Here is a 57,671-nt window from a genome sequence, read left to right on the forward strand (position 1 = left end):
TTAACTGTAAAAAAAGTTCACTACTTAAAATAATTTCCTTAAATAATTATATATTATTAGTGATACAAACATATATCATTTGCTTACTAAGCATATATGTATGTACAACTATACAAGTAAACAAATTTAACAAACTATCCTATAATCTTATTAATCTGTACTTATTTCAATAATTTTTTATATATAATTACACAAAAATCTCATTAACCTTATCATTGTAAAACGGTTTCATTTAGATTTGAATAATTGACATATACTATAAAAGTAGTAAACTATTTGTAAACCATTATATGTAAAATGTCACAATATTTTTAAAACATATATTTTTTATATTATAAGGAGTGATAAAATGTCTAAAGTATTATTTTTAAACATCCATGGGCACGGACATGTTAATCCAACTTTAGGATTGGTTGAGGAACTTGTGAACCGAGGTGAGGAAGTAACTTATTATTGCTATGATGAATTTAAAGAAAGGATAGAAAGAACAGGCGCTACTTTTAGAAGCTTTAAAACAGAAGTATTCTCTAGAAGTTCTAGCGATCACAAAAATAAGAATGTCAGTATGAATCAAATGCTTAACTTTATAAATACAGTTCTTCAATCAAGTGAATCCTTTATAAATGATTTACTAGATGATATAAAAGGTATTAACTTTGATTACATAATGTATGGTGCTTCTTTCCCTTATGGAAAAATCCTATCTCAAATATTAAAAATTCCTTCAGTGTCTTCCTTTGCTATATTTGCTACCCCACAAGAACTTGAATACGGTGGTGCTAATAAAATAAATATAGACTCGATAAAAGGCCATCCAGTGGTTGATACTTATACAAAGTTATCTAATAATTTAATGAATGATTATGGTGTAAAAATGCCTGGTATTGTGGAATTGTTTTTTAATAAAGGAGATCTAAATATTGCATATACTTCTGAGTACTTTATCCCTCATCCTGAATATTATGATTCATCTTTTAAGTTTATTGGACCACCTACCTACGAGATAAAAGAGAATTTAGATTTTCCGTTCCATAAACTTAAAGATAAAAAAGTAATATATATATCCTTAGGAACTGTATTCAATAAGGCCGACTTACAAATCTATAATATGTTTTTTGAAACTTTTGCTAATACAGACTATGTTATTGTAATGACTGCTTATAATATCGATATTTCAAGTTTTACTATACCTTCAAACTTTATTGTAAGAAATTACGTACCTCAGTCTGAAATACTTAAGTATACAGCTGTTGCTATAACTCATGCTGGAATGAATAGCACAAACGATCTAATATATAACCATATACCTTTTGTTGCAATCCCCTTCGGTGCTGACCAACCTTACATAGCATCAAGAGCAGAAGAATTAGGAGCCGCAATTATTCTTGACAAAGACAAGCTATCTGTAGAAGATTTAAGAAATTCAGTGGAAGAGGTTCTATCAAATACTAGCTATCTTAACAATATAAATAAAATAAATGAATCTTTTAAGCAGTGTGGTGGCTATAGCGAAGCAGTTGATGCCATATTTGAACTTAAAAGCAGAACATTATCTGAGTTATTAGAATTAAATAGTTAAAGCCACATCTCTAATAATGGGGTATGTTTAATAATTATCTTCAATTAAACATACCCTTTAGATTGTAAGTTATTTAACTTACTCTAATTCTTATGAAAATTCAAGAAATTATATAAAGCGCCTATAAGATTAGAGTCATTTGAAAACTCGCATCTTACTACTTCTGGTCTTGGAGGATTTAAGCTCTCCAGCTTACTACATACCTTATCTATATTGTTCTTTATACTATCAATTAATATATCCTGTACGCTTATTCCTCCACCAATAGCAACTCTTTCCGGATCTAGAATGCATTGAAGATTAAATATTTGTACAGCTAAGCCATAGGTAAATTCATCTAGTATTTTTAGAACTTCCTCATCTCCAGAATTGGCATATTCAAAAACCTTATATCCATCTACTTCTTCTAAAGGCAGTCCTTTTGCCTTTGCAACAGGGACAGTTAAACCTAGAGTCCCATTTTTTAAGCCCCAATACTGGTCTCCTATTCCATCAGTAAATATAAAACTAAATTCTCCTGCAAAAAAGTGTTTTCCTTTGTGAAGTTTTTTATCCTTTATTATACCTCCACCTATACCAGTACCAAGTATTACAACAACTCCGTCGTTGCATTCCTTAAGACTTCCTTTCCAAACCTCAGCTAAAGCCGCACACTTTCCATCGTTTTCTATTGTTATTTTTGTAGGACAACGTCTTTGAAGAATTTTCACTATTTCTTTTCCTGAATTATATTCTAAACTTCCACCGGAGTAAGCATATCCCCGTTTGCTATCAAGCACTCCTGGCATGCTTATAGCCATTCCTTCTATGTCCTTGCTGTATCTATCATATATTTCTCCAACAGTATCAATAAAATTCTGTATGTTATCTAATGGAGTAGGAACTTTGCCTTTTTCAACAAACTCAGCCTCTCCAGACATAACTGCGTATTTTATTGCACTTCCTCCAATATCTAAAACTAAATACCTCATATTTTTTCCCTCTCTCTATCATAAAGATAATAGACTCTATCTATATAATACATTTATTTTATTCAGTGATACCAACTAAATCCCTTTTTCTATTTATGAAAATCATAAGTAAATCTCATAAATTTCAATATAAAATAAATAAAAAAATTAAATAAAGCCTCAGGTTAATACCTCGAGGCTTTCTATTAATAAAATTGTATATTTGTTATTTTTCATTTAGTGGCTGTTAAAGCGTCGTATTTAAATTAATCTAAATAATATTCTTAAACATAGTCTTGATTTAATATAAATTTCTCAATGACATAGGATACCCCATCTTCTTCATTGCTTTTAGTCACAAATTTAGCTAAAGCTTTTATTCTATCCTGTGCATTTCCCATAGCCACTCCAAGACCTGCATATTTAAGCATCTCAATATCATTATCCGCATCACCAATTGCTATTATCTCTTCTCTACATATTCCAAGATGCTTAGCTAAGCTTTCTACTCCTAAGGCTTTATTACAATCTTTATTCATAAACTCTATCATGTATCCTACAGTTCTAAGCACACTATAGTCTCGCTTCAAATCTTCAGGAATCTCATTCATAATTCTATCGAGTACATCACTTTGTTCTTCAAGAACAACCTTATGTATTTCATCATCATCATTAATTTCATTAATAAAGTCCACTTTTCTTACCTTTAAGTTTAACCTTTTCTCTTCGGCTTCTGAGAGTTTACTTAATTCACTTACAAAATCTTCTCTCTCAGTAAAAGCATGAACATAAGCACCTAATCCTTTTGTTCTATTATAAATGTATTTAAGATCTTTACCTGTAAGTACTGCACTACTGCTTACCACTGAATAATCTGAGCATCTACATATTACCGCCCCATTAAGACCAATCACATAGTCATCTTCTCCATTAAGTCCTAGCTTATCTAAATAATTTTTTATTCCTTGAACTGGTCTGCCTGAAGTTAATACCACCTTTACTCCTAAATCCATTACCTTCTTTATACTATCTCTTGTAGAATCTAATAAAGATTTATCATTTTGAAGAAGAGTACCATCCATATCTATGGCCATAAGCCTATACATAATTCACCCCACCCTTTAAATTAAGACACTGTCTTGAAATTAAGCGGTTATTCATCCGATGCTTTAATGAGCTTACGCAAAGAATTAATATGATTTTTTCATATTCCATGGCTAAAACTGTAAACTCACTACGTTCGAACAGTACAGTTTGGGAGCGTCATTCCATCTAAAAAAATCATTTAATTCTAATAGCTCGCTCATAGAGCATCTCCTGTATAACCACTTAATTTCAATAATATTCTTAAATATATCCTAAACTAATTATTATATTATTTAACTTTGATGTTATAAGATTTATTCTTAAACTGTAAACTTTCCTACTAATTGTTTAAAATTCTCTTCATTTTTCTCTAACCAATTAATAAATTCTAGATTCTCTTCTTTTATAGTTTTTGCTAATTCAAATAAAAATTGTGGAACTTCATCTTGAAGTATATCTCCATAGGAATCACCTAATCTAGTAATGCCTTCACCTAATGCACCCTTAACATTAAGCTCAAATACATTTTTAGACTCATTATTTATTCTCTTCATCTTACCTTGAAAACCTATAGTTCCAATCTCATGTACTCCACAGGAATTCGGACATCCTGATATATGAACTTTTGGTAATATATCTTCAGTTAAGCCTTCTTTCTTGAATTTAGCTATTATTTCATGTAAGGTTTTTTGCCCATTTAATATACCTATTTGGCATGTAGGTACACCAATGCAAGCTACTGATTGCTCTAATCTAGTTTCTCCACCTAATGCTTTTGTAAGATCTATCAATCTTTCAGCTTCTTGTCCGTTAAGATTTCTAATATATAAACCTTCATTCATAGTAAGTCTTACTTCTGTTTCCTCTATATTCTTTAGTTCATCCAAGAACATTTTTAAAACTGATAACTTTAATTGTCCTCCTATTGGATGGAAGTACACACTATACAATCCTTCTTGTTTTTGTTTAAAAAGTCTAAGACTATTTAAGTCTGTATTAATTCCTTGCTTTGCTACTTCTTTAGTCACTAAATCTAATTCTAAGTTCCCTGTTTCCTTAACTTGTGCCAAATGTTTCTTATAACATTCTATAAATTGCTCAGCTCCCATTCTTTCAACTATGTATCTAATACGGGCCTTGCCATGATTTTCATAATCACCTTCTGCAATAAATAGATTAGTTATAGCTTCAACATGGTATAAAACATCCTTAGGTTCAACTAATTCATCAAATGGTACTGCTAGTCTCGGATTTCTTCCGATTCCACCACCTATATATAATTTAAAGTATTCTTTATTATTTTCTTTTACTGCTAAGAATCCTAAATCCGTAACTGTTGCATGCGCCTCATCTGCATTACTGCTTGCAAAAGCAACTTTAAGTTTTCTAGGCAATTTATAGCTTCTTATCTTACTTACAAAATGTTCATTAACTTTTATAGCATATGGAGTTACATCAAAAGCTTCCTCAGGATCAACCCCTGAAAGTGGTGAAAGTGCTACATTTCTTGGAAAGTTTCCACCAGCGCCTCTAGTATATATCCCTTCCTCTAGTCCTGCTAACATAATCTCACATATATCATCTATTCCTAGACCATGAAGTTGTATCGCCTGTCTAGTTGTAAGATGTATTCCCTCAAGATTATATTTGCTTGCGAAATCATATATTAATTGAAGCTTATCAGTGGATATTACTCCTGAAAAAGTTCTTAGTCTCACCATAAATTCTGTTCCACTCCTGTGAGCATATACGCCCATGCCACCTGAAGTTTTCTTAAAATCATTCCTATTTATTTCACCTTTTAAAAACTTGTGCCCCACTTCTCTAAAATTCTCAATATCGCTTATTAATTGCTGTTTTAAATTTTCCATAAATTTCACCCCAATAAATTTAGTTATATTTCTGCTGATTATACATTCTTATACAAAAGTATACTACTATATCTATTTCAAGTAAAACTATGAATTTAATCATAAATCTATTTAAATACTTAAAACAGGATGAAAGCTTCTTCTCTCATTATGTAAAGCACCAATGCAACTCAAGTATCCTTATAAGAATAATAGGATTAAATAATCTTATGCTTTATAAAGCTATTGTAAATCCCCCCTTCATCATGAGTATCAGTGATATCATATGCAATCTCTTTCAATTTTTCGTTTGCATTTCCCATAGCTATACCATACTCTACAAATTGAAGCATTTCAGAATCATTAACACCATCTCCATATGCATAGCAATCTTTTCTAGATAAATTTAGATGTTCAAGAAGCATCTCTATCGCTACAGCCTTATGTATTCCAGGAAGTGATAGCTCACCACTATTTTCTCCAAAAGCAGCGATAGAAGTTTGAATAACATTAAACTTCCCTTCGAATTCTTGTTTTATCAATTCTATTGAAACCTCCGAACCTAAGAAAGATATCTTATTAATATCACTTCTAAACAAATCCTCATCTTCTATTAAACACTCTATAAAAGGAGACAATCCTTTCTCAAGTTCTTCTCTTTGCTTAGAATCTAGATTAGGATCTCCAAAGAATATTTCTCTAAGATGACTTTTACAATTCTTACTTGCATATAATCCACCATTAGATTCTAGATAAAAATCTATATTATTGTCATTGAAATAAGTCACTAGATGTTTTACATCATCATCTTCTACTCTCTTATGAAATAGTACATCTCCTCCTATTTCAATATATCCACCTGCAGCAGCTATAACTCCATCAAAGCCAATTTCCATTATATGATCAAAAAGCTCTGCCTTCGAACGGCCTGTACACAAAAATACATAATGACCATTTTTCCTTGCTTCCTTTACTGCGGACTTTGCACTTTCTGGGATAATTCCATTATCATTTACTAAGGTACCATCAACATCTAAAAATATTACTTTCTTGCTCATTTTATTTCTCCCTTTACATAAAAAGAAGGTCAACTTTTACATCAACCTTCTAATTTACTTTATATAAATACTATTAAACTAAATCTTCTCCATTAGAAGCAATAACTTTCTTATACCAGTAGAAGCTCTTCTTAGGTCTTCTGCTCATATCACCATTTCCATCATTGTCTTTATCTACATAGATGAACCCATAGCGTTTTTTCATTTCTCCAGTAGAAGCACTTACTAGGTCTATACAGCCCCACATAGTGTATCCCATAAGTTCAACACCATCCTTAACCGCTTCTTCCATTTCAACTATATGATCTCTTAAGTAATCAATTCTGTAATCATCATTAATTGAACCATCATCTTCGATTACATCTACTGCACCTAATCCATTTTCAACAACCATTACAGGTATTTGATATCTATCGTAAATATGATTCAAAGTCCATCTTAATCCTTTAGGATCTATCTGCCATCCCCAATCAGAAGCCTTTAGGTATGGATTCTTTAACCCTCCTAGTAAATTCCCTTTTGCTTCTTCTTGTTTAGCTGGATCAGCACTTACTGCATTAGACATATAATAACTAAATGAATAGAAATCCACAGTACCTTCTTTAAGTATATCTAAATCTCCAGCTTCCATTTTGATATCTATACCCTTTTCTTCAAAATGACGAAGCGCAAATCCTGGATAGTATCCTCTCACCTGAACATCTCCACAAAGCATGTTTTGTATTTGATCTGCCTTTTGTGCTAATAATATATCATCTGGATTACAAGTAAGTGGATAAAGAGTCATATATGCTATCATACATCCAATCTTAAAATCAGGATTGATTTCATGTCCTAATTTCACTGCCTTTGCACTGGCTACAAATTGATGATGTAGTGCTTGGAATCTTAGCTTAGCAGAATCTTCTCCTTCTTTAACTAATACTCCACCACCCATGAAAGCTCCAAAATCAATAGTTAAGCAATTTATCTCATTAAAAGTAAGCCAGTACTTTACCTTATCTTTATATCTTTTAAAAATTGTTTCGCAATATCTTACATAGCATTCTATAACTTCTCTGCCTGCCCATCCATTATACTTTTGAGTAAGTCCAAATGGAGTTTCATAATGAGATATTGTTACTAATGGCTCAATTCCATTTTTCTTTAATTCATCAAATACATCATCATAGAACTTTAAGCCTTCCTCATTTGGCTCTAATTCATCCCCATTTGGAAATATTCTTGTCCAGTTAATTGACATACGAAAAGTCTTAAATCCCATATCTCCAAACATTTTTATATCTTCTTTATAATGTCCATAGAAATCAATTGCTTCATGACTCGGATAATATGTTCCCTCTTCTAAAATAGGAGTAATTCTTCTTGGACTTGTATGCGTCCCACCTGTCATCATATCAGCAGTGCTTGGACCCTTGCCGCCTTTGTTCCATCCACCTTCGAATTGGTTCGCAGCAGTTGCTCCTCCCCATAAAAAGCCCTCTTTCATTTTCATAAAAAATACCTCCTAAAAGTTCAAAATTTTATTATCTATTACATTAAATCTCTAGTTGTTTACTACATGTAAAGTATTCTATACATACATTATAACCTTTTCATATGACTGAATTTTTTCTAATTTTGAAAACATTCAGTCATAGAGATTAATCGATAAATTACTAAATCTATTTGAACTATTCTTAAATTTTTACGTATATAAAATGTATTATACAAATTGCATTCCTTTCATCTAAAATTATGATAAGATATATAAACACATTTGTTTAGCTCAATAATCTCATCATAAAATCTTTATAAGGAGAGCTTATATTATGCGATACGCTAAAGTATTGTCTATACTAGTTCTATCATTAGTTGTAATAACCCTAGGATTTTTAAACTATACTAACACCCATACTCCATTGACTACACCAGAAGTAATATTGACTTATAATAAAGAAAAAATTTCTTCAGTACATGGAGAACATGTTTGGATGGATACCCCACTCGATGGAAATAGCTGGAGGATGGGATGATTATCATTGGACAAGTGACATATTTAAGTTTGTTGTTGAATAAATAAATTTGGGATATAAAACACCCCTGCAGGTAATTTTATATCCCAATATTTTATATAAAAAATCCTTAGGTTAGTACCCTTAGATTTGTTTACACATATACCTCGCAAACTTTATGTTAAGAATGTCTGGTTTAACTATATATTATTTAAATACCTTTACTCTTTCTTCTAATGGTTGGAACTGCTTTTCACCTGGTTCTGCTGTTGGTTTTCCAAATGGCATTTGACCGATAAGCTTCCAATTGTTAGGTATACTCCATTCTGCTTTTACATCCTCTTCTATAAGTTCATTGTAGTGTTGCAAGGAAGCTCCAAAACCTTCTAGCTCTAATCCTGTCCATACAACAAATTGGTGCATTCCACTTGCTTGCTGTGACCAAACTGGGAAGTTATCTTTGTATAGAGCAAATTGCTTTTGTAATGATTCAACTACACTATTATCTTCAAAGAATAAAACTGTTCCGTATCCATTTCTAAATGAGTTGATTTTCTCTTCAGTAGAACCGAATTGATCAGCGGGAACTACTTTTCTTAAAGCTTCTTTTGTAATATCCCACAGCCTATCATGCTGACCTCCTAATAATAAGACTACTCTTGCACTTTGTGAGTTAAATGCTGATGGTACATATTTTACTGCTTTTTCAACTACTTCTTTGATTTTATCATCAGAAACTACTGCCTCTTTACTAATTCCATAATATGATCTTCTAAGTTCTATTGCATCATAAAAATTCTTTTCCATTTTCTATTACCTCCGATTAAAATTATATATTTTATATTCTACTATTTTTTTATTTTCTTAAATAAAATTTTAATATACTATTGTTATTAACTAACTTATTGTAACTTGGTATATTTAAATTATATGATTATAATTCTCAATAGTCAAGTATTTTCATAAAACTTTTTATACGTTTTGCACCATAACCTATTAATAAAAATAAAAATGAAAAACATAAAAGATCTATACTATATCTTTTATGTTTCTATGGTGTACTATATTCATCTTATCTATTCTTATGCTTTTATATTCTCTTTTTATTGCTTTTAAACTATAAAAAAGTCACTGAAGCGACCTTCTTCAGTGAGCTTTTTTGCGCATCTGCCTTTCCGAATGAACATGAGGAAAATTTGGCAGGCGACATAATTTTATCTTTTACTGTATTCACTATCTTTGTCCTAATTATTCAGCTATAGAAGATAATCTTTCTAGATCAGCAATTATAACTCTTACTAAATCAAGTTTTCCTCGTGCATAATCCTTATCCTTTAAGTATTCCATACCTAGTTCAATACATTTTTCCGTTTCTTTATATTCACTTAATAATCTTTCTAATTCACTCATTAATAACACCTCTAAATTTTAATAAAATCACACCTGATTGAATTTGAACTAATATATCTTAGCTTTACCAATCTTTCTCGGTAGTGCAATACCGTGGGACATCCGCCGAAAACTCGATACTTCCCATCCTCGTCAACTTAAAGATTTTTCGATTCCATTAAGTCCTGGCGCTTTATTTTTATAAAAAGTTTCGAATTTAAGTTTTATTCTAATAATATTTCTTAATTCACATGACCCCCTCTCTATTAATAATATGTAAATCTCACATTTATTGAACCTTTTTCTTTTGTAATTAAATTTTAGCACACTATTTTTATTTTCAACTCTGTTTCATTGAAATTTATTAATTCATTAAAATTACAAAGAAAAAATCGTTGAAGAGCTATCCTTCAACGATTTTTTTACGCATCTGCCTTTTCTGAACGTATGAAACAATCTTACAGGCGACATAACTTTAATGGCTATCAAAAATTTATATAATTTTATTAAATAAAGTTAAATATTCAGCATATCCTTCTTCTACTAATTTTTCTTTAGGAATAAATCTCAAAGCTGCAGAATTAATACAATATCTAAGACCACCTTCTGCTTCTGGACCATCCGTAAATACATGCCCTAAATGTGAATCCGCATCTGCGCTCCTTACTTCTACTCTACGCATATTATGTGTTAAATCAGCTTTTTCCTTTATGAAGTCATTATTTATAGGTTTCGTGAATGCTGGCCATCCACAGCCTGAGTCATACTTATCATTAGATGAAAACAAAGGTTCACCAGACACGATATCAACGTATATACCATCCTCTACGTTAATATCATATTCATTTGTGAATGGTCTTTCAGTTCCATTATTTTGAGTTACTTCATATTGGATTGGAGTCAATCTTTCTCTTAATTGTTCATCACTTTCTTTTTTGTATTTATTATTTACCAAAATCTTTCCCTCCTGTAACTATGTTAATTTTTTATTTACTCTTTAGCTCTACTAATTTTATATAATTAGTATTTATATCTCTGTAGGTTAAATACCTATCACATACGTTCACATCTGTAACACCTTTTGCATCTACTAATTTCTTCTTTGACGAATCAACCTCATCAATTACATATATGCCTTCATTATTAGAGTAATATATCTTACTATCTGCTATATTAACACATATAACGTCTTTCTCTAATACTTTATCCTCCTTAGTATCTATATCCTTCATGTGTAATTCACCTGTTGGATGACTAAAGTAGTTATAATTTATATCTTTATCATTTAACATAAAACTATACTGATATTTTTGAGTGGCTTGAGAGTACTTAGGTATCATTTTGTCTTCGGGATTTTTTATTAATATTTCGCCAGTATTTAAGCTTCTTGATTTTAAATAATCATAATCTATACTTGAGCTTTTATCACTTACAATTTCATATTGAAAATACTTTTCTGTTGAGCTATCTGGATAGTATTCTTTGTAAAAAATCTCTTTGTTATTTACATCAAGTATATCTGCGTATTTTCCTTGAGATAGAACTTTATAATTCTCTCCATTACTATTTACTCTAAAAACTTCAGTATAATACTCCGAGTTTATATATCCAGTTAGTTTTGTTCCTATTATAGCATCATCAATCACCCTGAGATTATAAAATGTAGTTATAAGATTTTTTTCTTCTTTTACATCAGTCAACTTTTTCTTATCTGTTCCATCTAGATTCATTTTATAGAGATTATTATTATCTTCTCCATTTACAAAATAAATAGTTTTATCTTTTTGAACCATATGAGATTTGTTATTTATGTTACCTTCTGTATTACCTGTAAACTTTACTATGTCTAACTTACACTCTACAGGTTTATTGATTAGCTCTAGATTTCCGCCTAATATATATGTTCCTGCTGTATCAGTAGTAAGAGGCTTAGCAAACCACTTTACTTTAAATTCTACTTCTTTTTTATTAATAGTAATTGCCTTTACTGTATCTGGCATTACTAGGCTTTGACCTTCGTAAATTTTTATGCTCTCTTTATTAAATTTTAGCGAGTTTATTATTTCATCTATACGTGACTTAAAAGCTTCTTTATCACTTGTCTTTTCTATATTATCCTTTAATAAAGTTATTGCTCCCACAATATCTGCTTTACCTTCTAATGCTTGCGATTTCATTAGTATAGCTTCATTATCTTTATCAGATATCTTAAGGACCTTATCACAATAAGCTATAGTGTCTTGATATTTTTTTGAGTTCATATTCATCTCTGCCCTCTTTATGTAGTAAAAAGTTTTTATCTTATTTAAGTTCATAGCTATTGAAACTATTAATACTAATACTACTAAAGCAGAGACCAACATAATTATAGGCCTTTTTAAACCTTTTTTGCTTTCTATCTTTTCTGCTTCTGCATCATTATTTGATTCATCCATCCCCATTAAACTCCCTCCAAAAAAGCTTTCTTATTATTATACTTTTCTAAAGGCTTGGTTATTACTGGATAAGAGTCATAACTTATTTTTATAAACTTTAAGGAACAAAATTCTTTAATCCGAGTACAATATTATTAAGATATTTTAGAAAGGATTACTGTATAAAAAAGAACATAATAGTAAAAAGGTGCCCAAAAATCTGGACACCTTTTTATATTAATTATTAGCTTTTAGCTCAATTAATCTAGCTAAATCATGAGCCATTTTATCTATTTCTTCTTGGTTCTCTCCTTCAAGCATAACCCTTACTAATGGTTCTGTACCTGAAGGTCTTATAAGAACTCTTCCTACGCCGTGAAGAGCTTCTTCTATCTTCTTTATTTCATTCTTTATTTCTTCATCTTCTTCATGTATATTCTTCTTTTCATTAGGAATCTTTGCATTTGCAAGAACTTGTGGTAATTCATGCATTATAGATGCTAGTTCACTTAAAGTCTTACCGCTTTTCTTCACTATTGAAGCCATTTGAAGTGCAGTAACTAGACCATCACCTGTAGTATTGAAGTCTAAGAATATAATATGCCCAGATTGTTCTCCACCAAGTACATATCCACTCTTAACCATTTCCTCAAGAACATATCTATCTCCAACTTTAGTGTCTATTGTTTTTATTCCTTCTCTTTCACAAGCTAACTTAAGACCTAAGTTACTCATTACAGTTACTACTAATGTATCATCTTTTAATCTTCCTAGTTCTTTCAAATGTTTTGCACAAAGAGTCATTGCGAAGTCCCCGTTAACAAGCTTACCTTTCTCGTCAACTGCAAGGCATCTGTCTGCATCTCCATCAAATGCAAAACCTACATCACAACCTTTTTTTATTACATAATCCATTAGCTCTTCTGGATGAGTTGAACCACAATTTTCATTTATGTTGGTTCCATCTGGATTATCATTTATAACGAATACATCTGCTCCAAGATCTCTAAAAGCTTGAACAGCAGCAGAATAACATGCACCATTAGCACAATCTAAAGCAACTTTAAGTCCTTCTAAGTCAAAAGCTATTGTTTGCTTTGCAAATTCTATATAATCTTCTAAAGCTCCAACTTCTCTTCTTTTTCTTCCAACATTTTCTCCTGTAGGACTTGGCACCCCTTCAAAATTACTTTCTATAACTCTTTGTATTTCATCCTCTAATTCATCTTGAAGTTTATACCCTTTATTATCAAAAAACTTAATCCCATTGTATTCTACTGGATTATGGGATGCTGATATCATTATTCCAGCATCAGCTCCGTATTCTCTTGTTAAATAAGCTATTGCTGGAGTAGGTACAACTCCTAGTGCTACTGCTTCTGCTCCCACTGATAATATCCCTGCAACTAAAGCCGATTCAAGCATATCACAAGATATTCTTGTATCCTTTCCAACTAATATCTTAGGTTTATGAGTTCCCTCTGTTAATACATATGCCCCAGCTCTTCCTAAGTTATAAGCTGTAAGTGCAGTAAGCTCAGTATTAGCTATACCTCTAACTCCATCAGTTCCAAACATTCTTCCCATATAATATATACCTCACTTTTGCATTTTTACTTTTTTGTACAGATAACTTCCTTCATACTTAAATTTATATTTTCAAACCATTTCAAAAAAACGGTGCGAGTTTTGAAAATTTTTTTACATTGAAGTAGTTAATCTTTAAAGAGTTCTTTTATTAAAAACTTAATTTACACTTATTCTAAAACTTCTACTTCTAAAAACCTTAGCACATGTATAAATTAATAGTTGAACTTGGAACTCTATATATGACTTATTTTATCAAATTAAAGTTATGCTTAAACACATAACTGTTTAATTTGACAAACAGGCTATAAATAGCCCCTAGTGTATATTATATGAATGTTACTACAATTAATCAACAACGAAGAAATTACAATACGTTTAATTTTTAAACAAAATTCTCTCTAAACTTTTTATTTCTCCCTTTAATATCCAGATAGCCCTCTTTCTCTACATTTCCCCTCAACCTTCATAAAGATAAAATATCCAAGCCAAAGCAATACAAACATGAATCCACATAGTATTACGAATTGCATTCTAAGGTCAATAATAGACTTTTGTCCTACAAGTATTGCTCTAACACTATCATTAAGGTATGTTAGCGGAATAGCAAAAGCTATTGGTAATAAATATTTAGGAAATATTTGAATGGGAAAATATCCTCCCGAAAATCCTGATAAAAGAGAATTTGATATATCTACAACGGTATTGGCATTTTTTAATATCAGAACTAAACTTGCCATAATTAAACCAAGTCCAATTAATGATATAATTCCTGGACACATGTATAAAAGTGCTTTTATAATATTACCATTTATATTAAACCCAAATAAAAAGTGACAAACTATACCGGTAACAACTACTTCAACTGTACATCTTAAAAATTCGAATATAGAACTTGATACAACTAGTATTGTTCTATTAACAGGAGCAGTCCAGTTAGATTCCAATACTCCATCCATCATCTCATCCTTCATGGAAAAACCAACACTCCACATTGCTGCTCCACTATAAGCGGAAATCATAAATCCAATTACTAGAAAGCCCATATAATCAGAACTTCCAGTATATGCTTGAAATCCACTTAAGCTATTTCCATTAGAAAAGACTTTAGACATAAAATAAAACGGGCTTAACCATATTATTGGATCTACTATAAAGAAAAATATATTTAGCGGATACCTAAAATATATTTTAGCTTTCATTATAAAACGTGCTCTAATAACTCTCATAACTTTTTTTAACTCCAAGTTAACACCTCCCTAAAACCTTTCTAAAGACCCCTCCATCTTTACTTTTCTCTCTACTAAAACAAAAACTAATCTTCCTATTATAAGATATATCAAACTTACTATTAGACATGTTACTATCTGATTCAATGCTGATTTTATCCCTTCACCTTCAACCATTACTTTTCTAGCAGCTTCAATCCCATAAGTAAATGGAAAAACTTTAGATAAGGCTTGCATCCATTCAGGCATAACACTAATAGGAAAGGATATTCCACACAGTATCATAACCAAGCCTCTCACTAGTTGCACTGCTATATTAGCATCCTTAAGCCAAAGTACAAGACTTGCAAATATCATTCCAAATCCAATTACCCCTGGAATCATAACAATAAATATAGCCAGCCATTCTAATAAATTACCTGAAAAATTCATTCTATAAATAAAGGTATACTCAACCATACTTACAAATATATAAGTAAATCCTATAAATATATTTACTAAGGCTCCACCAATTAGTATATCAATCTTTTTTATTGGACAAAGCCATAAAGACTCTAGAGTTCCTCTTCTCTGTTCTTGTCTTAAAAATGTTCCGAAAGTCCACATCATAGTATTAACCCACATGTATACCATAACTCCTACCGCTATAAAAGCAGTGTAATTAGTAGTTCCTGCTATCTCTTTAAAGGTATTAAGTCCTCCTTGATCTGGTCCAGAAAGTCCAACTGCACTTAATATATATATTATAGGAAACATAAGGGGCCATATTATAAGCCCAGGTATCCAGTCTTTATACCTTGTGACTTCAGTAAACTCCTTCCTTCCTACAGCAAGAATAGTTCGTATTCTATTCATAACCTCACTCCTAATCCCTAAGTTTCTTTCCTGTAAGATGTATAAACACATCTTCTAAGGATGGTATAACAACATTCATACTTCTTATTGATATCCTATTTACCCCAAGGAAGTCTATTATTTCTTGAACTATATTTTCTTTTTCATCATGATGTATTAATACTTCATAACTATTTCTTTCTTCCATGTAACTTACAGTTGCACTTTTTATATTTTCCAATTTTTTAAGTTTAGAAGTTATTTCATCAGAAATACTATTAACTTCAATCTTTATACTTCTTACATCACTTATAGTCTTTTTAAGGTTATCTGGTGTATCTAAAGTTATTATTTTTCCTCCATCAACTATAGCAATTCTATCACATAGAAAATCCGCTTCTTCCATATAGTGTGTTGTTAAAAGTATAGTCTTACCTTCATTTTTAAGGGATGTTATTATCTCCCTTAAATTTAATGCAGATTGAGGGTCTAATCCTAGAGTTGGTTCATCTAGCAAAACCACTGGTGCATCAGGGATTAGAGCTTTACCAAGCGCAACTTTTTGCTTCATACCCGTTGAAAACTTTTCTACTGTTTCATCTGCTTTTTCGATTATATCTAACTTTCTTAATATTTCTTCAGCCCTAAGTTTAGCTTGTTTTTTAGAAAATCCATACAAAGCTGCAAAATACTCTAAATTTTCTCTTGCTGTAAGTTTCCAGTAAATACTTCTATCTCCAGCAAGTACTGTACCTATCTGACTTAATGCTTTAGAAGAATCTTTTTCCACATCAACTCCATTTACTAGTACTCTTCCAGACGTAGGTCTTAGAAGCCCTGTAATCATTTTTATAGTTGTAGTTTTTCCCGCTCCATTAGGTCCTAAAAGCCCAAATATCTCACCTTTATATATATCAAAGGATACACCTTCAACCGCTATAAATTCTTTCTTCTCAATAACCTTAAGAAATTTCTTTTTTACAGATATGAAAACTTTCCTTACATTCTCAACTTGAACCACTTTTTGCATTTTTTTACATCACTCCTTCTAAAAAAATTGATACCATCGGTATCAATTTATATTTCTAAATTGTTATCCTATACAGATAATCCAGTTCTATCTAATAAAACTAAGTGATATTTCTATTAACTATTAATTGTAACAGGATTATCAGATATAGATTTTATTTAAAAATAGTTTATCTATAACTACATTATATCATCTATTGCTTGCTTTTCCGGATCATAATTGATAACCTTTTTTACAGATTTCATAAATGCAAAACTTATAATAAATAAAAGAGTTGCTGCGAAGCTTCCACAAATAACCTGCTTAGCTCCTAATATTGCTCCGAGTAATCCTCCTATGACCATACCTATTGGAGAAAGTGCTTGAGTAAAGGTACCAATAAGAGCAAATACTTTTCCTCTCATATCCTGCGGAATAATAAGCTGTGCCGTCGTATTTAACAAAGTATTAAGTACAGCATTCAGTGCTCCAGTTATAAATAGCAATATACAAATAGCATATATATTCTCAGTAATAGGAGCAATCATAGCCATAGCCATACTTATAATTCCACTACTCAGAAAAACGAAAAATTTGTTTTTGGGTGCTATCTTTATTATAGATAAGGTCAACATTCCAGATATCATTCCTAGAGTAAATATTCCCATAGCAAGGCCGTACTTTTTCGCATCTAAACCAGGTGTTGAATTAAAATAAGGCATTAAAAGAATGAACCCTACTTGTGCAAAAAAGTTTATAAGACAAGCTAATATGATAATATTTCTTAAACCTTTGAACTTAATTGAGAATTTAAGTCCGTCAATAAAATCTTCCTTAAAATTAGATTTTTCTTTTTTATGAACAACCGTGGGAACCTTTAAGAATATCTCCATAAAACCAGAGAAAAGATATGAAAATCCATTTAATAAAAACATTATCGGAGCTCCTAGAAGTGAAAATATTGCTCCTCCTGCCATTGTTCCAACCAAATTGGCACCTGTATTGGACATTTGATAACTAGAATTTGCTTGTAGTAATTTTTCCTTCGGCACTAAGTCTGGTAGCACTGAGCTTATACTTGGTCCGAAAAATGCTGAACATATTCCAAGTATTATGCCAGCAATCAATAGCATCCACACCGAACCTATTCCCTTATATATAGCAAATCCAACTAATACAACTGCTGCACCTCGTATTAAATCTGCTAATATAATTATTAGTTTTCTGTTTGCTCTATCAACCCACACACCTGCAAAAGGAGATATTAGAACTCTTGGAATCATTGTAGCAGCCATGATGGTCCCCATAAGAGCTGAGGACCCAGTAACTGCCAAAACCCAAAACCCTAATGCAATTTCATAAATTGCATCTCCGAAACAAGACACAAGCTGCCCTTGCCAAAGTAAAAAGAAGTTTTTATTCCAAAGTTTTTCTGTGCTTTTAGGAGCACCTTCATCTGTAGTATTGGAATATTGAATTTCTTTTATTTCTTCACTCATAACGCTTTCTCCTATTTAATAACTATTAAAACATTATCACATCCAAGAGATTCTACCTTCGTATAAATAGTCTCTCTTATTTTTAACACTGTATATTACCCAAATTATATTTTAATCTGATTTTTTACAATTGCTCCATCTAAAATCGTTATATCTTCACTGTATTCTACTGTATCTATCTCACATCTTTCACCAATAGTTATATTTTTGCCTCTTACAATACTAGCTTTAGTTGCCTCAAGATATATGTTATCTCCTTCTATGGAATCACATATTAGTCTACTTTTGCTAAAAGAAGCAAATCTTATAAAACTCATAACAAAGGAATCCTTGGATCTAAGTCTCACTTCGATTTCCTTTCCTCCGATTTCATTAGTTTTACATTCTCCACCTGGATTTATTTCAATCTTTTCTGCATTTAGCATCTCACCAATATTAAATGCACCATAGCAGGTAAAATGTTCTGCTTCACAATTACCACCTATTCTTACTCCACCAAATATCTTTATATTATCACCTTTTAAATTGCCGCCAACTTTAGAATCTCCTGATATTTTTAACTGTCCTACAGATAAGTCTCCACCTATTTTTGAATCTCCACTGATCTTCATCTCATCGCTAGTTATATTACCATTAATAGATGAAGATCCTGATACTGAAAATAATGAACTTTTTACATCTCCTTTTATCGATGCATCTCCACTTATTTTAAACTCCTGACATAGAACATCTCCAACAACATTAGATGAACCTGAACATTTAAAATCAACACAATCTAAATCACCATTGATCTCACCTGCACCACTAATCTTTACGGAATTAAACTTTCCTCCGCCAAACTTACCTGATCCTGATATCTTTAAATCTGATCTATCACTATAATAACTTCTCTCCATTATTAAACTCCCCTTTTCTATAATTGAACTTGCTCTATAACTTTGCTGCTTGGATCAATAGATATAGTATTATGATATTCAACTCTTTGAATAGTACATTTTTTTCCTATAACTACGTCAGTTCCTCTTACAATTCTAGCTGTAGTTGACTCTAAATATATATCGTCTCCTTCAATAACATTACAGTCAAGTTCATCAAGAGAGTAATTAAATATAGCCTTTGTTATTTTAGATAGAATTCCTACACTCCAGTTTCCAAGTCTCACCTTTATACTTCTTCCACCCATTTCAGAAACTTCACACTTACCACTAATTTCAACTAGTATATTTTCACTATTAAGAAGACCACCAATCTTGAACGCTCCAGAACATTTGAAATCTTCTGCTTCACAATCTCCAACTATACTTGTAGCTCCTTGTATATCAATAGTTTCACCAGTAAGATTTCCACATACTTTTAAGCTTCCTTGTATATTGCTTCTCTTACTATTTAAATTCCCACCTATCTTGCCTGCTCCACTTATGCTGCAAGCTTCAGCCTCTACATTTCCTGTACATTTAGTAGCGCCACTAACGTTATAGGTTACAGTCTTTACATTGCCTTCAAATTTTGCTGCACCAGCTGCCTCAAATTCAACACAATCTATATCTCCGTTAATCTTTGATGCTCCACTAACCTGTACTTTATTAAATTTACCACCACCAGAGCTACCAGCTCCGGAAATTTCTAGGTCCCCTCTATCCTCATAATATCTATCATTCATAATACCCTTAACCTCCTATACTAAATTAGTAATTACTTTTTCTGAAAAACTGCTTAAGTTAACTCTTTCTAAGACCTTACCATCACCCAATATAATATTTGCTGAATCTGCCAATATTCCTATTCCTACTCCCATTTTTCTAACGAATACAAGTTCATAATCCTTTTCTTTTATATTACTATAATTCTCTATTAATCCTTTTATTGTAAAATTAATTTCATCTAAATTCAAATTACCTTGTTCTAACAAGTATTTATATAATGCCAAGAAAACTATGTCATCTCCACTTAACTCATCTTTTAAAACGAAGCTATTTTTGTACATATCTAGAACATGCTGTGTAACAATGTTTCCTTTTAATATATCTTCTATATAAAATTTAGAGGATATAGAGCTTCCTTGAAATCTTTCTGCTAGGTCATCTAAGGAAACATCATCTTTCATCTCAACTATTCTATTTATTCTATCTAATATTTTATCCTTAGGAAAGTAGGTTTCTTGCCCTGTAAAAGAGGACTTCTTTATAAACCACTCCTCAGGTATTAAGTTCTTTCTTTTCCATCTATATAGCTGACCATAAGATATGCCAGTAAGTTCTAATAATTCTTTTTTTGATATCAAATTTTCTTCCATTTTCATTCCTCCTTGAATTTAGTATAACAAAACATTGTTACGTTAGCAATACTTATTTCAAAAAAATATTAAGAGCCCCCATCTTTATTTTGATGGGGGCTCTTAGCAAACCTACAGAACTACATTACTCGTATGAATCTTTCATAAATATAATACAAATTACCAAAGGCTGAAAATGAATGTAGTTATATGTAACGTAAGTAAAACATTGTTTTATTATTTATCTTCTTTGTTTATTCTATCAAGTACCATATTATATCCGTCACTACCATAATTCAAACATCTATTAACTCTACTTATCGTAGCAGTACTAGCTCCAGTATCACCGGCTATTTCAGTATATGTCTTCTTTTCCTTAAGCATAGCTGCCACTTGTAGTCTCTGTACTAAAGCTTTTATTTCATTTATTGTAGCTACATCTTCAAAAAATCTATAGCATTCTTCTATATTCTCTAAACTTAATATAGCTTTAAAAAAGTAGTCCATATCCTCACTTTTTAGTTTTGATTCATAATTGCTCATGTAATCACCTCACATCAGTATTTTAACACCTTATACTGAACTTTACCATATGTTTTAGCAATTGGTTATAATTTTATTCATTTATCACTTTACAACTTTATTATATTAAAGTATAATATGATTATCAGTTACTCAGGAGGATGTTAATTATGAATAAAATTGTTAAGAGATTATTATCAGTTGTAGCTATTACAACTATTTCATTATCATTAATAAGTTGCGGACAAACTAAGAAAGACTCCACTTCTAATGCTGTTTCTAATACTATAGTAGTTGGACTAGATGATTCTTTTCCACCAATGGGATTTAAAAACAGCAAGGGAGATCTTCAAGGTTTTGATATAGATATGGCAAAAGAAATAGCAAAACGTACAAATAAAGAAATAAAGTTTATGCCTTATAATTGGGACGGTATAATACCAGGCTTAAAGCAAAAGAAATTTGATGTAATAATTTCTGCAATGAGCGTAACACCAGAAAGAGAAAAAGAGATTTCATTTTCAACTCCATATTTAAATGAAAGACAAGTTGTTGTAGTAAAGAAGGATAACACTTCTATAACTTCACCAGATGATCTTAAGGGTAAAATAATCGGAGTTCAAAAAGGTAGTACAAGTGAAGATGCTATAAAAGATACAAAGTCTACTTTTAAAGATACAAAACTATATGATGAAAACATTGCTGCGCTTCAAGACTTACAAATCGGTCGTATAAATGCAGTTGTAGTAGATGAATTAGTTGCAAGATACTATATAAAAGAAAAAGCTGACACTTACAAAGTTTTAGATAAATCAATTGCTACAGAACCTATAGCTATAGGGCTTAGACAAGAAGATAAAGATCTTAAGACTACTTTTGATAAAGTAATAAAGGAAATGCAAGAAGACGGAACTCTTGCAAAGATATCAAAAACTTGGTTTGGTGAAGACATTACATCTTCAAAATAATTTTTATTATTTACAGAAAGGTTGTTTTTTATGAAAGTCGAAATCATTTCAACATATCTTCCAATATTATTGGAAGGTTGTTTAAGAACAATAGAACTTACCGTTATATCAATTTTATGTGGATTATTATTAGCTTTTATAGTTGTTTTAATGAAGCTTTCAAAAAATAAAGTACTAAAATCAATAGGAACATTCTATACTTGGTTCTTTAGAGGAATTCCCTTAATGATTCTACTTTTCATAATCTACTTCGGACTTCCGGAGGTAAATATAACACTTACTTCATTTGAAGCTGCTATATTAGGACTAAGTATAAATATATCTGCATATGTAGCAGAAGCTATAAGAGGCGCTATGTTATCAGTAAATAAAAATCAATGGGAAGCTGCCCAAACTGAAGGACTTAACTTTATACAAACTGTATTTTATATAATACTTCCACAGAGTTTAGGTCGTATGCTTCCAGCTATTGCAAATGAATTTATAGCACTGCTTAAAGATACAGCTTTAGTGTCAACTATAGCTATGACAGATTTGATGAACAATGCTCAACATATGGCAAATGTATCTTTTAGACCTTTGGAGATATTTTTCATGGCATCAATAATGTATCTTATAATGACAACCTTCTTTACTACAGGTTTTAAGTTTGTTGAGAAAAAATTTGCCCTAGCTGATTTATAATATAAAAAGATCACTGAAGTACCTTCAGTGATCTTTTTGCGCATAATCATCAGCAAATCAAATGCCTAATTTTAAAAATACAGAATAAATCCTGCATTTTATATGTTTTATTTATTATTGTTATTCATTTCTTCATGTTTAAATTGCTCGCTTTTTACAGTAACATAAACTCCAACTATTGCAAATGCAGCAAGGAAAACAACAACTACTGTAGTCATAAGATCCATTCCGCTCACCTCCTTAATTTTACAAAATGAGCTAAAACTTTAAATCTACACACATTCTCATTATTTATGGATGTACCACTTCGTAATAAGATTTATATTTTCAAATTCTCCTCTCAGAATCCAGAGGAGTTTTGAAAATGCATTTCGGTTCGAACTGGTACATCTATATCAAGAAAACATTAATAGTTTTATTTTATCACAAAACTTGAAATCATTACATCTTGTTATTAAAGTTAAAGCTTAAATTATATTCCATATCCCTTTTAATTAAATCTTCTATTGCTCATTATCACGATCACCCGAAGGATTTGTCATAGTATTTAATCCAGTGGATTCTAACTTATCATATACAACCTTAGTGGGTACTAACCATACCTCACCAGTTCCTTTATAGACATTAAGAAAGCCTTCTCCACTTGTTGTTGAACCAATAACCGACTTGGAGGACTTTTCCACTGAAAACTCTATTCCCCCTGTTCTTAATATAGCAAAATTGCCATCAACCTTCAATGTATCATTTGAAAGCCTGCATTTAAATATTTCATTTTCAGGAACCGGTATTTCAACAACCACAATTCCACTACCACTTATCTTTGTTTGAAATAATCCCTCATTACCTAATAACATTGAAGATATAGACTTCTGCATGGCTGAACCTATTTCTACGGTATCTTCACAAGCATAAAATACTCCATCATCAACAATTACCTCTTCATTTTCCAATTCTAATAAAGCGTAATGTCCAAATGAAGGTTCTAAAAATATTTCTCCTGTTCCTTCGTATCTAGGCTTAAATAAAGTTTCTCCAGTAAGCTTGCTATTAATAAGCTTTTTGCCAAAGCCTAGAACACCACCTACTTTATTTTGAAGGTCTATATCCCCCTTAAGATAACTTAGCGCGCCAGATTCTAGTTTTACAGCACTATCTTCAAGTATTATTCGAATTTGCTTAAGCTTTATTCCAGCATCCTTCATAAACTTAAACTTTATAGCTGAATCTACATTGTTGCCTCCAGTTAATTCATCAAACTCTAGTATTTGAAAAACTGAATCTCCAGCCATTTCAGCTAATTTTGTAAGCTTATTTGTTATGTTTAATGAAGTCCTCATTTTTCCCCTCCTTTGTCTATAATCTACTTCCTTTATTACATATATCCTGCATTGATCAGATAATCATCAAATAGCAATTTTATATACAGTATCTATGAATGTACCACTTCATATTGAAATGTACCAAATAACTAATTTATCCAATTACAAATATAATACCATAAATTTCAAAAGATATGTATATAAAAAGTAGCTGGATAGCAAAAAACACTATAAAGTTCTAAGTAATCTAGAACCTTATAGTGCTTATAAAAATCTCTATTTAAAAATATTATTTATATTCCTTTGAAGCTTCTTCACCACTTAATACTCTTATTGTTCCTTGAGCAAGTGCTAGAAGTTCATCTTCTCCTGGATAAACCACAACTGGAGCTATCCAACCTACATTGCTTGTTATTGTATCTGTAACAACTTTACCGTATGCAATTCCGCCAGTAAGTATTATAGCATCTACCTTACCCTTAAGTACAACAGCATATTCACCAACAGCTTTTGAAACTTGATACATAAATGCATCATATATTAGTTTTGCTTCCTTGTCACCTTCTGCAGCAGCATTTTCTACGTCTCTTGCATCATTTGTATTTAAGTAAGCAACAAATCCGCCCTTACCAACTATCTTCTTATATATTTCATCTTGTGAGTACTTACCACTGAAGCATAATCTTATTAAGTCACCAGATGGCACTCCTCCAGATCTCTCAGGAGAGAATGGGCCGTCTCCATCAAGAGCGTTGTTTACATCAACAACTTTTCCATTCTTGTGAGCTCCTACTGAAACTCCTCCACCCATATGAACAACTATTAAGTTAACATCTTCATATGATTTTCCATTTTCCTTAGCGTATCTTTTAGCTACTGCCTTTTGATTTAGTGCGTGGAATTTACTCTTTCTAGGTAGTTCTGGAACTCCTGAAAGTCTAGCAACTTCTTCTAATTCATCAACAACAACTGGATCTACTATGAAAGCTTTCTTTCCTATTTCTTTAGCTATTTCATTAGCTATTATTCCGCCAAGATTAGAGGCATGTTGACCTTGAACACCATTCTTTAAATCCTCAATCATAGCTTCATTTACTTCATAAGTTCCTCCAGCCATAGGTTTTAGCATTCCGCCTCTTCCTACTACAGCATCTAGGGTACTTATATCAAAATTCTTTTCCTTCAATACATTTACAATTACATTCTTTCTAAATTGAAATTGATCATATATTGTAGCATATGAATCTATTTCTTCCGCAGAATGTCTAAGTGTTTCTACAATTAATTCTTTTTCATCCTCGTAAACACCTATTTTAGTTGAAGTTGAACCTGGGTTAATTATTAACATTTTATAAGCCATTATTTTTTTCCTCCTTGAAGAATATCATATGGAAATAAGTATAATTAAACTATAGATAATATTTTTTATAAATATTATTTAGTGTTAGCTACTAATGCTGCTAAAGCAATTGAGTTTACCTTTGTTTCGAAACTATCTGCTCTTGAAGTTAGTATAACTGGAGCTGCAGTACCAACTAGTATTCCACCATTTCTAGATTTTGATGTCATAGTTAAACATTTGTACATAACATTTGCAGTTTCTATGTTTGGTAGTAAGAATATATCTGCTTTTCCTGCAACAGGACCAGTAACATTTTTGTGATGCGCTGCTTCTTCTGATAATGCATTATCAAAAGCAAGAGGTCCATCTACTATACAACCCTTTATTTGTCCTCTGTCATTCATTTTTGCAAGTAGTGCTGCATCTACTGTAGCAGGCATATCAGGATTAACTACTTCTACAGCACAAATCGGCGCAACCTTTGGCAATTCTAATCCACAAGCATGAGCAACTTTAACCGAATTATTTAATATATCTATCTTAGCCTTTAGGTCTGGATATGTATTAAAAGCAGCGTCAGTTAAATATATTAATCTGTCTATTCCTTCAATCTCAAATACAGCTACGTGAGACATAAGCTTACCAGTTCTTAATCCAACCTCTTTATTAAGTACACTTCTTAAGAAAGTAGCTGTATCAACTAAGCCTTTCATAACCATATCAGCTTTTCCCTTTGCTACTAATTCAACCGCATAAAGAGTTGCCTTCTTAGGATCTGGTTCATTAATAAGATCGTATTCCTTTAAATCCATCCCTATTTTATCTGCAAGTTCTCTTATTTTAGCTTGATCTCCGACTAGGATTGCATCAGCTATTCCTCTTTCTTTTGCTGCCTTAATTGCTTCAAGAACAGGTTCATCTTGTGCTACTGCTACAGATACCTTTTTCTTTGTTACTTCTTTTAGCTTTGATAGTAATTCATCAAAATTTTTACTCATTTATTCCTGCACCTCTTCTTATTTTTAGTTTGGCATAAAAGCCATTCTACTTCATAAGCTTATGTAATTTAACTCTATCACATAAGTTAAAAAAGCTATATTTTTTGTTAATTTTATAACAAATTAGTTTATAAAAATTATATACTAGTTAAAAATAAACTTAATTTACGTTTCAAAATTTTGAACATAATGTAATTATATCACTTTTAAGCTGTATATAAATAAATATTATATAAAATTAATATTTTGTCATAATCACTAAAATTCAGTGTATATGGAACAAAACAGACTAGCTTTTCATATAAGAATAATTAATTCCTATTTAAAAACTTTTAATAAAGATATATATTTATCAAAAATATCCTTTATCAACATTTTAACAAAAAAAACTTCTAAAATAGAAGTTTTCTGAAAATTTATAGAAATTTTTTTTATTTTTTATTTATTATATATCTGTTCAACACCGTTTTTGAAACTTTCAATCGATATCCTGTCAATAAAGTCACCTAACTTTTCGCCAAATTCAGCTTCTTTATTATAGAACTCATATATAGCTTCTACCATATTGTAAGCCTCATCATCTGAAAGCTTTTCTGCTATTATATGCGGTAACTTAGGGTAAAACCCAGCACTTCCACCTACAGTAACAATATATCCTTCTTTATCTCCAACAACAGCAATATCTTTTGAATATGCACTAGTACAAGAATTTCTGCAACCTACAACTGCTATTTTAGTTCTATTTGGTGCTGCTGCTGCATAAAATCTTTTTTCTATTTTCATTCCAAGCTTTAGTGAATTCTGCTTAGCTCTTTTACAAAAAGACGCTGGACAAAGCTCAACATTTTTTACTGAGTAAGCAGATACTACTCCTGGCTCCATGCCCAGTTCCTGCCAGGCACCCTCAACGTCCTCTGCTTTTATCCCAAGTATTGCTATCCTTTGACCGGAGGTTATCTTTATTGCACCATTATATTTTTTAGCTACTTCAGCGAACTTTATAAGATCTTCTGGTTTTATAAATCCTCCAGGAATTCTTGGAGTAATTCCATAAGTTCTAATATCATTCCTCACCTTTTGAAGTGTTGCAAATTTAGGTTGTTGTATCATAATTATTCCCCCATTTTATCTATATATTCATTCTTTGCGAAGCTCATTCAAAGTATCGGATGGAGTAACACCTTAATTTCATTATAATATTTAACTCAACTATATATTAAATGGACCAAACTCTTTTATTATACTCTCAGCTACCTTTAATCCATCTACTGCAGCTGATACTATACCTCCAGCAAAACCAGCCCCTTCTCCTGCAGGGTATAAACCTTCTAGTGATACACTCTGCAAATTTTCAGTTCTCTCTATTCTAACTGGAGCCGAAGTTCGTGTTTCTATTCCAGTCATAACAGCACTACTATCAGCAAATCCTTTAATTTTTTTATCGAAATTTACAAGTCCATCCTTAAGAGCTTCTGTAACATATATAGGCAAACATTCCTTAAGTTGAACAAATTCATAGCCTGGCTTATATGAAGGAGTAACAGTTCCAAGCTTAGTACTTATCTTATCATTTAAAAAATCTCCTACAAGCTGAACTGGGGCAACATAATTTCCCCCACCAATTTTATAAGCTAGTTCCTCATAATGTCTTTGAAACTCCATCCCTGCTAGTGGTGAATTATCTTGAAAATCCTTTGGACCAACTGTTACTACTATTGCTGAGTTAGCATTTTCTTTATCTCTTGCATGATAACTCATTCCATTTACCACTAGCCTTTTCTCCTCAGATGACGCTGCAACAACCTCACCACCAGGACACATGCAGAAAGAATAGACAGATCTATCTATCTTCTCACTGGAATGTGTAAGCCTATAATCTGCAGCTCTTAGTCTTGGATGCCCAGTATACTTTCCATATTGATTAAAATCTATCAGCGATTGAGGATGCTCTATTCTTACACCTATTGCAAAAGGCTTTTGAGCCATTGCTACTCCTAAAGCATTAAGCATCTCATATGTATCTCTCGAACTATGTCCAATTGCCATTATTATATTTTCACAAGGTACTTCATTACCGTTAACTACAATAGCTCTTATCTTACCCTCTTTTTGAATTATATTTTCAAGTTTTGACGAGAAATGAATTTCACCACCAAGAGCTTTTATTTGTTCTCTTATATTTCTTACAACTACTTTTAATATGTCCGTTCCTACATGGGGTTTACCCATATAGGCTATTTCTTGAGGTGCTCCTGCTTTTATTAACTCATCAATTACAAAATCACATCTTCTATCTTTAATTCTTGTAGTAAGTTTTCCATCAGAAAATGCTCCTGCTCCGCCTTCTCCAAACTGTACATTTGACTCTGTATTAAGCTCTCCAGTGGCCCAAAATCTTTCCACAGTTTCTGTTCTTTTATCCACAGCCTCTCCTCTTTCAAAAACTAATGGCTTATAACCATTCTTAGCTAAAAGAAGCGCTGCGAATAAGCCAGCTGGCCCCATTCCAATAACAACTGGTCTGCTTTTCATAAGCTTATTTCCATGTACTACTTCCTCAGTAGAAGTACATTCCTCAAACTTAACATCTTTATCATTTATTTTATTGAATATTGACTTCTCATTCTTATGTTGAAAATCAACACAGTAATTAAATTTTATTATATCTTTTTTTCTAGCATCAATAGATTCTTTTATTATTCTTAAATTCTCTACCTCATCTTTAGAAATCTTTAGTTTCTTTGCTATTTTATTTTTAAGCAATGACATATCTTCATCTATATCAAGTATTATATTATTTATCCTTATAGGCATGCATTTTACCTCCATCAACATAAGGTCTTTGACTATTAATTTTAACAAAGGATTACAACAATATCAACTGGTGTTTTATAGATATAAAGATGTACCACTTCGAACCGCAATCTATTTTTAAAACTCTCACGGCTTCTGGTGAGAGGATTTAAAAATAATAAACTTCATTACGAAGTGGTACATCCAAAAAAATGAAGCTCATAAATTTGCAAATTATATACAAACCTATAAGCTTCTTTGATAATCGCTAAAAAAATATTCATATCATGGCAAAAATATTCGTTACTGTTTCTTAGTAAGTACAGCTTTAACTTTATCGCTACTTTGAGATACTATTTTTATCTTATCACTACTATTGCTAATAACAATTGGAATAGTATTCTCCCCTTCTTTAGCTCCTGATAAATCTACCTCTGCCTTAATACTATCTGATTTGAAGGAACTTACATCATCTTCTAATCCACTAATTCTGACAGTTATCTTTTGTGGATCTATAGTAGATTGAAATCCTTCAGATATATTCTTTGAAGAAATAAGTACTTCTATATCCTTTGTTGTATATTTGCTTAAGTTAAACTTTACCTTAACCTTGCTAAGGTTATCAGCCACCCTTACATTTTGAGGTATCTTTAGATTAGCACTTACTTCCTTTGAATCATTTATTGAAGACAAATCAACAGCCTCTGTATCTATTCTGCTAATTCCACTCAATATTGTGTCATCACCAACAAGTTCGACTTTTTCAGTTGTAGAACCAAAATCTTTCATAACAAATCCAGCAGGTAAGCTCCCCTTTGTAACAACATTTATCGGTACAACTTTTCCCTTCTTTACAGTTATGGAAACCTCGACATTTGTAGGTGTTACCTTTATCTCATCTACAACTTTACCTGAATCATTTATTGCTTTTATAGGTAAGTTTAATGTGGTATCCTGTTCGATATTTTTAAGTTCATTACTTACAACTAAACTTTTCACACTATTTACATATTCTCCAGGTCCAGCTATAACAGCATTTGTAGGTTTTAGAGCTGGAGAGTCTGCATAAGTTCCAGTTTTGGTAGTAACCTTTATCTCTGATTTTATTGGTATGCTCTTTTCTACATAATCATCCACTTTGATGGTAACTAGCAAAAAACTATTATTTTTTATATTAATATTAGATGGGTAATTAACAATATCAACTCTTATTCTATTTTCACCTTTTTTTAGAGCGTATGATGAAAGATCAACGCTAACTTTAAATTGTGAGGGTGTAACTTTGTACACTTCACTACTAGGCCCTTCTAGATTTAAAGTCACGTAGAAATCTTGATGAGGTGATAGAGCTAATTTAGACTCCTTTAGTGCCTCTGCATTAAGAAGCTCCACAGGTACCTTCTCTAACTTATACTCTCTAGTAGGGTTTTGCACGTTAGAAATATAAAGCCATAGCCCAAAGGAAAGAATTAGGCATACTATCCTTATAACTATTTCTGCCTTTTTATCCTTGTTATCCATACCTTCACCTTCTCTCCTAAAGTCTTTACCCTCTTTTCTCTCCTATTTATCATAATACGTATTAATATACTTTTTAATTTATCCTTGTCATAATTTCTAGTAAGTCTTCCATTTACCGCTAAGGATATAGTGCCAGTTTCTTCTGAAACTATTATTATAAGTGCATCTGAAGTTTCTGAAAGGCCTATTCCAGCTCTATGTCTAGTACCAAGTTTTTTGTTTATAGTTGTATTATTGCTTAAAGGTAGTACACAACCAGCAGCTACAATTCTATCATTTCTAATTATCGTAGCTCCATCATGCAAAGGGGTGTTAACTACAAAAATATTTTCAATGAGAGCTGAAGATACTTTAGCATCTAGTTCAGTACCATTACTTATCACTTCGCCAAGCCCCGTACTTTGTTCTATAGCTATAAGCGCTCCAGTTGCTGTATCAGCTAAATTCTCAACAGCATTAACAAGCTCTGTTATAACTTCTTCTAACGCCTCATCATCCTGCATTACATGCAAATCATCAAAAGCACTTCTTCCAATATGTTCTAGAGCTCTTCTTATCTCCGGCTGGAATATGATTATAATTGTTAAAACACCAATTGTTATTGTTTTACTTAAAATGAAATAAAGCATATCCAATCTTAGAAGATAACTTATTGGTAGTAATGCAACTATTAACGCAATACCCTTCAATAATTGTTCTGCTCTTGTTTCCTTTATCAACATATATCCCTTAAAGAAAATATAAGAAACTACTAGGATATCCAAAACGGACCATATTGATATATTTTTTATTGTATTAATTATCATACTAAAAACTTCTTGCACTTCTGTCACCCCTAATATCCTAATCTATTAAAATTATACACCAATTATACCCCTCATATATATACAATCGTAATAAAATTTGTATTTTTTACTATTTTCATTATAGTAATATTTAAAAATTTTTAGAATATAACTAAATTAAAGATTCAATTGTAGCATTAACCAATAAACTTGTATTTCAAAAGCATATTCATATGAGAAAATGAGGAGGTACCTTAAATGATTGAAACACTAAAAAAATACAATAAACATATAATAATTTCTGCTGGAGCAATTTTAATAATTGCTATATCAGTTTATTTCTTGTTTAATAATTTTCTCTATCCAGAACGCAAGCAATTAGCAGATATAAGCGCCACTATCGTAAGTATAAACGAAAACTTAAAAAAGCCAATTGTTTCTTCATCAATGGATACTGAGCTGGCCATAAGCACTCTTACAGATAATTTGTCCAAGCTATTAAAAGAAAAAAATAAACTTGAACAAATAAAACCTTCAGCAAAGTATAAAGATACATATGAAAACTTGTCTTTGGGATTAAATAATAATATGAAACTCTATGAGCAAACCTTAAATATAATGAAAAATCCTTCTTCAAAAGATATACAAGCATCTCTTCAAAATTTAACTAAATATGAAGAGGATTGTATAAAATACTACAAGCTATGTAAAAGTAATGGAGTGAAAGTAAGTCTTAGTCCAAGCTTCTCGAGCTTCTTTTCTAGTGTATCTAGTTATGTAAATCAATTAGTAAAATTAAATAGAGACTCTGATATAAAGACTAGCCAAAAAAACGACTTTTTAATCGCATTTGATGACTGTATCAAAAATTTTTATCCTTTAAAAGAAGACCTAAGTGCGGCAGTAACTAGAGCTCAAGATGAAAACCGCTCTCTTTCAGGCATACAAAGCGATGTTGCCAATAAAATTGTTCAGCTAGAGAAATTAAAAACTTCCTTATACGAAATTTCAGTTCCTTCTGACGGAGTTGAATGTTTTTCAGATTTTGAGGAAACTTTAAAGTCATATGATACTTATATTTCTACTTTATCTGAGGCACTAAAATCACAATCCAACCAAGCTGAAAAGCTTAAAGACGCTTTTTCAAAGTACGATGATATGAATTCATCATATAAAAATTTTAATAAAAGTTATGATGATTATAAATCTAAAAATTAAATATGTATGAAAAATATACCTTTGGATACAATATGCTGAGAGGGTAAAAACCAAAGGAGGTTTTTTATGAGTAAACTTAAATGCTGTATTTTCTTCCTTTTTATCTTTTTAACCTTTGACAGCGTTAGTGTATTTGCAAATGAATTAATAAATTATTCTCCTATAAACGATGGCCCTAAGATTATTATGAGTAAGGATATAAAAGAAAATAATATAAAGTTTTATGGAAGAGGAGTATCAAACGAATCTAGCGAATTATACCATGAAAAGGAATCAGTAGTAGAAGTTTTTAACTATCAGAATCGTCACTTGTATCTGACAGATGATGATATTTACTTGATGTCTCAGGTAGTATTTGCTGAAAGTCACGGGGAACCATACGAAGGAAAAGTGGCAGTTGCATCGGTTATACTTAACAGAGTTACAAACCCTAGTTTTCCAAATTCAATTGAAGGTGTTATAAAACAGAAAAATGCCTTTTCATGCGTGAGAGATGGAAAAATTTCTGTAACTCCTAACAACGAATGTCGTGATGCTGTTATTGATGCAATAAAAGGCAAAGATCCTACCAGTAATGCATTGTTTTTTTACAACCCTCAAACAGCAACTTGTAGTTGGATGAAACAAATAGATAAAAAGAATATGAAAACTATTGGAAAACACGTATTTTTTCAAACAAAAAAGTAAGAGATGATATCATCTCTTACTTTTTTGAATCAATATAGGCAACCGCACTGAGTGCTGCAACTTGGCCTTCACCTGCCGCTTTAATATACTGGTATGGTTTTCCAATACAATCACCAGCTGCAAAACATCCATCGATATTTGTTTGCATTAACCTGTTTACCACTATATGATCTTCAGATACATCTAATCCTGGTACAAGCTCAGATGGTGAAATGCTGTCTTTAAGAACAAATACCCCATCAGTAATCAATTCATCTCCATTAAATACTATCTTCTCTACCTTTTTATCGCCAACTATTTCTAAAGGCTTCTTATTTAATATTTCTATGCCTTCTTTAAGATCATATTTCCCTTTGTACATAGGTATATAATACACCTTAGCTGCAAGTTCACTAACATAATTAGCTTCTTCTTCAGCCTCTTTATTGTATCCAATTATACTAACTATCTTACCTTTATAAAGCGGAGCGTCACATGTGGCACAATAGCCTACACCATTACCTAATAACCTTTCTTCTCCAGGTATAGGTTTTGTATATTCTACACCGGTAGCTAGTATTATTGATTTTGCTTCATACATCTTTTCATTTACCATTAAAGTAAAGTAATCTCCCATTGCATAGATATTATTTACTTTTTCTTCTGTAATACTAATTCCCATTGTTTGAATATGATTTTGAAAGTTTATCTTCAATTCATTTCCAGTTAAATCATAAAAGCCTAGATAATTGTTAACCTTTGGAGCTTTAGATAACTTAGAACTAAGTTCCTTATTTCCAAAAATTATTATATTTTTATTTCTTATCTTAGCGTTTATTGCAGCTGAAAGCCCTGCTGCACCTGTTCCTATAATGGCCACATCATATCTATCCATCTTTCATTCTCCTTTGAAAGCTTATAAAAAACTTCTAAAACCATTGAAATTTGTAGGTTTTGCTAGCTGAAAAATTTTATGCTTTCCTTTACGGTAAAATACTTACCAATTTAGAATTAAGTCTTTGTAACGAAGTACTTTATTATAAATTCCTATTAATCATATTTATGAAATCATTTTTAGGTCTAAATCCAGTAATCTTATTCACTTGATTTCCACCCTTGAAAAGTATTATTGTTGGTATACTTGATATATCGTACTTATCCGCTAATCCAGGATTGCTATCTACATCTACTTTAACAAATGTCACATCTGTCATATCTTCAGAAAGTTGTTCTAAAATCGGAGCAATCATTTTGCACGGGCCACACCAAGTAGCCCAAAAATCTACTAATACTAATTGACTATTTTGTAATACAATTTCATTAAAATCCTTTTCTTCCACGTGCTTAACCATAAAAGTTCCTCCTAATTATATACCCCTAATAGGTATTTATAACTATATTATATATTCTCATTGTAAAAAGTCAAACATATGCAATTATTTTTCAAATGTTCCTTTTACTATAATATTCTTTTTATCCATTAATACTTTCCCTTTAGCAATTACAGTATCTATATCAAGTCCTTCTCTATCTAACAAAACTAAATCTGCATCCTTACCGGCTTCTACTCTTCCTTTAGTAGGTAGCTTTAATATATCCGCAACATTTGATGTTATTACCTTTATAGCTCTCTCAAAAGGTATTTTCTCTTGTAATATAGCATTTCTAACTTCGCTATATAATGAAGATACTGAGCACATTCCAACTTCTGTAGTACCTGTTTCCTCATCAAACAGAGGTAAACTTCCGTTACCATCAGAAGAAAAGGTTATATGGTCATCTGGTAAGCCTTGATCTAATGCTATTTTTAAGCCTTTGCTAGGAGTCAATTCGCCTTTTGCCATATTATTAGCATCAAAACTGGTTGTTAAATCTATGTATCCACCTTTTTGCACATACCTTATACCATCTTTAAATAACTCACCATTTCTATTGATATGTGTCGGTAGTAATTGATGAGGATGTATTTCAGTTTGTTCTATAAGCCTAAAAAGATAATCTAATTTTCTGGTTCCATCACCAAGATGAATATTAACTATACCAGCTTTACCAGATAAAAGCCCACCAACTCTTGATTCTGCAACCACATTTACAAACTGATCATAGGTAGGTTGTGAACTTCTGTGATCTGAAATCGCTACTTCTCCTACACCTATTACTTTATCTAGAAGCATTAAATCACCCTTTATATTTTGGGTAACAGTTTTCACCGGTATTTGGTATGAACCTGTATAACAGTACGTAGTTATTCCCTCTTCATCTAGTGCATGAGCTTTTGCTAAAAGCGATACCATGTTTCTGCAAACATCATCTGTTCCAACACAGCCAACTAAAGTTGTTATACCTGCTCTAACAATTTCACTAAAAGGCAATTCTGGAGTTCTTGTTTTAAATCCTCCTTCACCGCCTCCTCCCATTATATGTACATGACAATCCATGAATCCCGGTACTAAAACTTTATTACTTCCATCTATTACAAATATGTCTACGAAATTATTAGGTATATCTACGTTTTCATACACACCTTCAATTACACCACCAGTTATAACAACATCTTTTATTCCTAAAGGCGCTGGACTATACACATCAACATTCTTTATAACAGTTATCATAAAATCCCTCCTATCTGGATCACGCGTGAACTACTGAATATTTAGTATGTCTTTTATCGTTGAATTATAGTACATTGATTTACTAAAATCCTTTGATATTTTTTCCGCATATTGCTTTGCCTTAGTTTTATCACTATTATTATTTATAGTTGCAAGCTTATAAAGACATTCAGCAGTATAGTCACCACTATAATAATTATTTACATACTGATCATAATATGCTAACGCCTTCTCATAATCCTCTAACCTTTCACTAGTAGCACCGAGCATATATATGATATGAGGATTTAGATAAGTATCTTTAGAAAACTTACTTGCTTTTTCAAATTCTATTTTAGCTTTTGCAAAGTCTTTTGCACTAAAATAACTTCTTCCTGAATCATAAAAAGTGCCCACTCCACTGTTTATTAACAACTGCTCACCACTGTTATAAGCAATCTTATCGTTAACGCCTAGCTTATTCTTATCAAACGAAGTTATTATGGTATATAACTTATTATAATCCTTATCATTAACAGCTGCTTTTACTTGATCTATTGGAAACTTTGCTTCTCCCTGCTTACTATTTTCCGTGCTTTTATCAGTTGCACTATTATTCGGAACTTGTTGTTTTGTATTATTCGTTGTGGTCTGATTTGTATTAGTTTTATCCGTAGGATTAGTTTCATTCTTTTTAACAGATTTTGAAGCTATATAATTTGTTCTAACCTTACTTATGTACTGACTAACAGGTTTATAAAGCAAATATGATACGAGTCCTACAAAACATATAATCAATGGGATTATTATTAGTTTAAAGTTTATATTAGACTTATGTTCCTCCGAAAATTCTTTTATAACTTTATAGTTATCCAAAGCAACCTTGTTATTCTTATCTATTCCTCTTACAATATCAATACATTCCTTAGCTTTTTCATATTCTCCCTTCTTTATGAAGCAAAAAGCTATTGCATTGTTAACATTTATCTTGTTAAAATCACTTTCACTGCAAACACTTAGTTTTTTCTCAGCGTCATTTATGTACATTCCTTTTATATCTTTTAACGCTTGGTCATATAGAGCTAATCTCTCCCAATCCTTTTGTATATCTTTCAAATATCCTTTCGATATTCCATCGTCATTAAAATCTTTGTTTATCTTCCAAGCAGCCTCTGCTGACTTTAAATCGCCCTTTATATATAAAAGTAATCCTTTAAGATTTAATGCAGAAGTGTTTTTAAGATTTTCAGAGATAAGCTTTTCACATATTATTAAAGCTTTATCTATTTCTCCATTTTGAAATAAGTGTATTGATTTATCATATCGTTTCTTCCAATCCTTCATAAGTTACCTTCCTTATGTATATAAGATGCCTATATACTGCCTTTATGTTATATTTATGTTTTTATGAATTATATATACTACTAGCTTTTTCTAATTTTAATTATTAAAGTTGTTCATCTATAAAATTAGGCTTTGTTTTAGACTTTTCTTACAACTTAAAAATCAAAATTAAATTTAATATAAAATAATTCCACGTATAATTATACCATTAAAGCATTTTATAAAGAAATATATTCCATTGCCCCTGTGAATCTTTATCTAAACAACAATTACTTTTAAATCTTTATAAAACAAAAAATCAATCATATATTGGAAATCATCTTTCCTATATGATTGATTTTTATTTATTGATGCTGTTAAAGCACTGTGTTGAAATCAAATTGTTAATCATCCAACGCTTTAATTTCATCAGTGATCTTAAACAGAGCCTATTTATTAAACACAATACTTATCTTTCAATGATATCAATACATTAATTTATTTTCCTACATGCCCTTGAGGCAAAGTATTAGAACGAGCAACTTTCCAAAGATTAGTACTACTTTCTTGCCCTAAGACTACCAATTGATATATACTATCCTTCTTATTTTCAGTTAAAAATTCTACACCATATATTTTAATATTTTTAAATTCATCTGGTTTAAAATAATCCTCGAATTCCTTATCACTTATTTGCACTATTCCGTTGATATATGTTTTTCCTCTTATGCCTTTTGGCTTAATAAAATTCATATCATCTGCTAAAACATCAGCCTCTTTTATTGAAGGATCTCCAAATAACAATCTATTGTAGTTCTGCAAAACCTTATATTCTTCATCTTTTTCTTTTGAGTCTGCTAAAGAATTAGAAATCCCATTTGCCTGACTTACATCAAAGGTAGCTGTATTCTTGATTGTTATATAAGAATTCATACTGCTATCATTATACTTTATCAATGACATTTGTACTTTATTCTTTTCTACTTTTATTGATGTTACTTGTTCCATTGGAGTGTATACTCCATAAATTAGCACTGTATTACCTTTATCAATATTTAGAGCGTATAAGCTACCACCATGTGTAGTTTTTCCATATGCTGATCCTACAATTATGAATAAAGTATTATCATCATTCCACTCAACATATAAGGGAGCATCATATTTAGCACTATTAGTAGTAACTTTATAATATTTCGTAGAATTTGATGAATTATCTTTTATAGCAAGAAAGCCAGGCCCTTCCTTATCTATGTTATCACCTTTTCCAACTATATACGCTTCGTATCTTTCACTAGGCGATACCTTTGCCTTTGATTTTCCTTTTAATAAACCTTCATTAGCTTTCTCTACACCTATTTCACTTAGATCAACTACAGGATAAGTAAATATATTATTAGTTAAAATATCTAATTCGTCCAATACAGTATCAGTAGTATCATTCATCACTTTACTACTAGTGTTATTATTATGCTGTGATAAACTGCTTTTCCTAATACTGTCTGCCTTAGAGTTATCTACATATTCTACTGACATAGCTTTATCACTTTTACTTCCTGTCGTAGAAAAATTGATGTGATCCTTTAAAAATGCCATACTTGTAAGCATAAATGCAAAAGATGCTGCGATTGCATATTTATTTTTATTCCGTATAATATGATACTTTATATTATTTTTATAACCTTTTTTATATCTATCTTTATCTATTGATTTTATTATTTCTGCTCTTGAACTTTTAAAGTCTACATCTTCAAAACTTAGTGATTTACTAAGCATCTCATCAAGTTCTTTTTCTTCTTCATAAAGCTTTCTACAGTTTTCACATTCTGTAACATGTTCATCCATTAATTTTTTCATTTCTTTTTGTAGTTGATTTTCTACATATAAATCTAACTTTTTCTCGAAGCTATCGCATTTCATTGGCGGCACCCCCTTGCCCTAATGTTTTATTGTAATATAAAGAGTTTTTAAACTTATCTCTTAACCTGTAATACTTTCTTTTAACACTAGATTCACTTATTGAAAGAATCTGAGAGATATCAAAAAATGTTCTTTCCCCACTATATCTAAGGAGAATAATCTGTCTATCAACTTCTTCTAAAGACTGAATAAATTCTGTTACTTCTTTTTTTAGATCTACAAATTCCAACTGCTCTTGTGGTGAAGCTTCCTTAGATTTTACATCCCTGGCATCTTCTATGTTCGCTTCATATACTCTTTTAAATTTTCTTATAAAATCAATTGCTTTATTTTTACTTATTTGAAGCAACCAATTTGAAAATTTATATTTTTTATCATATAGATAAAGCTTGTTATAGGCCGTAATAAATGTTTCTTGAGCTATATCCTCTGAAGCTTCTTTGTCTTTTGTTATAGAATAAACAAATCTTAAAACTATTAGCTCATATTTATTTACTAAAATATTAAAGCTATCTATGTTTCCATTGAGTACTTCACTCACTAGTTCTATATCCTCATTCAAATTTCTCACCCCTACTATAGTAGTTTCACTATAATCTAATAACTTGTGATTTCACCTTATATACGCATAATACAATACATTAGTTCAGCTTTTATAAATTTATTTAATTAAAACTTTATAATTCCCCAAAATAGAGAGTACGTTCATTAATATGTATAAACGTATCCTCTAAAAAATTAAATAACATTGTTATTCTTTAAAGATAAGTTCTTTTTCATTATACTTTACGAAGGCTTTGACTTCATGATTTATTCGTAAAAAATAAAAGAATAAGGCTTTTGCAACCGCAAAAGCCTTATTCTAAGTACTTGTATTTAGGGATAAGTTGTATTTTCTTATGAGTAATATCAGCTTCTAGTATATACTACTTTCATCTTTATAGGGTTTAAAAATGAAACTCTATTCAGCAATAACTATTAGGGTTAGTTATAATGCCTTATAAGCTGATAATACCCTATATTAACTTAATTTAAGAATTATTCTTGTTCTATTATTATTTTCTTAGCATTTAATATTGAACTAGCACTCATTGAGAATTCATCTAATCCATATTCTACAAGTGTTGGAATAGCTGCTTCATCTCCAGCCATTTCTCCACACATTCCAACCCACTTACCATGCTTATGAGCACCATCTATTGTCATCTTTATAAGTCTAAGTACAGCTGGATGCATTGGGTTGTATAGGTAAGATACCTTTTCACTCATTCTGTCTGCAGCTAAAGTATATTGAATTAAGTCGTTTGTTCCTATTGAGAAGAAATCAACGTGTTTAGCTAACTCATCAGCATAAACTGCAGCTGCAGGGATTTCAACCATGATACCCCATTGAGTTGTTTCTGAGTACTCTTTGCCTTCAGCTTTTAATTCAGCCTTACATTCATCAACAACTTCTTTAGCTTGAAGGAATTCTTCTAAACCAGAAATCATTGGGAACATTACACATAAATTTCCGTATATTGATGCTCTAAGTAATGCTCTTAATTGAACCTTAAATATTTCTTTTCTATCTAAGCAAAGTCTTATAGCTCTGTATCCTAAGAATGGATTCATTTCTTCTGGTAATGGAAGATATGGAAGTGTCTTATCTCCTCCAATATCTAAAGTTCTTATAACGACTTGCTTTCCTTCCATCTTTTCAAGAACATACTTGTAGCTTTCAAATTGTTCTTCTTCAGTTGGAGCACTGTCTCTGTCCATGTATAAGAACTCAGTTCTGAATAAACCAACCCCGTCACCACCATTAGCTAAAACTTGGTGAACATCTTCTGGCTTACCTATGTTTCCACAAACTTCTACTCTCTTACCTGACTTAGTAACAGTCTTAACGCTTATAAGCTTCTTCAATTCTTCTTGTTCAGCTACAAACTTTTCTCTCTTAGTCATATATTCTTGAACTGTAGCTTCATCTGGATTTACTATAACAACACCTTCGATACCATCAACTATTACGCTATCGCCATTCTTCACTGATGTAGTTATATCCTTTAATCCAACAACAGCAGGTATTTCAAGTGTTCTTGCCATTATAGCAGAGTGAGATGTTCTTCCACCAATATTAGTTAAGAATGCAACAACCTTGCTTCTATCAAGCTGAGCTGTATCTGATGGAGTTAAATCATGTGCAACAACTATAGTATTTTCTTCAGTTATTTCAAAGCTATCAACTTTACCAGCTATATTAGCTATTATTCTCTTAGAAACGTCTTTAATGTCCGCAGCTCTTTCTCTCATATAGGCATCTTCCATTGATTCGAATATCATAACAAATGTGTTAGTTACTCCATCAACAGCCTTCATAGCATTAACACTATTATTTTCTATTTCAAGTTCCATAGCTCCAGTAAATTCTGGGTCATCTAATAATGTAATATGAGCTTCAAAAACCTCAGCTTTTTCTTCTCCCATTGATTCAACAGCTTTTGCTTTTATCTTTTCTAATTGTTCCTTAGAAGAAACCAATGCTCTTTGAAGTAATTCTTTTTCTGCTTGTATATCATTTATCTTTACGTCACTTATTACTATCTCTTCATGCTCTTGTATAAAAACCTTACCTATTGCATAACCTTTTGAAGCTGCAATACCTTTTCTCATTATGTTACTCCTCCTTATAAATAAACGAATAAACTATTATTCCATATGTCTAAGTAAATAGACCTTAAACAATAAATACTTAAATTTTATGTTTCTAGCCTTTAATTTTATTAGCAATTATCATGCCAACTTATGATTTGCTCTATATTTATAATATTTTTTGCATTTTAAGCCATTTAATGTAAGAATATTTGTAACTCTTATGATTATAATGATAAAATTTACACAATATTTATTGTTACAAATAACTAATGTGATTATTCTACTAAAGTTCACCACTTAACTCTTGATAATTTTTATCAACCCACCTTCTCACTTACTAATATATTCTATTACAAACCCTTATAATATATGATATAATATGTATTGATAAAATTTATCAACATGTAAATATGTTGATAAATTTTATCAAGTTACTACGGAGGTGTTCTATGTATTCAAAAGAAATATTTATAAAAGACCCAAATGGATTACATACAAGATTCGCTGCTATGATAGTAAATAAAGCCTCGCAAATAAAATCAAAGCTTAATATTAATTTATATATAAAGAAAAGTGAATATACCGATTGGCTAGGAATAAGCATGTTAGCGCTCTTATCTTTAAGGGTACATTCGAATGAAACAGTACTTATAGGCTGTAAGGAAGAAAATCCTACTGGAATAGTGGCAGTCCAAGAGCTTTTAGATTATATAGAAACTCATATAAATCAAGGCTCTACTCTAATGAATCCAATAGATGTTTTTATAGAAGAAAGCAAGATTGCTAATGATCAGATTTTAGAAAATGTACCAATTGGAATTATAGTTATTGATATGAACTACAATATTATAAGCATTAATGATTATGCTTTAAATATAATAGAAATGAAGTATGAACAAGTAATAGGAAAAAATGTGAATGATATCATCCCAACTAGTGAACTTCCTCAAATTATAGAGAGAACGATAAAACAGTTCGGACAAATTCAACATATAAATAATAAGACCACAATGGTAAATCGTAGTCCTATTTTCACTAATGATACTGTAATTGGTGCAGTTGGAGTTTTTCAAGATGTTTCTGATCTTGTTGGAATGAAGGAGCTTAATGAAAAGTTTAGCAAAATACTGTCAGCTTCTCATGACATGATTTGCTTTGTTGATGAATATGGCAAGGTAAGTTATATCAACCCTGCTTATCGAGAGCATCTTCCAATATCATCTCAAAATGTAATAGGAAAAGATATTTTTACACTTTCTCCTAATGGCTATAGAGTGAAGGCTTTCACCGAAAGAAAAAGGATAGAGAATATGATTCATAACAAAGAAAATATAGAAATAATAACCACATTGGATCCTATATTCATAGATGGGGATTTTAAAGGAATAATCTCCACTTCAAAACCAATAAATGAAATCAAAGAGCTTATGGGAAAATTAAAACGTTCTGAAGAAGAATTAAACTATTATAAAGAGGAGTTAAAGAAACACACTTCTTTAGAATCATCCTTTAAGGATATAATAGGTTCCTCAGGTACCCTAAAAGATATATTACACATATGCGAAATGGCTTCAAAAAGCACTTCTACTGTACTTATTAGAGGAGAAAGCGGAACTGGAAAAGAGTTAATAGCTAAAGCTATACACAGTAATAGCGACAGAAAGAACAAACCTTTTATAAGAGTGAACTGCGCTGCAATACCAGAGAACTTATTAGAAAGTGAATTATTTGGTTATGAAAAAGGGGCTTTCACTGGCGCTGTAAAAAGTAAACCTGGTAAATTCGCTATAGCAGACCAAGGAACTATCTTTCTGGATGAAATTGGTGACATGCCCATTACAATGCAGGTTAAACTTTTAAGAGTTCTTCAAGAGCGAGAGATTGAAAGTCTAGGTGGTTTATCCCCTCAAAAAATAGATGTCAGAGTTATAGCTGCAACTAATAGAAATCTTGAAGAAATGATATCCAACAATGACTTTAGAGAGGATTTATATTATAGACTCAATGTACTTCCTATCAATCTTCCTCCTTTAAGAGATAGAAAAGAAGATATAGGACTTTTAGTTGAACACTTCATAATGAAGATAAATGAAAAGTTAAATATAAATATCAAAGGTATAAGTAAAGAATGCATACTTTTATTACAGGATTACTCATGGCCAGGAAACATAAGAGAATTAGAAAACATAATTGAACGAGCTATGAATTTGTGTAATGACGAATATATTAGAGAGATAGATCTTCCTTCTTTCTTAAAGAAGGCTTCCACTAGCAACAAGTCACCTATCAGTCTAGATGGAGATGATTTACTACCTTTTGAAGAATATGAAAAGCAAATAATAAAGGCTGCAATGGATAGATATAAGAGCTATAACAAAGCTGGAAAAGCCTTAGGACTTACTCATAGGACTATAGCCTTAAAGTGCCAGAAATATAATCTTATAACTAAGGATTAAGCTACTAAAAATGTACTTGCCTTATCTAAAGATGTACCACTTCGATCCGAAATCTATTTTTAAAACTCTCACGGCTTCTGGTGAGAGCATTTAAAAATAATAAGTTTTATTACGAAGTGGTACATCCATAAATAATAAAAGGCCCCGCATACAAATGGTTTTAACCCACCTTATATGCGAGGCCTTTATAATTATGTCAAACTCTATTTTTTAGCTCTTTGAGCTTTAACTGACTTCCCTTTAACAGTAATGTTGGTATTAAGTCCCTCTAGAACCTGACTTCCTTTTCCATTAAGTATATCAATATAAGAAAATCCATCTTGAATATCAATAATACCTATATCATCACTTGTTAAACCCTCTACACTAAGAATTGCACCAACGATATCTCCTGGTCTTATCTTTTTCTTTTTCCCAGCATTGATATAAATCTTATATACCTGCTTATTAAGTTCACTGCTCTTATCTTTTTTTAGTATAGGTTTTGTATTTAGTTTATCTAAGAAATCTTTTTTCAAACTATAAACTAAATCTTTGCTTGGAATTTCTTCTCTTTCAAGCTTAAAACCTAGATATTCTTCAATTTGCAATAAGAATCTATTATCATAATTATTTACAAAAGTTATTGCTTTTCCTTGCTTACCAGCTCTTCCTGTTCTGCCAGTTCTATGTACATAACTTTCTTTCTCCATAGGAATATCATAATTTATTATATGACTAACATCTTGAACATCTATACCTCTAGCAGCAACATCTGTAGCTACTAGAATTCTAAATGCGCCTCTTTTAAATGCATTCATTACATCCAATCTATCCTTTTGCATCATACCACCATGAAGTTTATCACAAGGGAAACCTTGAGCATTTAACTTATTAGTTACCTCATCTACATTTTCCTTTGTGCTGCAAAATATTATAGAACTATCTATATTTTCTAGTATTAATATATCTTTTAATAGATTAAATTTGTATTCATAGCCTACCTTGTAGCAAATATGTTTGATTCTCTCTGTAGTAATTCTCTCTGGATTTATCTCGATTTTCATCGGATTATTCATATGTTTTCCACACAACTTATCGATTTCTTCTGAAATAGTTGCAGAAAAAAGCATTGTGACTCTGTTCTTAGGAAGTTTCTTTATTATATCTTCTACTTGATCTATAAATCCCATATTAAGCATTTCATCAGCTTCATCAATAACAAGATATTTGATTTTATCTAATACTATGCTTCCTCTTTCTATATGATCTAATGTTCGTCCTGGTGTACCAACCACTACATGCGTCCTCTGTTTAAGCTCTCTAACCTGATCACTGAAGGGTTGCTTTCCAAACACAGCTGTAGCTCTTACCTTTTTAAGTCTACCTATATTGGCTATTTCATCTTTTACCTGAACACAAAGTTCTCTAGTTGGTGTTAGCACTAAAGCCTGAGGACTCCTTTCCTCTATGTATATGCTTTCGCATAAAGGTATAGCAAACGAAGCTGTCTTACCACTTCCTGTTTGCGACTTTACTATTATATCCTTATCTTCCATTGCTTTAGGTATAACTTGCTGTTGTACCTTTGATGGATTTCTATAACCTAGTTTATGTACCGCCTCTAAAATTTGTTCACTTAAATTTAATTCTTCGAAACTTAAATTATTCATCTATTATTAACCTCTTTGCTTGTTAAATACTTTCTTATAAATTTTCCTACTCTATCACTATATATACATGACCACTAAACTACTTTATTATAACTTAAATTATTTACTTGCTTAATTTCTATAAAGATGTGCCACTTAGATCCGAAAACTATTTTTAAAACTCTCGCAGCTTCTGCTGAGAGAATTTAAAAATAATAAATTTCATTATGAAGTGTTACATCCATATTACAAATATATATCAGAGAACTCAATGGATAAACTCTTATCATACTTTAACTTAGATTCTTCCCTAATTTGTTTATATGCTATAGAGTTTATATCCTCTCCTTGGAGAATTCGCACTGGAAGATTTATAATAAACTCACTGCCGAGCCCTACTTCACTGACTACCCTTATGGTACCTTCATGCATTTCTACCAAAGATCTTACTAGAGCTAACCCTATACCACTGCCTTCATTTTGTCTTGTTATCGATTTATCTATTTGTGCAAAACGCTCAAATATATACTCTGTCATCTCTTTTGGAATTCCTATTCCTGTATCCTTAATAGAAATCTCTACATTATCAGCTTTATCATATATATTTATAAATATACTTCCGCCTTCTTTTGTGAATTTAACTGCATTGGAAAGGATGTTTAATATAATTCTTTCTATCTTCTCCTCATCAAAAGCCATTATCTTTTCTTCAATATCTGTATCGAATATAATCTCAATGTTCTTTGCATTACCATACTCTGTTACTGATTGGCATATCTCTTCAACAACATAAACTATATTATCATTCTTAAGATTTAATCCTATGTATCCGCCATCAATTTTTGTGGTATCTATAAGGTTATTTATAAGCCTTAGAAGTCTCAAGGAATTTTGATTCATAATCTTGAAATAGTATTTAATTTTTTCATCTCCTAATTGCTTATTTCTATCCAGCGACTCTAATAATTGTATAGTACTAGAAATTACATTTAGTGGAGTCTTTAACTCATGAGATATATTTGTAAAAAATTCAGTCTTTATCTTATCATATTCCATAAGGGCTTCTACTTTTTTATTATTTTCCACATTTTGTTTACTTAATGACTTAACTTCCTTATTAGCCGCTATAACTTGATTTGATAAGTTAAGAGCCTCTTTTACCTTACTCTTAAGCGTTAATAAAGTAGTTACTCTAGCTAATAACTCAGTCTTATCAAAGGGTTTGTTTAAGTAATCATTAGCACCGCACTCGAAGGATGAAATTAAACTTTCTATTCTTCTATCAGCGGTCATAATAAGTATCGGTAGTTCAAATATATTCTTTTTCTTCCTTATGTTTTCTGAAACTTCATACCCTAAAAGGTCTGGCATCATCATATCTAAAATAACCAAATCTATATCTTCATTTAATTCCAATATATCTAATGCCTCTTTACCATTTGAAGCTACCAAAATATCTTCTGAAATTTCACTTAAATAATTTTCTAATACTTTTTGATTAACATATTCATCATCTACCACTAAAATCTTATATGAATGTCCTATATTATTTATATATGAAGTATTTAAGGCCTTTTCTTCTATATATTCATAATTATAGTCATTTTTATTAGTTTCTAATTCGTCGTAAGCTACTTCATAAGCAAAATCATTATTTAACTCATCTATTCCACTAGGAACTATATCCACGGTTGCTAATGGAATTAAAAATGTAAACTTACTGCCTTTACCGAAATCTGAAGATACTTTTATAATACCTTTATGTAATTCTACAAGTTGCTTTGTTATATATAACCCTATCCCTGTTCCCCCATAATTGGATGAAACACCTTCAACTTGCTCATAAATTTCAAATATGTCTTTCAGTTTGTCCTTAGGAATACCAATACCTTGATCCTCAACTGAAATTTCCATATACTCTTCATTACACACGTATGATATAACTATATTACCTCTATGGGTAAATTTAATGCTATTAGAAATCAAATTGTAGAATATTTGCTGAATCCTATCTTCATCAGCAAATATATGCGGAACATCCTTATCTATCAAATTAATTATCTTTATTTCCTTTTTTCCAATTGATATCTCTAAAAATCTTATTACATTGTCTACTATTCTATTTATCTTTATTGGCTTTTTGTTAAGCTTAATATTATTATTCTTTAATCTAGAGAACAAAGCCATGTCTTCTACTAGATTTGCTAGCCTCTTAACGCTTAAATTAATTAAGTTAACACTGCTTTGATCTTCGGCATTTAATACATTCTTATTAATTAAACTTTCAGATAGCCCTACTATCCCACTAATTGGTGTCTTAAGCTCATGAGATGTTATAGCAAAAAAATCATCCTTTAACTTATTTATAGATTCAAGTTTTTCTCTAGCTATCTCTAAACTATTGTATGCATTTGATTGTCTACCAGCTAGTACATAATAATTAGCTATAATAAATACTAGAGTTCCAAGAGGCGCTAAAGAGGTTGATATTATGATACTATATTCATATAATATATCATTAACCCTGGATATAAATAATGCAAACAGTCCAACTAAAGCAATATAGTCTGGCTTACCACTGGAAATATGAGTTTTTGATATCTTATACATCATATACAAAAGCATACCTAACGCAAACCCCTCAAAGGGTATTATATACTGCAGATAGTATTTTATAGGACTTACAACTGCTATAAATGTATATACAAATGCAGTAATTGTAGAAATCTTAACTAAATCCTTTAGTAGTATTTCTCCATAGCACTTATTTATAAATAAAATAATAAAGGGGATATACACATAAAAAGTAAGCACCATTATCTTTACAGCAATCTGGTAACTAAATCCAGGAAAAAGCATAACAAAAAATCTTTCTCCAATAAACATAGTCCTTATTGCAATTAACAAGCATACTATAGCAAAATATAGCGGTGCTTTATCTTTTCTTCTCTTAGCATAAACCCCTAGATTGTATAACGCAGCAATAAAAGTACTTCCTAAGATAAACAAGTCAAAAGCTAGCTTTTTATCTCTGTAGCTACTTACAACCTGATTATCTCCCATAACTATATTGTCTATAAAACCAAGCTCACTATAATAATTGCTTACTTGCAATGTTATATAGAACTCTTTACCATTTGGACTAAATGTTCCGATCTTAGGAAGAAGCTGTGGAGTCATCGCCTCTTTACTACTCCCCACTACTCCGTTACTCATCACTAAACTGTTATTAACCCAAAGCTTGTATGCACTTTGTATGTAATCTATTTTAATAGAATATATGTCATCTGGATTATTAGCTAATACTTTCAATCTGTATGTTCCGTAGCCCTGTGTCGCAAATATACCAGGCACTGTTGAATACTGCTTATTGCTATTAATAAGCGCTATGTCAAACTCTTCCGGACTAATTAACTTATCTTTATAAAATTCCCACTGGCCATTTAAATTTATTAATCCATCATTCTTGAAGTTCCAATGTGTAAAGTCAATTACTCCTGAATTGGCTTGCGGAAATTTATTGCCACCTTTATTCACATTTATACTATCTACAATTAAAAATCCAAAAGCTAATAGTGTAACAGAAAGCATAACTAATAACTTCAATTTTTGCGACTTAAAATAATTCATTAAAAACTCCCCACAATAAATTTATAATTATATTCTTAGTACATTCCATATCCAACCTTAGTATTTTTAACACATATCTAAAGTAAATATATTTTATTTTTTATATTTTAAGCATCCAAATATATAACCTTTTCACGATATTATTCAATTATATACAATGCATCTTTTTCAGCCCTGTATTAATTTACCAAAGTTTAACGTAACTTTTCACAATATAATCAATACAACTCCCATATAGATTTTAGCAGTTAATCATTATTTTATATATAGGAATTAATTAGTATTAAAATATACTTCTCAATTTTGTAGATTTTGGATTTTGGCAGTACATCTTTAGAATTTTAGATGACTATATTAACTATCATTTTTTAAGAAGAAAATCTGGCAGGCAAATAAGTCTTATTTTTTCCTGTATAACCATAAAAAACTTCTAAAAGCATTGAAATTCTAGATTTAGCTAACTCAAGGCTTTCACACTTTCTTTTACAGTAAAAAAGCTATCTAAAAGAACTAAATCTTCTAGATAGCCTATATTCAGTCAATTATTATCTTCTGAATCCTCTGTTGTTGTTTTGTTGCTTTCTTGCTCTTCTACAATCTGGGCATCTTTGTGGTTCGTTTTCGAATCCTTTTTCTTTGTAGAATGCTTGTTCTCCTTCAGTGAAAACAAATTCTTTTGAACAATCTTTGCAAACTAAAGTCTTATCTGCCATTTGAACATTTCTCCTTTTTATTCATATATTAAGATTTAAAAATAGATTACTATACGCCTAAAAAGGTAATGTTCAATCATATTAATTAAATCTTTGTGTTTGCGATAAAAATTATCACAACGCATTCAGTATAACATACATAGAAATATTAAGCAAGTTTTTTATTCAACAATAAATTCCATTTTATCCAGTTCATATAAGCGTATTTACGCTCTATTTTCTCTTTCTATTTTTTATAAAATATAAACTTATAGCCGTAATTATAAATATCAAAAATAAACTAAAAAAGATTATAAAGTTTTTTGATTGAATATCTAAGTTTCTTATTTTTTCGTATGCAGGTTCACTAATATCTTTTTTGAACTTAAAGGTTCTTAAGTTTCCAAACTTATCAATAACCGCACTATCTCCTATTAGCTTTGGTGACAGCTTAGAAGAAGATAAGTATAGTAGAGACTCAGTTAGTATATTCTTATTTGGTGACGTTAGTACTAAAAGTGAACATTGCTTATTAAATGGCGATATATCGAATTGAAAAGTTGCTATATTGTTAGAATATTGTTCTTCTAAAAATAACTTTTCATTTGATAAAAATTTATTATATTCAGCATTATATTTAAACCATAAGTTTCCATTTATTTGTTTAATTATCGGATTATCTTTAGCTGTACCGTATAATATTAAGTTCATATTTTTATATTGATCATTAAACTTGCTAGCTCTAACTACTTTAAAACTACCATCACTTAAACTTGTGCCACTTCCTATGTATGAAAACATATGGGACAACGAACTTATTTCATTTGAAGATAGATTGTCAGGCACTATCAATGCTGTATTATTAAACTTATTATTAATTAAATACGGACTAGGGTATGTTTCAAATTTATAACTAGATACTTCTTTTGTGGGTAAATATAAAGTAGATATATTTGTTACTACTGCCCAAGGTGTTTCCTGATTCCTCTGCTCACAGTAGTAATTTTCTAGTTCCAAATCAAAAACTATATTTATTTCTATGTAATTGGTTTTACTTATATTACTTGGTATATTTAATTCAACGGTGTCTCCATTAGCCTTTGCTTTCTCAAGCTTCCTACTCCCTATTGGAATTCCATTCACAAAAACAGTAAGAAGTGATTTAGAAAAATCAAGGTTCTCTGAATATCTTGTAATAAGAGATATCTTTGATCCATTGCTTAGTACCCTATTCTTCGGTAGTGAATAAGATATGGTACCGCTTTTTCTAAAAGGTCCTTTCAGAAGGATATCACCTATTCCAAGATCACTGAAAGTAATATTGCTTTTAATACTTTCATTTTTAAACTCTACTTTAGTATTAACATCTATTTTTAGAGTATCTGAATAAATTTGGCTTATTAAGCTGTTATTCATAAGAGCTGTTGCAGCCTTTAACCTCAGTGAATCATTATCAGAAATAATTATTAAACTTTTCCGAAGATCACTTTTCGAAAAAGGTGATTTAGTCTTTTTTATTAATGCAGAATTTTTATAATCAAAATCTTGTATTTGATTATAAATATTCTTAATTTCATTTGGCATGTTATTATGACTTCCAATATATATTATATCTCTATCTGTTTTATCAATATTTTCAGAGTACCTATTTATATCTATCTTATAATCCCCACTTGTACTTAGGCCTCCAAAATATGTTGATAGCATTAATGCTGCTGTCATATCAGTATCCGTATATTGATCTGGAACTAGTATAATACAATTAGAGACTTTGTTTTCATTTATCCTAAAAAACGGATATGGAAATTGGTCAATGCTATTACTTATACCCTTCTCTTTAAAATTAATTAATATATTAGACTTACTTGATAGGGTCATCCAATTAGCATTATTTATATCATCATCACAGGGCTTATCTGAAACTCTGCAATAAGCTTGAATAACAAATTCATTTCCACCTTCCTTTATTAATTTTTTAGGTATACTAACTTTAAAGTTCTGTTCCTCCACTTTAGGATTGTAATTTATTTTACTTGAATAAAAAGGTACGCCATTTAACAAGCATGTAATTGATGCATTTTTTTCTTGATCTATAATCTGATTTATGCTTAAAAATAAATTTACATCTATACTTTGAACATCCCACCATTTATTTATATCAAAATACATATTGTGACTTGCAAAAGTTCCTTTAAGAACAACATCATTTCCTATATCAACTCTCTTAAAATTATCACTATTAGGCTCATTGGTGATATTGGTATAGTCCACCAGCTGATTTTCAGCAGCATATGCTCCCTGCATTTTGTTAATTGGACTTTGAGTAGATATTAATATAAAAATAAAAGTCATTAAAAAACTCAACTTTTTATAAAACCATCCTAAGTTCATTGCTGTCCCTCCATTGATATAGAGTTTATAGTCTTCCAGGCACCTTTCAAATTACAGTAAAAATCTATAAGGCTTATTCTTTTTGAAACTTTTTATAAATTACTATTTCATCCGCTAAAACCGTTCCGTCTTATACCACTTAGCTTCTCTTTTTAGCACGGTATCTTTTAGATAGTTATAAAAACCAAGAGCAGCTACTACAGTCCATAACTTGCAGTAAGTAAAATACATAAGCAATATTACAAAAAAATTTTTTATATTTAATTCACCTTTTTCCGTAGATACAGCTACTAATATTGATAGAACAAAAGCTGAGTAAGCCATTATCCATAGCACCACACTATACCCACTGATATGTAAAGTTACTGCTCCTGTAAACCCTAAGATAAATAATCCATCGGATAATATAACAGATGATAAAAAAAAGAAATATATAATTACATAATAAAATATATCAAATCTAGTTGCCCCTGCATTTCTACTAAATAAATACTTTATATTCTTAATTACCACATAGGTATTTCCTTTGGCCCATCTTGTTCTCTGTTTCATCCACACTCTTAGTGTTTGAGGTTCCTGTTCCCAAGTCACAGAAAGAGGTATAAACTTTATTTTATATCCCATTCTATAAAGCCTAAAACTTATCTCTGTATCTTCTGTCACTGCTTTTGTATCCCAACCACCCATATCTTCTATTATTTTTCTTCTTATTATAAAATTAGTTCCAGGAATGGTGCATAAATTAAAAAACTGCCATCTTCCAGCCTGTGCCATCCATTGAAAGGTTATAGTTTCAATATTTATAAATCTAGTAAGTAAATTTTTACTTTTGTTTCTACATCTAAATTTACCTATGACCGCTCCAAATTTTTTTGATTGCTGTATAGTCTCAACTAAATATCTTAACGCTGTTTTCTCCGGAGTATTATCAGCATCATATATAACTATGTACTCGCCTATACTTCTTTCAAATCCAATGTTAAGTGCATTGGATTTTCCTTTTCCACCATTTGTCTTATCAGTATTTATGACGATTAACTTATTTGTAGGATTTTTTATTTGCATTAATTTTAATAGTTCTGCTGAATTATCACTAGAATTATCATTTATTATTATTATTTCGTATCTGTCTACAGGATACTCAAAATTCATCAAAGCTTTTACGGTTTTCTCTATAACCTTACTCTCATTATGCGCCGGAACCATAATAGATATATAAGGATAATAGTCAAGTTCTCGCTTCATCTCCAGCTTCAAAGTTTTTAAATAGTATCTGTACCCTCCGATTACTAGCACAATGTTTATAAATATAACTATCCAAATTACAGAAAGTGAATATATAAGAGCATAATCAAATATAGTCATTAATTATCACTCCATTACTTAAAATATTTTCTTCTATCAATAATTCCTCCAAAGTAAGCAATTATAGCAAATACTACACACACTACTATCGTAAAAATAAGAATTAATCTATTTATTTTACTTATATCTAGAAGTGAGCTCGTATCTTTTACTTCCTTTGTTTTATCTTGTGAGTAAATTTCCTCTAGTTCAGTCTTAGATAAAAACTCACCTTGAAATTGCAGTATGTTATTTAAATAGATATTACTTTCTTTATTAGTTATCTCATTTTCTTTTAACTTAACTTTTGTTTCTACTTTACATATATCATCAAACTTTATCCCTTTATTAATAACATTATTTATCTTTTCTTTAAACTCAGATAAGCCATAATCTGAACTTATCGCCAATCCTACAGGATTCATAAGTTTTTTGGCAGCTTCTATATCATCTATATTAAACTTCTCCATAACCTTTTTATAACCATCAATATGTAAGCTTTCAAAATCAAGTATGTTCAAACTTTGTTCTTTCTCCACTACTATAGTGTCAGAAATATTTATTATTGGATGATATTCATCATTATAAATCCAGCTATCTGGTATACTAAAGGCTATTGGATATACTTGATATTTTAAATAGTTAGTAAATGCTAATTGAGTTCTTTCCATTACTTCTCCACCACTAGGATCTCCCATATAAAATATAGGAGATTTTAATATTACTCTCCCACCTTTACTTTGAGCATATCTTAGCACCTCACCAAATCTTTTCATAGAAACAAAATCTATATTTTCATAAACAGGCATAGCTTCACAAATAAACGGTATCCCTTGGTCATATAAAAAATCTACCTTTTCTACAAATTCATTAAGATCTATAAATGGGTACACCTTATTTAAAATTAAGTACTTTTGATTTTTAGTATTACTGTTATCTTGTATTTCATTAATAATTAGCTTTTTTATTCTATAGTCATCTAAATTTGGTTTTAAAACAGCTATTTTTGCTGCCCTCATATGAATATTTTTAATAGCTTCTTTTGCTTCATTATAATTACCAGTAAACCATAAAACATTACCATTATAAGAACTTAACTTTTCACATATATTTTTACTATAATTATTATTTCCATTGTTAAGAACAATTAAATTATCATATTCATTAATGTTATTTATACTTGAATTCAGCTTATTAACTTGTATATCTACAGTATTAGATGACATTATCAGCTTTACTATATTATTTAAGTTGCTATAATCACTGGCAAAGGTTTTATAGGAATCATATAGAATTAAAACCTTTTTTTCAGCCGCACTACAACTATTATAAAAAAATATTATTATAAGCAAGCTTATGATACTAATACGTTTGATCTTACACATCATATTCCAGCTCCATCTCTGCTTTTTCTAAGAAATTAAAAGCATCAGAAATTTCATCATTATATGCATAATACCCAATCTCTACCTCTATCTTTAACTTATTAAATAAGTCTTTATCACTTATATTTATGTTTTCAAGATTTTCTTTAAACCTTTGTTTTACTATTTCCGAACCTTCACCTTCTGATATAAGTAAAAATGCAAAAATGAGCCTATCTTTTAAAATATATTTTCTATCTTCTAATCTTAAAGACTGTTTGAGTATATCTGACACCTCAACTAATAGTTTATTAAATTGTTCCTCTGAAACTATAGCTTTAAGCTTATCTTTATATCTAAACTTAACTAGCATTAGTGTTAATGGGATATTATATCTTTTACTCATACTCATATATATCGGAACCTCATTGAAAAATGCTGCAGCATTTCTTATTCCTGTATCTGCATCAATCATTACTAAGGACTGATTTTCTTTCTCTAAAGTTTTTGATTCTTCCTGTAAAGCAACTATATATCTTGATAAATTCGAAAAAATAATTGCTGTAACAGGAATTATAGTAATCCAATAATAAACACTACTCTGTATATTAATTCCACTCATGAAGGCTAAATATAACTTATAGCTGGAATATATGAAATCAATTATTAAAGTAACAATTAGAGATAATGTTATATTAGTATAATAACTAACCATCGCTACTATCATCACAACAGTAAATAGAATGTAATTTTCAATATTTTCATAAAACTTAAAGTAAATAAATGAACTATTAATTGCGAAAAAATAAGCTATTGAAAGAGTTACATATATATCTATCTTCTTCCTATCTTGTTCTGAACTCATAGATCTTTAGCCTCCTTCTAAATTTCATAATCATATACTTTAGCTTACGTATAATAGATCAATCACTGTTTTGATGTCTTAATAACCGAATAGCTGAAAAATATACCATAAGGTCAAAACTTACATTAAACATAAACAGGTGCTTTGATATATCAGCATCTCCTGCACCTAATACCGATACCAGCACTTGAGACCCTCCTACTAAAAAAACAAATACAAATGCTTCTTCTACTAGTTGTGACTTCGTATCTTTTTTACTTCTATATGATATGTAATCATTGATAGCAAAAACAAAATAAATTATTATTAGAGCTATTGTAAATCCAATATTATGAGGTAAATACTTACTCTTGAAATTACTATATAATGAAAAAAAACTGCTTTTCTCTCCAAAGCTCTTTCCTGCAGATTTTTCGTAGTTTCCCATTACATCTGGTTTTATGCTATATGCATTTTCAGAGGCTATGCTCATAACTTTTCCAAAAGCCCTTGGGTTCTTTGCATAATATTTTAATATGGACCCAAAAGAATATTTTGAGTAAAATTCATTCATTAATTTATTGTCATTAGGATCTATTACAGGCATTGATTTATAAAAAATATTTCCTGCTAATATAGAATATTGGCTGCTAATTCCAAATTCATTTAGAACTTCTTCTGGATTAACTTCATTTAAAAGCACACCTCTTGTCATAGAGTGGTATCTGTTTATATAATCAAATGGCCCTACTATGGAAAAATAAAATATAGCAGATGCTACTAAAAATCCACCAGTCAAAATCTTTAAGGTTTGCTTAATGCGTTTATAATTTGTTATTATTAGTAATCTTAAAAGAAGCAAGCAGTATAATATTCCTATCGGTGCAAGTTGTTGCTTAGACCCCATAAACATTAAAGATATAGCGAAAAATATTATTAGATATTTGATAGTAAGCTTATCGAACGTATATATGTAAAGCAGCAGACCTATACTTAGTAAAAAGAAACTTAGATTTACAGCTTCTCCATAAAATGAGTTAAAATAAGCTATATATCCTGTATCGCAGAATATTAAAACAAATAATAAAACAGCTAAAAGTTTGCATCTCTTTAACTCTATATTTATTATTATAGATTTAATAATAAAATAAGCTGCAAAATCCATAGTAATAACATAAAGTAACGCTAAGTATTTTATATCGAAAATATACCCACCTTTTAGTATTTCATTTAAAAACAAAGCAATTTTTATTAGTATTGCTTGAGTTGATAAAAGCATCATGCC

47 protein-coding genes (1 of these 47 cut by a window edge) are annotated in these 57,671 nt (G+C 30.6%); 7 read left to right on the top strand and 40 right to left on the bottom strand.

Annotated elements, in window-relative coordinates; all coding sequences use genetic code 11:
* Positions 1 to 349: 349 nt before the first annotated feature.
* Positions 350 to 1,579, top strand: a complete 1,230-nt coding sequence (locus tag JHL18_RS17810) for a macrolide family glycosyltransferase (RefSeq protein WP_200271718.1) — start codon at positions 350 to 352, stop codon at positions 1,577 to 1,579.
* An 83-nt stretch (positions 1,580 to 1,662) separates the two neighbouring features.
* On the opposite strand, the gene JHL18_RS17815 is transcribed toward JHL18_RS17810, so the two are convergent.
* The 5 genes from JHL18_RS17815 to JHL18_RS17835 all read right to left on the bottom strand — a co-directional run bounded on the left by JHL18_RS17815 (position 1,663) and on the right by JHL18_RS17835 (position 8,018).
* Positions 1,663 to 2,550 carry an ROK family protein gene (locus tag JHL18_RS17815; protein ID WP_200271720.1) on the bottom strand — a complete coding sequence of 296 codons (888 nt, stop codon included), beginning with the start codon at positions 2,548 to 2,550 and terminating at the stop codon, positions 1,663 to 1,665.
* A gap of 263 nt (positions 2,551 to 2,813) precedes the next feature.
* A complete protein-coding gene (locus tag JHL18_RS17820) occupies positions 2,814 to 3,635 on the bottom strand; it encodes a Cof-type HAD-IIB family hydrolase (RefSeq protein WP_200271723.1) in 822 nt (273 codons plus the stop codon).
* Positions 3,636 to 3,935: 300 nt separating this feature from the next.
* On the bottom strand, positions 3,936 to 5,486 hold the full coding sequence (locus JHL18_RS17825; protein WP_200271725.1) for a nitrite/sulfite reductase: 1,551 nt from the start codon (positions 5,484 to 5,486) through the stop codon (positions 3,936 to 3,938).
* A gap of 197 nt (positions 5,487 to 5,683) precedes the next feature.
* Positions 5,684 to 6,523, bottom strand: a complete 840-nt coding sequence (locus tag JHL18_RS17830; RefSeq protein WP_200271727.1) for a Cof-type HAD-IIB family hydrolase — start codon at positions 6,521 to 6,523, stop codon at positions 5,684 to 5,686.
* A 73-nt stretch (positions 6,524 to 6,596) separates the two neighbouring features.
* The gene (locus JHL18_RS17835; RefSeq protein ID WP_200271729.1) at positions 6,597 to 8,018 is read right to left on the bottom strand and encodes a glycoside hydrolase family 1 protein; all 1,422 of its coding nucleotides are present in this window, start codon (positions 8,016 to 8,018) and stop codon (positions 6,597 to 6,599) included.
* A gap of 316 nt (positions 8,019 to 8,334) precedes the next feature.
* On the opposite strand from JHL18_RS17835, the gene JHL18_RS17840 reads away from it, so the two are divergent.
* Entirely contained in the window at positions 8,335 to 8,538 is a 204-nt protein-coding gene (locus JHL18_RS17840) for a hypothetical protein (protein WP_200271731.1), read from the top strand.
* A 186-nt stretch (positions 8,539 to 8,724) separates the two neighbouring features.
* Here the strand turns inward: JHL18_RS17840 and JHL18_RS17845 are convergent, their stop codons facing one another.
* The 13 genes from JHL18_RS17845 to JHL18_RS17905 all read right to left on the bottom strand — a co-directional run bounded on the left by JHL18_RS17845 (position 8,725) and on the right by JHL18_RS17905 (position 21,293).
* A complete protein-coding gene (locus JHL18_RS17845) occupies positions 8,725 to 9,324 on the bottom strand; it encodes a nitroreductase family protein (protein WP_200271733.1) in 600 nt (199 codons plus the stop codon).
* A 441-nt stretch (positions 9,325 to 9,765) separates the two neighbouring features.
* Positions 9,766 to 9,927 (bottom strand): hypothetical protein, encoded by a 162-nt coding sequence (locus JHL18_RS17850; RefSeq protein WP_200271735.1) that lies wholly within the window; start codon positions 9,925 to 9,927, stop codon positions 9,766 to 9,768.
* 472 nt (positions 9,928 to 10,399) lie between these two features.
* Positions 10,400 to 10,861 carry a peptide-methionine (R)-S-oxide reductase MsrB gene (gene msrB, locus JHL18_RS17855; protein WP_200271737.1) on the bottom strand — a complete coding sequence of 154 codons (462 nt, stop codon included), beginning with the start codon at positions 10,859 to 10,861 and terminating at the stop codon, positions 10,400 to 10,402.
* A 31-nt stretch (positions 10,862 to 10,892) separates the two neighbouring features.
* Complete coding sequence (locus JHL18_RS17860) at positions 10,893 to 12,347, bottom strand: DUF5050 domain-containing protein (protein ID WP_200271739.1); 1,455 nt, start codon at positions 12,345 to 12,347, stop codon at positions 10,893 to 10,895.
* 210 nt (positions 12,348 to 12,557) lie between these two features.
* Entirely contained in the window at positions 12,558 to 13,907 is a 1,350-nt protein-coding gene (gene glmM / locus JHL18_RS17865; protein WP_200271741.1) for a phosphoglucosamine mutase, read from the bottom strand.
* Between the two features lie 422 nt (positions 13,908 to 14,329).
* Positions 14,330 to 15,154, bottom strand: coding sequence for an ABC transporter permease (locus tag JHL18_RS17870; RefSeq protein ID WP_200271743.1), 825 nt, complete (start codon positions 15,152 to 15,154; stop codon positions 14,330 to 14,332).
* Between the two features lie 12 nt (positions 15,155 to 15,166).
* Positions 15,167 to 15,991 (bottom strand): ABC transporter permease, encoded by an 825-nt coding sequence (locus tag JHL18_RS17875; protein WP_200271745.1) that lies wholly within the window; start codon positions 15,989 to 15,991, stop codon positions 15,167 to 15,169.
* 10 nt (positions 15,992 to 16,001) lie between these two features.
* Positions 16,002 to 17,000: an ABC transporter ATP-binding protein gene (locus JHL18_RS17880; protein ID WP_200271747.1), complete on the bottom strand. Its 999-nt coding sequence runs from the start codon at positions 16,998 to 17,000 to the stop codon at positions 16,002 to 16,004.
* A gap of 179 nt (positions 17,001 to 17,179) precedes the next feature.
* Entirely contained in the window at positions 17,180 to 18,478 is a 1,299-nt protein-coding gene (locus tag JHL18_RS17885; protein ID WP_200271749.1) for an MFS transporter, read from the bottom strand.
* A 104-nt stretch (positions 18,479 to 18,582) separates the two neighbouring features.
* The gene (locus tag JHL18_RS17890; RefSeq protein ID WP_200271751.1) at positions 18,583 to 19,374 is read right to left on the bottom strand and encodes a polymer-forming cytoskeletal protein; all 792 of its coding nucleotides are present in this window, start codon (positions 19,372 to 19,374) and stop codon (positions 18,583 to 18,585) included.
* A gap of 17 nt (positions 19,375 to 19,391) precedes the next feature.
* The gene (locus tag JHL18_RS17895) at positions 19,392 to 20,138 is read right to left on the bottom strand and encodes a cell shape determination protein CcmA (RefSeq protein WP_200271753.1); all 747 of its coding nucleotides are present in this window, start codon (positions 20,136 to 20,138) and stop codon (positions 19,392 to 19,394) included.
* 15 nt (positions 20,139 to 20,153) lie between these two features.
* On the bottom strand, positions 20,154 to 20,771 hold the full coding sequence (locus JHL18_RS17900; protein ID WP_200271755.1) for a DUF4004 family protein: 618 nt from the start codon (positions 20,769 to 20,771) through the stop codon (positions 20,154 to 20,156).
* Positions 20,772 to 20,987: 216 nt separating this feature from the next.
* Positions 20,988 to 21,293, bottom strand: a complete 306-nt coding sequence (locus tag JHL18_RS17905) for a YerC/YecD family TrpR-related protein (protein WP_200271757.1) — start codon at positions 21,291 to 21,293, stop codon at positions 20,988 to 20,990.
* A 149-nt stretch (positions 21,294 to 21,442) separates the two neighbouring features.
* On the opposite strand from JHL18_RS17905, the gene JHL18_RS17910 reads away from it, so the two are divergent.
* Together JHL18_RS17910 and JHL18_RS17915 are read left to right on the top strand one after the other, a co-directional pair.
* Complete coding sequence (locus tag JHL18_RS17910) at positions 21,443 to 22,240, top strand: amino acid ABC transporter substrate-binding protein (RefSeq protein WP_200271759.1); 798 nt, start codon at positions 21,443 to 21,445, stop codon at positions 22,238 to 22,240.
* A gap of 30 nt (positions 22,241 to 22,270) precedes the next feature.
* Positions 22,271 to 22,924 carry an amino acid ABC transporter permease gene (locus JHL18_RS17915; RefSeq protein ID WP_200271761.1) on the top strand — a complete coding sequence of 218 codons (654 nt, stop codon included), beginning with the start codon at positions 22,271 to 22,273 and terminating at the stop codon, positions 22,922 to 22,924.
* A 503-nt stretch (positions 22,925 to 23,427) separates the two neighbouring features.
* Here JHL18_RS17915 and JHL18_RS17920 read toward each other — a convergent pair.
* The 7 genes from JHL18_RS17920 to cdaA form a co-directional block, all read right to left on the bottom strand.
* Positions 23,428 to 24,261 carry an AIM24 family protein gene (locus JHL18_RS17920; RefSeq protein WP_200271763.1) on the bottom strand — a complete coding sequence of 278 codons (834 nt, stop codon included), beginning with the start codon at positions 24,259 to 24,261 and terminating at the stop codon, positions 23,428 to 23,430.
* A gap of 271 nt (positions 24,262 to 24,532) precedes the next feature.
* Positions 24,533 to 25,603, bottom strand: coding sequence for a butyrate kinase (gene buk, locus JHL18_RS17925; RefSeq protein ID WP_200271765.1), 1,071 nt, complete (start codon positions 25,601 to 25,603; stop codon positions 24,533 to 24,535).
* Positions 25,604 to 25,677: 74 nt separating this feature from the next.
* Positions 25,678 to 26,583, bottom strand: coding sequence for a phosphate butyryltransferase (ptb, locus tag JHL18_RS17930; protein WP_200271767.1), 906 nt, complete (start codon positions 26,581 to 26,583; stop codon positions 25,678 to 25,680).
* 438 nt (positions 26,584 to 27,021) lie between these two features.
* Complete coding sequence (locus JHL18_RS17935) at positions 27,022 to 27,693, bottom strand: NAD(P)/FAD-dependent oxidoreductase (protein WP_200271769.1); 672 nt, start codon at positions 27,691 to 27,693, stop codon at positions 27,022 to 27,024.
* 99 nt (positions 27,694 to 27,792) lie between these two features.
* On the bottom strand, positions 27,793 to 29,397 hold the full coding sequence (locus JHL18_RS17940) for an NAD(P)/FAD-dependent oxidoreductase (protein WP_200271771.1): 1,605 nt from the start codon (positions 29,395 to 29,397) through the stop codon (positions 27,793 to 27,795).
* A gap of 282 nt (positions 29,398 to 29,679) precedes the next feature.
* A complete protein-coding gene (locus JHL18_RS17945) occupies positions 29,680 to 30,897 on the bottom strand; it encodes a CdaR family protein (protein WP_200271773.1) in 1,218 nt (405 codons plus the stop codon).
* Entirely contained in the window at positions 30,867 to 31,703 is an 837-nt protein-coding gene (gene cdaA, locus JHL18_RS17950) for a diadenylate cyclase CdaA (RefSeq protein WP_207753055.1), read from the bottom strand. The genes JHL18_RS17945 and cdaA overlap by 31 nt, the downstream gene beginning before the upstream one ends.
* 237 nt (positions 31,704 to 31,940) lie before the next feature.
* Between cdaA and JHL18_RS17955 the strand changes: the two genes are divergently transcribed.
* Together JHL18_RS17955 and JHL18_RS17960 are read left to right on the top strand one after the other, a co-directional pair.
* On the top strand, positions 31,941 to 32,900 hold the full coding sequence (locus JHL18_RS17955) for a hypothetical protein (protein WP_200271777.1): 960 nt from the start codon (positions 31,941 to 31,943) through the stop codon (positions 32,898 to 32,900).
* 66 nt (positions 32,901 to 32,966) lie between these two features.
* On the top strand, positions 32,967 to 33,587 hold the full coding sequence (locus JHL18_RS17960; RefSeq protein ID WP_200271779.1) for a cell wall hydrolase: 621 nt from the start codon (positions 32,967 to 32,969) through the stop codon (positions 33,585 to 33,587).
* A 16-nt stretch (positions 33,588 to 33,603) separates the two neighbouring features.
* On the opposite strand, the gene JHL18_RS17965 is transcribed toward JHL18_RS17960, so the two are convergent.
* The 7 genes from JHL18_RS17965 to ptsP all read right to left on the bottom strand — a co-directional run bounded on the left by JHL18_RS17965 (position 33,604) and on the right by ptsP (position 42,052).
* Positions 33,604 to 34,461: an NAD(P)/FAD-dependent oxidoreductase gene (locus JHL18_RS17965; protein ID WP_200271781.1), complete on the bottom strand. Its 858-nt coding sequence runs from the start codon at positions 34,459 to 34,461 to the stop codon at positions 33,604 to 33,606.
* Positions 34,462 to 34,603: 142 nt separating this feature from the next.
* Positions 34,604 to 34,918: a thioredoxin gene (gene trxA, locus JHL18_RS17970; protein WP_200271784.1), complete on the bottom strand. Its 315-nt coding sequence runs from the start codon at positions 34,916 to 34,918 to the stop codon at positions 34,604 to 34,606.
* An 84-nt stretch (positions 34,919 to 35,002) separates the two neighbouring features.
* Positions 35,003 to 36,178, bottom strand: a complete 1,176-nt coding sequence (iadA, locus tag JHL18_RS17975; protein ID WP_200271786.1) for a beta-aspartyl-peptidase — start codon at positions 36,176 to 36,178, stop codon at positions 35,003 to 35,005.
* 30 nt (positions 36,179 to 36,208) lie between these two features.
* Entirely contained in the window at positions 36,209 to 37,501 is a 1,293-nt protein-coding gene (locus JHL18_RS17980; RefSeq protein WP_200271788.1) for a tetratricopeptide repeat protein, read from the bottom strand.
* A 477-nt stretch (positions 37,502 to 37,978) separates the two neighbouring features.
* Positions 37,979 to 39,397 (bottom strand): DUF4652 domain-containing protein, encoded by a 1,419-nt coding sequence (locus JHL18_RS17985; RefSeq protein ID WP_200271790.1) that lies wholly within the window; start codon positions 39,395 to 39,397, stop codon positions 37,979 to 37,981.
* On the bottom strand, positions 39,384 to 39,959 hold the full coding sequence (locus tag JHL18_RS17990) for an RNA polymerase sigma factor (protein WP_200271792.1): 576 nt from the start codon (positions 39,957 to 39,959) through the stop codon (positions 39,384 to 39,386). The genes JHL18_RS17985 and JHL18_RS17990 overlap by 14 nt, the downstream gene beginning before the upstream one ends.
* A gap of 476 nt (positions 39,960 to 40,435) precedes the next feature.
* Complete coding sequence (ptsP, locus tag JHL18_RS17995) at positions 40,436 to 42,052, bottom strand: phosphoenolpyruvate--protein phosphotransferase (RefSeq protein WP_200271795.1); 1,617 nt, start codon at positions 42,050 to 42,052, stop codon at positions 40,436 to 40,438.
* Between the two features lie 431 nt (positions 42,053 to 42,483).
* Between ptsP and JHL18_RS18000 the strand changes: the two genes are divergently transcribed.
* Positions 42,484 to 44,490, top strand: a complete 2,007-nt coding sequence (locus tag JHL18_RS18000; protein WP_200271797.1) for a sigma 54-interacting transcriptional regulator — start codon at positions 42,484 to 42,486, stop codon at positions 44,488 to 44,490.
* A 203-nt stretch (positions 44,491 to 44,693) separates the two neighbouring features.
* On the opposite strand, the gene JHL18_RS18005 is transcribed toward JHL18_RS18000, so the two are convergent.
* From JHL18_RS18005 to wsfD, 8 genes are all read right to left on the bottom strand, one after another.
* Complete coding sequence (locus JHL18_RS18005) at positions 44,694 to 46,142, bottom strand: DEAD/DEAH box helicase (protein ID WP_200271799.1); 1,449 nt, start codon at positions 46,140 to 46,142, stop codon at positions 44,694 to 44,696.
* 225 nt (positions 46,143 to 46,367) lie between these two features.
* Positions 46,368 to 49,751: an ATP-binding protein gene (locus tag JHL18_RS18010; RefSeq protein ID WP_200271801.1), complete on the bottom strand. Its 3,384-nt coding sequence runs from the start codon at positions 49,749 to 49,751 to the stop codon at positions 46,368 to 46,370.
* A gap of 545 nt (positions 49,752 to 50,296) precedes the next feature.
* Complete coding sequence (locus JHL18_RS18015; protein ID WP_183279162.1) at positions 50,297 to 50,464, bottom strand: zinc-ribbon domain-containing protein; 168 nt, start codon at positions 50,462 to 50,464, stop codon at positions 50,297 to 50,299.
* A 213-nt stretch (positions 50,465 to 50,677) separates the two neighbouring features.
* A complete protein-coding gene (locus tag JHL18_RS18020; protein ID WP_200271803.1) occupies positions 50,678 to 52,834 on the bottom strand; it encodes a cellulose biosynthesis cyclic di-GMP-binding regulatory protein BcsB in 2,157 nt (718 codons plus the stop codon).
* A 114-nt stretch (positions 52,835 to 52,948) separates the two neighbouring features.
* Positions 52,949 to 54,199 carry a glycosyltransferase family 2 protein gene (locus JHL18_RS18025; RefSeq protein WP_200271805.1) on the bottom strand — a complete coding sequence of 417 codons (1,251 nt, stop codon included), beginning with the start codon at positions 54,197 to 54,199 and terminating at the stop codon, positions 52,949 to 52,951.
* A gap of 14 nt (positions 54,200 to 54,213) precedes the next feature.
* Positions 54,214 to 55,566, bottom strand: coding sequence for a hypothetical protein (locus tag JHL18_RS18030; protein ID WP_200271807.1), 1,353 nt, complete (start codon positions 55,564 to 55,566; stop codon positions 54,214 to 54,216).
* Positions 55,556 to 56,407, bottom strand: coding sequence for a GGDEF domain-containing protein (locus JHL18_RS18035; protein ID WP_200271809.1), 852 nt, complete (start codon positions 56,405 to 56,407; stop codon positions 55,556 to 55,558). Before JHL18_RS18035 ends, JHL18_RS18030 begins: the two co-directional genes overlap by 11 nt.
* A 58-nt stretch (positions 56,408 to 56,465) precedes the next feature.
* Positions 56,466 to 57,671: the 3' portion of a glycan biosynthesis hexose transferase WsfD gene (gene wsfD / locus JHL18_RS18040; RefSeq protein WP_200271812.1), read on the bottom strand. Its footprint extends 240 nt past the window's final position; the window shows 1,206 of its 1,446 coding nt (coding positions 241-1,446); its start codon lies beyond the right edge, outside the window; the stop codon is at positions 56,466 to 56,468.

This window comes from Clostridium yunnanense, from assembly GCF_016595795.1.
In the GTDB taxonomy this organism is placed as follows: Bacteria; Bacillota; Clostridia; order Clostridiales; family Clostridiaceae; genus Clostridium_AR; species Clostridium_AR yunnanense.

Bases quoted from the DNA above. Each gene is read 5' to 3' on its own strand.
- JHL18_RS17820 (WP_200271723.1), bottom strand. From the start codon at position 3,635: ATGTATAGGCTTATGGCCATAGATATGGATGGTACTCTTCTTCAAAAT.
- JHL18_RS18015 (WP_183279162.1), bottom strand. From the start codon at position 50,464: ATGGCAGATAAGACTTTAGTTTGCAAAGATTGTTCAAAAGAATTTGTT.
- buk (WP_200271765.1), bottom strand. From the start codon at position 25,603: ATGGCTTATAAAATGTTAATAATTAACCCAGGTTCAACTTCAACTAAA.
- glmM (WP_200271741.1), bottom strand. From the start codon at position 13,907: ATGGGAAGAATGTTTGGAACTGATGGAGTTAGAGGTATAGCTAATACT.
- JHL18_RS17860 (WP_200271739.1), bottom strand. From the start codon at position 12,347: ATGGGGATGGATGAATCAAATAATGATGCAGAAGCAGAAAAGATAGAA.
- JHL18_RS18035 (WP_200271809.1), bottom strand. From the start codon at position 56,407: ATGAGTTCAGAACAAGATAGGAAGAAGATAGATATATATGTAACTCTT.
- JHL18_RS17980 (WP_200271788.1), bottom strand. From the start codon at position 37,501: ATGAAGGATTGGAAGAAACGATATGATAAATCAATACACTTATTTCAA.
- JHL18_RS17915 (WP_200271761.1), top strand. From the start codon at position 22,271: ATGAAAGTCGAAATCATTTCAACATATCTTCCAATATTATTGGAAGGT.
- JHL18_RS17900 (WP_200271755.1), bottom strand. From the start codon at position 20,771: ATGGAAGAAAATTTGATATCAAAAAAAGAATTATTAGAACTTACTGGC.
- ptsP (WP_200271795.1), bottom strand. From the start codon at position 42,052: ATGAGAAAAGGTATTGCAGCTTCAAAAGGTTATGCAATAGGTAAGGTT.
- JHL18_RS18005 (WP_200271799.1), bottom strand. From the start codon at position 46,142: ATGAATAATTTAAGTTTCGAAGAATTAAATTTAAGTGAACAAATTTTA.
- JHL18_RS17830 (WP_200271727.1), bottom strand. From the start codon at position 6,523: ATGAGCAAGAAAGTAATATTTTTAGATGTTGATGGTACCTTAGTAAAT.
- JHL18_RS17955 (WP_200271777.1), top strand. From the start codon at position 31,941: ATGATTGAAACACTAAAAAAATACAATAAACATATAATAATTTCTGCT.
- JHL18_RS17880 (WP_200271747.1), bottom strand. From the start codon at position 17,000: ATGCAAAAAGTGGTTCAAGTTGAGAATGTAAGGAAAGTTTTCATATCT.
- JHL18_RS18025 (WP_200271805.1), bottom strand. From the start codon at position 54,199: ATGACTATATTTGATTATGCTCTTATATATTCACTTTCTGTAATTTGG.
- JHL18_RS17875 (WP_200271745.1), bottom strand. From the start codon at position 15,991: ATGAATAGAATACGAACTATTCTTGCTGTAGGAAGGAAGGAGTTTACT.
- JHL18_RS17935 (WP_200271769.1), bottom strand. From the start codon at position 27,693: ATGATACAACAACCTAAATTTGCAACACTTCAAAAGGTGAGGAATGAT.
- trxA (WP_200271784.1), bottom strand. From the start codon at position 34,918: ATGGTTAAGCACGTGGAAGAAAAGGATTTTAATGAAATTGTATTACAA.
- JHL18_RS17940 (WP_200271771.1), bottom strand. From the start codon at position 29,397: ATGCCTATAAGGATAAATAATATAATACTTGATATAGATGAAGATATG.
- JHL18_RS17895 (WP_200271753.1), bottom strand. From the start codon at position 20,138: ATGAATGATAGATATTATGAGGATAGAGGGGACCTAGAAATTTCCGGA.
- cdaA (WP_207753055.1), bottom strand. From the start codon at position 31,703: ATGATAATTAATACAATAAAAAATATATCAATATGGTCCGTTTTGGAT.
- JHL18_RS17910 (WP_200271759.1), top strand. From the start codon at position 21,443: ATGAATAAAATTGTTAAGAGATTATTATCAGTTGTAGCTATTACAACT.
- JHL18_RS17825 (WP_200271725.1), bottom strand. From the start codon at position 5,486: ATGGAAAATTTAAAACAGCAATTAATAAGCGATATTGAGAATTTTAGA.
- JHL18_RS17920 (WP_200271763.1), bottom strand. From the start codon at position 24,261: ATGAGGACTTCATTAAACATAACAAATAAGCTTACAAAATTAGCTGAA.
- JHL18_RS17960 (WP_200271779.1), top strand. From the start codon at position 32,967: ATGAGTAAACTTAAATGCTGTATTTTCTTCCTTTTTATCTTTTTAACC.
- JHL18_RS17840 (WP_200271731.1), top strand. From the start codon at position 8,335: ATGCGATACGCTAAAGTATTGTCTATACTAGTTCTATCATTAGTTGTA.
- JHL18_RS17850 (WP_200271735.1), bottom strand. From the start codon at position 9,927: ATGAGTGAATTAGAAAGATTATTAAGTGAATATAAAGAAACGGAAAAA.
- JHL18_RS17945 (WP_200271773.1), bottom strand. From the start codon at position 30,897: ATGGATAACAAGGATAAAAAGGCAGAAATAGTTATAAGGATAGTATGC.
- JHL18_RS17810 (WP_200271718.1), top strand. From the start codon at position 350: ATGTCTAAAGTATTATTTTTAAACATCCATGGGCACGGACATGTTAAT.
- JHL18_RS17885 (WP_200271749.1), bottom strand. From the start codon at position 18,478: ATGAGTGAAGAAATAAAAGAAATTCAATATTCCAATACTACAGATGAA.
- JHL18_RS17965 (WP_200271781.1), bottom strand. From the start codon at position 34,461: ATGGATAGATATGATGTGGCCATTATAGGAACAGGTGCAGCAGGGCTT.
- JHL18_RS18020 (WP_200271803.1), bottom strand. From the start codon at position 52,834: ATGAACTTAGGATGGTTTTATAAAAAGTTGAGTTTTTTAATGACTTTT.
- iadA (WP_200271786.1), bottom strand. From the start codon at position 36,178: ATGATAACTGTTATAAAGAATGTTGATGTGTATAGTCCAGCGCCTTTA.
- JHL18_RS17815 (WP_200271720.1), bottom strand. From the start codon at position 2,550: ATGAGGTATTTAGTTTTAGATATTGGAGGAAGTGCAATAAAATACGCA.
- JHL18_RS17905 (WP_200271757.1), bottom strand. From the start codon at position 21,293: ATGAGCAATTATGAATCAAAACTAAAAAGTGAGGATATGGACTACTTT.
- ptb (WP_200271767.1), bottom strand. From the start codon at position 26,583: ATGAGTAAAAATTTTGATGAATTACTATCAAAGCTAAAAGAAGTAACA.
- JHL18_RS18000 (WP_200271797.1), top strand. From the start codon at position 42,484: ATGTATTCAAAAGAAATATTTATAAAAGACCCAAATGGATTACATACA.
- JHL18_RS18030 (WP_200271807.1), bottom strand. From the start codon at position 55,566: ATGATGTGTAAGATCAAACGTATTAGTATCATAAGCTTGCTTATAATA.
- JHL18_RS18010 (WP_200271801.1), bottom strand. From the start codon at position 49,751: ATGAATTATTTTAAGTCGCAAAAATTGAAGTTATTAGTTATGCTTTCT.
- JHL18_RS17845 (WP_200271733.1), bottom strand. From the start codon at position 9,324: ATGGAAAAGAATTTTTATGATGCAATAGAACTTAGAAGATCATATTAT.
- JHL18_RS17835 (WP_200271729.1), bottom strand. From the start codon at position 8,018: ATGAAAATGAAAGAGGGCTTTTTATGGGGAGGAGCAACTGCTGCGAAC.
- JHL18_RS17985 (WP_200271790.1), bottom strand. From the start codon at position 39,397: ATGAAATGCGATAGCTTCGAGAAAAAGTTAGATTTATATGTAGAAAAT.
- JHL18_RS17890 (WP_200271751.1), bottom strand. From the start codon at position 19,374: ATGGAGAGAAGTTATTATAGTGATAGATCAGATTTAAAGATATCAGGA.